Origin of the sequence: Bradyrhizobium macuxiense, assembly GCF_001542415.1 — a bacterium.
GTDB lineage: Bacteria > Pseudomonadota > Alphaproteobacteria > Rhizobiales > Xanthobacteraceae > Bradyrhizobium > Bradyrhizobium macuxiense.
Map to the genome: position 1 here is coordinate 1 of NZ_LNCU01000030.1, position 57,671 is coordinate 57,671.

Sequence of the window (57,671 nt, forward strand, 5' to 3'; positions counted from 1 at the left end):
ATAGCCGGCCAGATGCGCCTGGGGATGCTCGCCGGCGCGATCGCGCGAGTAATAGAACACTGCCCCCGGCGGGGCCTGCCCACCAAAAGGCTTGTCGTCGCGCACATAGACCCAAATTCGGCCGGTGTCGGTCTTGCCCTTGGCCAGGACCGGCACCGTCGTGTCATCGCCGTGCAGTCGCTCGGCGCTTAGCACATGGGCCTCGAGGCGCCGGAACAAGGGCGTGAGCGCGACTGTACAACCACCGACCTGGTCGGCGAGGGTCGACAGGCTGATCGGCACGCCTTCCTTGGCATATCGTTCGGCCTGCCGGTTCAGCGGCTGGTGCTGGCCGAACTTCTCGAACAGCACCATCGCCAACAAGCTGGGGCCGGCCCAACCGCGAGGAATGACGTGGAATGGCGCCGGGGCCTGGCTGATCTTCTCGCAATCACGGCAGCTGAACTTCTCCCGGACGTGCTGGATCACCTTCCAGGATTTCGGGATCACCTCCAGCGTTTCTGTGATGTCCTCACCGAGCTTGGACAACCTCGCTCCGCCGCAGCAGGCGCACGTCACAGGTCCCGGCACGAGCACCCGCTCGCGAGGCAGATGGTCCGGGAACGGTTGGCGCGACGGCCGCTTGCGCGTGAACGAGGCCACCTTCGTCGTCTTGGCCGCGGCCATTTCGGCAGCGAGTTCGTCCTCAGTCGCAGAAGCCTCGAGTTCCTCCAACGTCAGTTCGAGCTGATCCAGCAGCCTTGCGGTACGCTCCGAGCCAGGGCCATGACGATCACGGTTCAGCTTTTGGATCTGCAGCTTCAGGTGAGCGATCAGCGCCTGGTCGTCGGACTGCTGGGCGCGAACGCTGGCAAGTTCGGCCCGCGTGGCCAGTAACGCCCCCTGCAGCGCCTCAATGTCTTCCGGCAGATTTTCGGGACCGTCACCCATGCACCGATGGAATCACAAAAGCCGCGATTTGGCGCGGCCTTTTTGCAATCTCACGCGACTATTGCGCTGCTTACCCTGCGCTCTGCGGCCGCCAACTATGTTGGGGGTTGCGCCAGTCGATCGCCTCCAGCAAATAGCCCATCTGAGCTGCCGTCAGCGACACCACACCGTCCACCGTCGCCGGCCAGATGAAGCGGCCACGGTCCAGCCGCTTGGCGTAGAGCGACAACCCGACCCCGTCGTGCCAAAGCGCCTTGATCAGGGTGCCAGCGCGACCACGGAACACAAAGACGTCTCCGGCAAAAGGATCTCGCCCCAGGCCCTCCTGCACCAGCAACGCCAGACCCTGCATGCCTTTGCGCATGTCAGTATGACCGGTTGCGATCCAGATTCTCGCTCCTGCTGCGATCGGGATCATCGCCGCTCCAGCAGATCCAACACGCGAGACAGCGCCATCATATCAACGCCGGCGTCCACGATCACTCGATAAGCTTTGCCGGAGACAATCTCCATGCGTCCGCTCGCCGTCGCCGCTAACGCTGTCGACGGCACTGGCGGCGAGTCCGGTACCACCATCGCTGGCACAAAGCCGGGCCGAGGCACTTCATCACTACTCGCCCGTGCACCAAACGATCGACGCCAAGTCAGCAACAGCGAACGTGAGATGCCGTATCGCCGTGCCGTCGACGAGACCGCCCGCGGGCTCTGCAAACTCTCCAAAACGATCTTGAGCTTCTCATCATCGGTCCAGCGACGGCGCCGGCCAGTCTCGACAATCTCGAACCGCTCGACCTGAGCACTGCACTTATTGCTGTCCATAAGGGCTGTTACACAGCACTCGTCTTAACCTGACAAGGCGGCCGTCACCGGAGGGAGACGGCTCTGACGACGGCCTCGATTGCTTGTCAACGATAGCCTCGCCGCTTTCGTCGCTCGATTGTTTGACGCCGTATCCTTCCAATCTCTGTTTTTGCGCCGCATCCAGTTGGAGCAGCATTCACAAGATAGTGGTCGACATGGACACATGGACAAGACGTTTCTGGAGCATTTTCCGACCGGAACGAAATCGGTGGGGATTCACAAAGCGGCGCGAGTCAGATTCAAACAGCGTGCTGGCGAAGGAGGTCAGCATGCATGAGCAGGGCGCTTTCGGTTGATCTTCGCCAACCCGTACGATGGTCACACTTTGCGGGACGTCATTGACCGCACCGAGACACTCACCGGCTGTCCGATCGAGCGGGCCTATGTCGACAAGGGATACCGCGGCCACGACGCGCAAAATCCACGTCGCATCTTCATCTCCGGTCAGAAGCGTGGCGTCTTCGGTGTCATCAAGCGCGAGCTACGCCGTCGTTCCGCCATCGAGCCCATCATCGGGCACCTGAAGACCGAAGGTCACCTCGGCCGCTGCTACCTCAAAGGCCGCGCCGGCGACGCAGCCAACGTCATCCTCTCAGCCGTGGGTCACAACTTCCGCCGCGTCCTCGCCTGGCTCAGAGAACTCTTGGACCTGTTCCTGGGATTGCTATGGCGAATGCTCGCCTTGCCAGCCCAGCTCAACCCGGCTTCTTAACGGACGACTTATTAGCTGTTTCCGAATCATCCCGCGTTTCATCTGCGCCGATCCATAGCTTGGCCGTTACGCAACTTGAGTTACGGAGAGGAGGTGAGCCTCCTTGAGATTACCGGCTCTTACGGCTTCAATTGGTCGAAAAATCGCTATGAGAAAGCTACCTTCCTGAATACGAACTCGTGGCAACCCGCTCCAAAAACGCCCATTGTATACGGCAAGCGGAAGGAGCGAACCTCGGAGAATCCCAGCGCCGATATCCTCCCATGCAGCTCTTCAGCCCGTGCGGCCTCGTAAGGGTAGCCGCCAAGCCAGTCGTGCGCGTCATGTGAAAAGTTCATGCCACGATTGGATTTGTAATTTCTCACGTATGAGATCGGGTTCTGGAGGACCAGCAATTTGGCTGACAGGTACGCCGCCATATAGACTTGGCGAACTATCCATTGAATCGATTTGGGTGCCCTCGCATAGAACGCCTTTTCGCTCGTCCAGAAGCGTTCGGACCTGGTGGCCGCATAGATCGCAATGCAGAATAGCCCGCCGCTCTTGACAAGTTCAGAGGCCTTCTCAATCGCGGGCCACATGTCTCCGGTGTGGTGCAGGACTCCCCAAGAGTAGACGATATCAAACTTGCCTTTCATGTCGTTTGGCGCGTCAAAAATAGAAACGACTTCAGCGGTCCATCGCTTATCAGCGGCATGTGCCGTCAGAAGTTTGCTCGTGGCCTCGACCGAGTTCTCGTCGATGTCGATACTCGTCACCGATTTAGCGCCTAGCATCAGCGCCGCAAGCGAATGCAATCCGGAGCCTGAGCCGATGTCGACGAACGTCTGTCCGTCAATGCCGTCCGGAAACAGCTTCTGGATGCCCGCAATTGCTTGATTGATCCGTTCCTTGTCGATTGATTTGGAATAGTCCTTCCAGTTCTCGCCGAACTCGAAATGACTGCTGCGCTCCACCAAACTCATGCCAAGTCTCCGCGACGGATAGCAACCGCCTGCCTCTTCAAAGTGTAATTTTTATTGCGATCAAGCGTTGCAAACGCTCTATCGCTTGGCGACTAGTGCAAGGCTCGTCCTCTGGACGCCCTGTTTGGTTTCCCAAGGCAGCGCGCCAAGCGGCATCACGTTGAGGTTCGGGGCTTCGCTCTGCACACGCTTTGCCGCCAGGAACGGACCGGGGACAATCATTCCCTTCGGATAGATCGGCTTTCCATCGGGGTAGAAGTCATGAAGCAAGATCACACCATTAGGAGCGAGGAGATCAAGTGCAGCCGAGAGCTCCTCATAGACGGCCTTTGCAGAATGATCGCCATCTAGAAAGATGAGATCCATTTTCTGGTTCAGGCCAGCCATCAATTGCAGTGCGGGCTTCACCTCGAAGCGAACCCGATCCTGCAGTCCTAGCCTTCGCAGGCCATCCACTGGTGCGGGCGTTCCAAGCGTGTTGAACGCTCCCTGCTGCGGGTCGTTGACATCCAGAATGTCACCGGTGATCAGCTGGCTGTTGGGCGCACAATGACTTGCCAGCGACTGCGCGATCATCAGAGTCGAGGCGCCTATGTGCGTGCCGATCTCCAGCAGACGATGCGGTTTGAAGAAGGCGATCAGATGGTAGATTGCGCGTCGCTCGCCTGGGCAAACGCCGCCATAGATATCTTCATACGGCATGACCGAGCTGATTTGGGCTAGATCACGCCGCCAAGCCTCCGTGATCGCCTGGTCGTGAAACGCCGCGTCGATCTCCGATCGTGATATTTGAAGCAGTGGCTCTGCGGCGAATTGTTTGATCGGCAGTCGCGCGAGCCGTTGCCGCTCGCGCGCAATCATCGCTCCTCTGAGGATGGAACCGGGAACGATCATTTTAACGGCACGCTTAACTAGTCCAGGCACTGATCAAAGCTCCATCCTACGCGGAATATATTCCTGCCGCCGAAATACATTTCAATAATAAGGAGTGCAGGCTGATTCCGGTGTGCAAGTTGCACTATCTTACCCTATCGTATATTATTTACATAGTTGCGCACACGAAAATGAAACTACTCGATGAAAAGGGCGAATCCGAAACTCATCTTCCTTGTTACTGAGGATTGGTACTTTTGGTCGCATCGGTTGCCTATGGCAAGGGCTGCGCGCGAGGCGGGATTCGAAGTCGGGGTTGCTACTCGCGTCAAGCTGCATGGTGATCGTATTCGATCTGAGGGCTTTTCGCTCTATCCGTTGAGCTGGACGCGAGGTAGTCTATCGGTGCTACAATTCTTCCGAGCGGTTGGAGAGGTTGGTTCGCTTTACCGAAGAGAGAAGCCTGATATTGTACATCACATCGCCCTGAAGTCGGTTGTTATCGGGGGCATTGCGGCGAAGCTGTGGCGGGTGCCGCACGTTGTCAATGCATTGACGGGCCTGGGGCACCTCTTTGCGTCCGACGAATTTAAGAGCAGGGTGCTGCGGTTCCTGGTTGGTCCTTTCTTGAAGCTATCTTTGCAACGTCAGGGCAGTGTGGTGTTGCTTCAAAACAGCGATGATCGGGCCCTCTTGACCCGGCTCGGCTATTGTGATGCTAGCGCCAGTGTCATTCGTGGTTCCGGCATCGACTTGCGTCGCTACCAGCCGTTTCCCCCCGTGGATCGACCTGTCGTGACGGCAGCGTTCGTCGGGCGCATTGTTGAAATCAAGGGCGTTCGGGTACTGATGAGGGCGCACCAGAGGTTGCGGGAAAGGGGCGTTCGGCTGAAGCTGCTGCTCGCAGGCGTTCCCGATGTAGAAAATATCGGCGCGATATCTCGCGACGAAGTCGAGAAGTGGGCTCGAGAACCCGACGTCGAGTGGCTCGGTCACGTCGATGATGTTAGGCAGGTTTGGTCCAGGGCTGACATTGCCGTGTTGCCCTCGATCGGAGGTGAGGGCCTTCCTAAGAGCCTGCTGGAAGCTGCGGCGTGCGGTCGTGCTATCGTTGCGACGGATGTTCCTGGTTCCCGCGAAATCGCCATCGCCGGACGAAATGCCATTGTTGTTCCGCCAAATGATGCAGTGGCACTTTCCGACGCACTCGAACAACTGACTTGCAGCGCGGAACTTCGTTCGAGATTCGGTGTGGAGAGTCGGCGGCTCGTCGAGTCAGATATGGCGGAGGAGCGGGTTGCTGCGGATGTCGTGGCGCTCTATCATTCCCTGATACAGAGTAACGAAGCCCTCGTCGGTGCGCCGGCCTGATGCTCGCGCTTGATGTCTTCCATGTCATCACGGGTCTGCGTACCGGGGGGGCCGAGACGATGCTCGCCAAACTGATCGAGGTCATGGATCGTGAGCGATTCCACCAGACCGTTGTTGTCCTGCAGGATAAGGGTGCGCTCGGAAGCAGAATCGAACAGGCAGGCGCAGAAGTCATTCCGCTGAATATGAAGAGCCCGCTCGATTTGCCCCGAGCGGTCTATCAGTTGAGTTCCATTCTCAAACAACGACGGCCGCATCTCGTCCAAACTTGGCTTTATCATGCGGACTTCGTCGGAACCTTGGCTGCGCGGCTCGCGGGCGTTTCGCCGGTGCTCTGGAATGTTCGCTGCTCGAATATGAATTTTCGCGATTACGCGCCAACGACCCGTCTAATTTGCGCGGCACTGGCTCGATTATCTTCGATTCCTCGCCTTGTGATTAGCAACTCACATTCGGGTCGCGATGTGCATCAGCAACTGGGTTACCGTGCGCGTGAGTGGCGCATTGTGCCCAACGGTTTTGACGTCGAGCGGTTCAGGCCAGCCGCCGATCGCGTGGAAAAATTTCGGGCCGGCTTAGGGGTGGCTCTCCACACGCCGCTGATCGGTTTGCCGGGGCGTCTGGATCCTATGAAAGATCATGATACCTTTCTGGAGGCGGCATCTCTACTCAAGAGGGAGATCGGCGATGTTCGCTTCGTGCTGGCTGGGAAAGGGGTCCATCCTGACAACGCTGAATTTGTCGCGCGCGTTCGCCGTTGGGGACTGACTGATCGCGTTCACCTTCTGGGCGAGCGCGGCGACATGGAGGCCGTGATGGCCGGCCTCGATATTGTCACCCTTTGTTCCGCCTATGGCGAGGGGTTTCCAAACGTTCTGGGGGAGGCGCTGAGCTGCGGTGCTCTGTGTGTCGCGACCGACGTCGGTGATTCTGCGAGAGTGCTCGGCCCGCATGGTCGCATCGTCCCGCCCCGAGAGCCGACGGCGCTAGCCGAAGCGTGGCGAGATTTGCTTGCGCTTGGCCCCGATCAACGGCTGGCGCTAACGACCGCTGGCCGACGCTACGTGGTCGAAAACTATTCGCTGCCTGCGATCGGTCGCATCTACCAAGACATCTATCTGTCCGTGGTTCAAGCCGAACAGATGGCGGCTTAGTGTCGATTGGCTTTAATGTTCCACCGTGCTAGCTGGCTCGACGCAAGCCAGATTACTTGAGTGGTTAGTCTGACTCACCTTGTAGAAAGCATAATCGATGTGCGGCATAGCCGGATTCCTTGACCGCACCATCGGTGCGCAACTGGCCGTACCTCTCGTAAGGAAGATGGCCCAGTCAATCGCTCACCGCGGACCCGATGACGAAGGCGCATGGAATGATGCCGAACCAGGAATAGCCTTGGCGCAACGCCGCCTTGCGATTGTCGATTTGTCACCGGCGGGTCATCAGCCGATGTTTTCGGCCAATGGGCGCTTCGTCATTGTGTTCAATGGCGAGATCTACAACCACACGGCGATTCGTAGCGAACTCGACAAAGAAGCTCCTCGTGCCTGGCGCGGCCACTCCGACACCGAAGTACTGATTGAGGCGATCGGCCAGTGGGGCATAATGGGTGCGCTGAAGCGGTGCGTTGGCATGTTTGCCCTCGCGTTGTGGGATCGGCAAAAGCGTACGCTGACGCTAGCGCGCGACCGTATCGGTGAAAAGCCTCTGTACTACGGGTGGTTTGGCAATTGCTTTGCCTTCGCCTCGGAATTGAAGGCGTTCCGCGTCCTTCCGCGATATAGCCAGGAGATTGATCGAGGCAGCTTGGCGCTCTTGGTTCGTCACGGATATGTGCCGGCGCCCTACACCATTTTCCGAGGAGTCCATAAGGTTCGTCCGGCAGAAATTTTGACTTTTGGTGAGGGGGTGACTCAGGCTCACGTCCAAACATACTGGAGCGGTGCAGCAGCCGCGCAGCAGGGTACCAGATCGCCGTTCACCGGAACACGTAGCGACGCCGTCGACGAGCTCGAGCGTCTTCTTCGTCAGTCGCTAGAAGGTCAGATGATGGCCGATGTTCCGCTAGGAGCATTCCTGTCGGGCGGCATCGACTCTTCTACGATTGTCGCCCTCATGCAGTCTATGAGTTCACAGCCGATCCGCTCATTCACGATCGGTTTCGACGTGAAAGGATATAACGAAGCGGAGCACGCGAAGCAGGTCGCAGTCCATCTTGGCACCAATCACACGGAACTGTATGTGACCGAGCGAGACGCATTGGAAGTCATTCCAAAGCTGCCCACGATCTATTGCGAGCCGTTTTCGGATCCGTCACAGATACCGACCTACTTGGTGTCACGGTTGGCAAGACAGGACGTAACCGTTTCCTTGTCGGGTGATGCCGGGGATGAGCTGTTTTCAGGCTATGTACGCTATGGGTTGACCGAGCGACTATGGGGAAGCTTGTCGATGGTGCCATTTGGTTTGCGCCGAACAGCGCGCACCCTCGCAACGAGGCCCTCGCCAGCGATGTACGACCGCATCGTCGGCCCCTTGCTCAAGGTTGCTCCCAGCAAATGGCGGAACGCGCATGTTGGCGAGAAGATACACAAGGCGGCCGACATTCTTACAATGCGAAACATTGACGAGGTGTATTTGCGGCTTTGCTCACAATGGCCCGAGCCCGCGCAAATCGTCGTCGACGGACGAGAACATCCGACCATGCTCACTGGAATGGAGGCACTTCCCGAATTCGCTGGTCCAGTCGAACGGATGATGTATCTCGACACGATGAGCTATTTGCCTGATGATATCCTCGTTAAAGTCGATCGAGCCGCGATGGCAGTAAGCCTTGAAACGCGTGTTCCCTTGCTAGATCACCGCATCGTCGAATTCGCGCTATCCCTTCCAATCGAAATATCCCGAGCTGACGGAGAGACGAAGTGGCCGTTGCGTCAGGTTCTTTATCGGCATGTTCCAAAGCATTTGATCGAGCGACCAAAGATGGGCTTTGGCGTTCCAATCGCGGTTTGGTTGCGCGGTGCACTCCGTGAATGGGCGGAAGATCTGTTGAGCGAAGATCGCTTGAGACGCGAAGGATATTTTCGCTGTGGTATGGTACGGAAGCTTTGGCAAGAGCATCTTTCCGGCCGAAGAAACCATCAATATTGTTTGTGGAACGTTCTGATGTTTCAGGCTTGGCTGGCCGAAGTGACCAATGCCTAGACCGCGGGGAGGACAGTTCACTCGAGGCCGCAACCGCAACCACGTGTCGGCCACGAAGACGAGGGCAAGCTGGCGGCAGATTTACAGTAAGCACGCTTCCTATAGAGTCCGCTTGCTATAGAGTCCGCTTGGCCGTGCTGTACTGTTTTGCCGGCCGTCGCCAGATGGGAGATTTTTTGTGATCAGATTTGGCCTGCTTGGGTGTGGGCGTATCGCCAAGCGTCATTCCGACCTCCTAGGCGGTCATCACATCCAAGGGGCGAGCCTGGTGGCGGTTTGCGATCCGATTCGCGCGCGGGCCGATGCGATCGCAGGCAAGCTTGGGGTTGCTGCTCACCACGAGATGGATGAGTTTCTGGCGCGCAAGGACATCGACGTGGTTGCGGTATTGACGCCGAGCGGGCTGCATCCCGCGCATGTGATTGCCTGCGCCAAGGCCGGCAAGCATGTCGTGGTCGAGAAGCCGATGGCGCTGCGGCTGCAGGACGCCGACGACATGATCCGGGCCTGCGACCAGGCCGGGGTCAAGATGTTTATCGTCAAGCAGAACCGGTTCAACGTGCCTGTGCTCAAGGCGCGCGAAGCGCTTGAGGCTGGCCGCTTCGGCAAGCTCATCCTGGGGACGGTACGCGTGCGCTGGTGCCGCGATCAGGCGTATTACGACCAGGACAATTGGCGCGGCACCTGGGCCTATGACGGCGGCGTGCTGACCAACCAGGCGAGCCACCATGTCGACATGCTGGAGTGGTTCTTCGGGGATGTCGTCAGCGTCCATGCACGCGCGACCACTGCGTTGGCCAAGATCGAAACCGAAGACACGGCCGTCGCAACGCTGAAGTTCCGTAACGGCGCGCTCGGAATCATCGAAGCGACCACCGCCGCGCGTCCGACCGATCTCGAAGGGTCGCTCTCGATCCTGGGCGAGCGGGGAACGGTCGAAATCTCGGGCTTTGCCGTCAACCAGATTCGGCACTGGCGCTTTGTCGACGAACTGTCGTCGGACAAGGACGTGATCGAGAAGTTCTCTGTCAATCCGCCCAATATCTACGGCTTCGGCCATCAGGCGTACTACCATCACGTGGTCGATTGCCTAGTCAACCAGCGCTCCGCGCTGGTCGATGGACTCGAGGGCCGCAAGAGCCTGGAGCTGATCTCGGCGCTCTACGAATCGATCGAGACCGGCGCCGAGGTCGCGCTGCGCTTCACGCCGGGACTTAGCCGGCTGGGCGTCGTATCGTGAACCGGCCGGAGGTGCATCAGGCGGGCATTCGCGACGTCGAATTCGGCGCGCGCGTCAAGATCGTCGAGCCCTGTAATCTCTACGGCTGCAAGATCGGTGACGACTGCTTTGTCGGGCCGTTCACCGAGATCCAGAAGGGGGTCGTGATCGGGGCGCGTACCCGCGTGCAATCGCATGCCTTCGTGTGCGAGCTGGTCACGATCGGCGAGGACTGCTTCGTCGGGCACGGCGTCATGTTCGTCAACGATACGTTCTCGACCGGAGGTCCGGCGCGCGGGCGCAAGGAATTGTGGCGTGAGACCGTGATCGGCAACCGGGTTTCGATCGGCTCCAACGCCACGATCATGCCGGTCAGGATCGCCGACGATGTCGTGATCGGCGCCGGCTCCGTGGTGACCAAGGACATCACAACGCCAGGCACATACGCCGGCAATCCGGCGCGCCGGCTGCTGGCGAGCCAATAGGGGACGATCGATGCCGGTGCCGTTTGCCGACCTGCTACTGCAGTACAAGACCATCAAAAGCGAGATCGACGACGCGATCGCCGGCGTGATCCGCGACAACGCATTCATCCGCGGTAGCTATGTCGACGCCTTCGAGCGGGAGTTTGCCGCGGCGGCCGAGGTTGCGCATTGCGTGTCCTGCGCCAACGGCACCGACGCGCTCTACCTCGCCATGAAAGCGTTGAAGGTGAAGCCGGGCGACGAGGTGATCACTACCGCGCATTCCTGGATCTCCACCGCGGCGATGATCACCCATTCCGGCGCCAACGTTGTATTTTGCGATACCGATGACGCGACGTTCACGATCGATCCCGCGGCGATCGAGGCAGCCATCACGCCGCGCACGGTCGGCATCATCCCCGTGCATCTCTATGGCCAGCCCGCGGACATGGACGCGATCATGGCGATCGCGCGCAAGCACAAGCTGTGGTTGATCGAGGATTGCGCCCAGGCGCATCTGGCGCGCTACAAGGGCCGCATGGTCGGCACGTTCGGCGAGGCCGCGACCTATTCGTTCTATCCCGGCAAGAATCTGGGCGCGATGGGCGATGCCGGCGCTGTCGTCACCAACGATGCCGCGCTTGCCGAGCACATGACCATGCTGGCGCGCCATGGCGGGCTGGTGAAGCACCAGCATCACATCGAGGGCGTCAACAGCCGCCTCGATGGCATGCAGGCAGCGATCCTGTCGGCCAAGCTGCCGCATCTCGCCGCTTGGACCGAGGCGCGGCAGGGGGCCGCGAAGGTCTATGACACCGGTCTCAACCAGATCGAGGATGTCGTGGTGCCCGAGGTCGCGCCGGAGCGCAGCCACGTCTATCACCTCTACACGATCAGGCATCCGCGCCGCGACGCGCTGGCGGCGCATCTCAACGCCAATGGCGTGCAGACCGCGATCAACTATCCCACGGCGCTGCCCTTTCTGCCGGCTTATGCTCGGTTCGGCCATCGTCCGGAACAGTTCCCGAATGCGCATCGCGACCAGGGACAGATCCTCTCGCTGCCGATGTTCGCCGAGATCACGCGCCGGCAGCAGGATGAAGTGATCGACCTGGTGCGAGGCTTCTGATCGGGAGACCTGGCTTCGCGAGTGGCAGACGGCCTCAGCCGGCCTGCAGCAGCGGTCTCACGAACGTTTCCAGATTGGAGCCTGAAAACAGATAGGCCTTCAGGCCGGCGGCGCGGGCTGCCTCAAGATCTCTCGGCTGATCGCCGACGAGAAAGCTTCGTTCGAGATCGACCGGAAAGCGCTCGAGCAGATCGTTGATCATGCCTGGCGCGGGCTTGCGTCGATGGCTCTGCTGCCTGTACCGCTCCACGTTTCCTTCGGGATGAAACGGGCAATATTCGAACGCGTCGATACGGGCGCCCATCCTGGCAAGCTCATCGGCCATCCACGCGTGGAGCTCATGGATGTGCCCCTCGTCGTACAGGCCCCTTGCGACGCCGGACTGATTGGTCACGACAAAGGCGAAATAGCCCCGGTCGTTGACTGCCTTCACCGCCTCGCGGGCCCCGTCGATCCAAACCAGCTTGCTCGCTTCGAACAGGAAGCCGATGTCCCTGTTCAGCACGCCGTCCCGGTCGAAAAAGACGGCCGGTTTTCGCACCTGATCTGTGGGGGCACTGCTCATAGGGTCATGATCTATTTGCTTGCATGAAAGCGGCAGCCATCTCTAACACCACCTAGCAGCGCGTTGCAATGTGGCTGGACTCTACCGTCTCTGCACTGCAATCGAGCTGGAAGCTTCCGCATTCGAATTGTAGCTGAACGTCTTTCCAAACAGCTGGGCAGGCCGTTCGACAACGCGATAGAGTGCAAGGCAGAAAGCAATGGCCACGGCCGCGGAGACAGCCATCAGCATGATGTCGGACATCGTCTGCAATCGTTCGGCCGTGCCCCGGAACAGGTGGAAAACGAACCCTTTGGCAGGCGTGTGGAACAGATACAGCGAATAGCTGATCAGTCCGAAGAAGCCCAGGATCTTGGAACGCAGGACCGATTTCGTCCGGCCGTCTCCGGGGCGTGTCGCCAGGATCAGAATGAGGCCGTACAGCAGGGCAAGGTAGAAGCGGCCGATATAGTAGAGCACCTGGTGCGCTACCGTTGATCGGAGCGACCATGCGTAGAACGGCGCGATCAACAGCAGCAGCAGGCAGGCCCAGCGGACCGCCTTGATGTGCGCGAAAATGCGGGCCCGGATCGCCTCGTTCCGATAGGCGACGGCGATGGCTCCTCCGATCGCAAGACCGTCGAGCCGCAACGGCGTCATCACATAGGGCGTTAGAGATTGCCGGGATGTGTCCAGAAATAGAAGGCCCGCGCCGAGGCGGAGGCCAGACCGATCGCGAGCAGGATAGCAAGGAGATATCGACGGGGAGCGAACCAGACGAGAGCCGGGATGACGAGGTAGAACTGTTCTTCGATGGCCAGCGACCACGTTCCGGCGATTGCTGCGGGCTCGGTGCCCTGGGTCGATACAAACAGCCAGTTCTGAACGAACGTCAGCAACGCCCATACCGGAATCTGCGAGCCGAAATAGTAGTTCGTGCCGCGGAGCCTCGTCAGCACGTAGAAGATGCTGATCAGGATGAGGTAAGGCGGCAGGATACGGAGCGCGCGACGGATGTTGTGATCGTAGAGAATGCCGACGATGAGGAACCCCGACAAAACGAAGAACAGGTCAACGCCGGATTGACCGAAGATGGAAAGCCGCCAGATCAGATCATTGATCACGCCTTGCGACGGGTCGATCAGCATCACGGAGTGCCAAATCGTCACCAGCAGGATCGCGCAGCCGCGCAATCCGTCGAGTTCGGCTATTCGTTTCTGTGCGGTCATGCCTGCCCGGATCAAGAGGCGCGGAGGTTACTCTGCCGCATTCCCGTAGATCAAGGCGAATGGCGGACAGGGCACGTGTCCCTTGCGCCGAGTTGATCGGCACAGGTCGCCTCATTCTTGCCCTGACGCTCTGCCGCAGACCACCAAGCCTATCGCTCGTCCGCGATCACCTTGCCGTCATTGGGAAGCGAGCCCGCGCCGACCAGCTCGACATTGCCGCCGAGCTTGGTGACGGCACGCAGCGTTGCTGCAACCTCGGTCAGCAAGGCTTCGGGCTGTGAAGTGCATTCGGCCTTCAGCGTCATCGCATCGCTCTCGCCCGCACGCGTGACGACGAGGCGCAGCCGCCTGAGTTCGGGATGCCGCTTGCCGATCTCGGCGATCTGCTCGGGGCGGACGAACATGCCCTTGACCTTGGTGGTCTGGTCGGCGCGCCCCATCCAGCCCTTGATGCGCATATTGGTGCGCCCGCACGGGCTCTTGCCCGGCAGCGCCGCGGTGAGGTCGCCAAGGGCGAGACGAATCCAGGGGTGATGCGGATCGAGCGAGGTGACGACGATCTCGCCGACGTCGCCCGGCGCGACCGGATCGCCGGTGCCGGGCTTGACGATCTCCAGGATCAGATCCTCGTTGATGGTCATGCCCTCGCGCGAGGGGGTCTCGAACGCGATCATGCCGAGATCGGCGGTACCGAAGGCTTGATAGGCGTCGATGCCGCGCGACTTCATTTCCTCCTGCAGCGATTTCGGGAACGCGGCACCGGAGACCAGCGCGCGCGTGATCGAAGACACGTCGCGGCCCGCGGTCGCGGCGGCATCAAGCAGGATCTTCAGGAAGTCCGGTGTGCCGCTATAGCCGACCGGGCGATAGGCCTCGATCAACTCGAATTGTTGCTCGGTGTTGCCGGGACCGGCCGGGATCACCGCGCAGCCGAGCGCCCGCGCCGACGAGTCGAAGATGAAGCCGCCGGGCGTGAGGTGATAGCTGAAGGTGTTCAGCACCACGTCGCCCTCGCGAAACCCTGCCGCAAACAGCGCCCGCGCGCCGCGCCAGGGATCGGCCTGACGGCCTTCCGGCTCGAAGATCGGCCCGGGTGAAGTGAACAGGCGGGCGAACGCGCCGGGCTTGTCGGCCACGAAGCCGCCGAAGGGCGGGGCGGCCTTGTGCAACGCCGGGAGTTCCGATTTGCGCAGCACCGGCAGCCGCGCAAGAGCGTCCCGGCTGGTGATTGACGCGGGATCGCTGCCCCGGAGCAGGTTGGCATAGGCCGGCCCTGCCATCGCCCTGCGCAGGATTTCCGGCAGCCGGGCGAACAGGGCGGCCTCGCGTTCGGCCGGGTCGCTCGTTTCCAGGGCGTCGTAATGGTCGGTCATGGCAGGTCCTTGGGAAGATTCGCGCAGGTTACGTGCCGCCTTGCGCGTGGTATCAGACGGCGACCGCGGGTATCGGGACTGGTGCAGGGAATACGATGAGTGAAGCACAGAGCGTTGCGGCGAACGGGGCTGCCGAGGTCGTCGGAAGATTGAAGCGCCGGATGATCGATCACGCGCTGCCGCTGTGGTCGACCGTGGGCTGGGACGATGCCGCGGGCGGTTTCTTCGACCGGTTGCATCAGGACGGCAGTGCCGACCGCACCGCCCCGCGTCGCCTGTTGGTGCAGGCGCGCCAGATCTATTGCTACGCCAAGGCGGCGCAGATGGGCTGGTACCCGGAGGGCCGCGCGATCGCGCTGAAGGGATTGGACTACATGCTGGCCAAGGCCAAGGCGCCGGATGGCCAGCCGGGCTTTGTCTTCAGTCTCAATCCCGAAGGCGGCGTGGCGAACCCGCTGCGCGACACCTATAGCCATGCCTTTGTGCTGCTCGCGCTGGCAACCTGCTACGGCCTCGACCAGGACGCCCAGATTCGTGCCGAGATCGACGCGCTGCTTTCGTTCCTCGACACGCAGCTGCGCTCGCCGCATGGCGGCTTCAAGGAAGGGCTGTCGTCCTCGATGCCGCGCCGGCAGAATCCGCAGATGCACCTGTTCGAGGCGATGATCGCCTGCTTCGATGCCACCCACGATCTGTCGTTCCAGAACCGCGCCGGCGAGTTCTTCGCGCTGTTCGTCGCCAACCTCTACGACAAGCAGGCGCATGTGCTCGGCGAATATTTCGAGGACGACTGGTCGAAGATCCCGCCGGTCAGCGTCGAGCCCGGCCACCTCGCGGAGTGGGTCTGGCTGCTGAAGGAATTCGAACGCATTACCGGCTGCCCGACGGGGCGGCCGCGCGGCGAATTGCTGGCGTCGGCGCTGCGCTATCGCGACGCCGCCACCGGCTGCCTGGTCGACGAGGGCGATGCCGAGGGCAACATTCGCCGGCACACACGACGGCTGTGGCCGCAGAGCGAGCTCGCAAAAGCGTGGATCGCGCAGGCCGAGTCGGGGGAGGCCGGTGCGGCGGACGAAGCGCGCGCGGCACTCGTGCTGCTCGAACGGCACTATCTCAGCCATCCCGTGGCCGGCGGCTGGTACGACCAGTTCGACCGCGACGGCACATCGCTGGTCGCGACGATTCCAGCGTCGTCGTTTTATCATGTGCTCTGCGCGGTCACCGAAGCCGAGCAGGTGCTCGGCTAGAACCGCCTTCCTGGTTTGACGCATCCTCGTCACGCGAACCGGTCCTCGACTTCGTCCGCAAGCGCTCAGAGCCAGCGCTTGCGCCGCTTGAAGCTCTTCAGGTTCTTGAAGCTCTTGCGCTGGTCGCCGGCGCCGCCGAGGTAGAATTCCTTGACGTCCTCGTTGTCGCGCAACTCGTCGGCGGAGCCATCGAGCACGACCTTGCCCTGTTCCATGATGTAGCCATGGCTCGCGACCGAAAGCGCCGCGCGCGCATTCTGCTCGACGAGCAGGATGGTCACGCCGAGATCGCGGTTGATCTCCTTGATGATCGCGAACACTTCCTTGACGAGCAGCGGCGACAATCCCATCGATGGTTCGTCCATCAGAATCATCTTGGGGCGCGCCATCAGCGCGCGGCCGATCGCGAGCATCTGTTGCTCGCCGCCAGAGAGATAACCGGCAAGTCCGGTGCGCTCCTTCAGCCGCGGGAAATATTTGAAGACCATGTCGATGTCGCTCGCGACCTCGTTGTCGCGGCGGGNNNCCGAGCCGCAAATTTTCCAGCGACGTCATATCGGCGACGATGCGGCGGCCCTCCATCACCTGGAATATGCCGCGCCGCACGATCTTGTCCGGATCGATGCCGTTGATGCGCTGACCCTCGAACAGGATCTCGCCACGGGTGACCTCGCCATCCTCGGTCTTCAACAGGCCGGAGATCGCCTTCAGCGTGGTCGACTTGCCGGCGCCGTTGGCGCCGAGCAACGCCACGATCGCGCCCTTCGGCACTTCGAGGCTCAATCCGCGCAGCACCAGGATGACGTCGTCATAGACGACCTCGATATTGTTCACGCTGAGCAGCGGTGGCGGCGGAACGGCAGCCGGCGCGGCGCGGGCGGCTGTTGCGGTTTCAGTCATGTTTCGATCACCTTCGACTGTCGTCACCCGCGTTTCGTGCGCAACAGCGCACTCGAGCGGGTGACCCAGTATTCCAGGGGCGCCAGCGATCAAATGAGAGGGCGCAGCGTACTCGATCCCCCGCTTTCGCGGGGGATGACGGCTTATGTTGAGGCTGCACTGGTGGCAGCCTCACGATCTCACCATCCAAACCATTCCGGCTTGCGCGGCAGTTCGACGGTCTTCACTTTCTCGAGCTTGATCGTGCCCTTGGCCATCAGGTCGTTGATGTCGCCATCGGTCGCGCCCGAGACCTTCGAGCGATAGAGATCGACCGTCGTCGTCGGGCGATGATCCTTCTCGGTCCAGGTCGAGGGATTGCAGACGCCCTCCATGCCCGCCGGTACCCAGTCCTTCTTCTGGTAGAAGCCCTTGGCAACGTTTTCACCGGTGGTCCCGCCGTTCTTCGCGGCCCAGTCGAGCGCCTCTTTCAGGTAGAGAGCGCTGCATATCGCCGCGATGTAGTGCACCGGGCGATAGACCTTGCCGGACGGGTCGGACATCTTTGAGATTTCCATCACCGTCTTCATGCCGGGCGCGTTGCCGCCCCAGCTGACCGCGGTGCGCAGCGGGAAGATCACGCCGTCGGCGGCATCACCCGCGGTCTTGGCGGCATTCTCGTCCATGCCCCAGACGTTGCCGAGGAACTGGACGTCGACGCCGGCGGTCTTGCAGGCCTTCAGCACGGAGATGTTGGACGCTGCCGTATTGCCGAGATAGGCGTAGTTGGCGCCGGAGCTCTTCAGGCTCAGACACTGCGCCGAGTAGTCGCCGGGCGTGAGCGCGAAGACGAGCGGCGGCAGCACCTCGAAGCCGAGCTCGGTCGCAAGCGCTTCGCCGGCGGCCTTGGGCGCGTTCGGATAGGGATGGTTGGCGCCCATGTGGACGAATTTCGGCTTGCCGGGCTTGCCCTTGGCCTTCCAGTCTTCGGCGGCCCAGGTCAGCATCGCGCGCATCGAGTCCGAATAGCTCGGACCGTAGAAGAAATTATACGGCGCGGGCTTGGCCTTGCCGCTGGTGCCCTCAGGGTCCGTCAGCGCGGCGGCATAGGAGCCGGAGATGTCGGGAATCTTGTCCTGCGCCAGGAAGCCGGTGAGCGCCTCGGTGTCCGCCGTGCCCCAGCCCATGATCGCCGCGACCTTGCCGTCCGGCGCTGACCATTTCTTGTAGAGCGCGATCGCGCGCGGCACCTGGTAGCCGTAGTCGTTGCTGTCGACGTTGAGCTGCTTGCCGCCGACGCCGCCGTTCTTGTTGACCCAGGCGAAGGTGTCGGCGACGCCCTGCCCATAGGGCGTGCCGACGTCGGACGTGCCGCCCGAGAGGTCCTGCAGATGGCCGATCGCGATCTGGGCCTGTGCGGTGGCGGCGGCGCTGCCGATCAGCAGCGCGAGAGAAACCGAGCTCAAAAGGGATCTAATCGTCATTTTTCGCTTCCTCCTGTTATTCATTGAACCGATCTTGAGAGCAATGTCCGTTCCTGCCTCAGTGCGAGAACGGATAGAGTTTCCAGTAGGTCTTGATCTGCCGCCAGCGATGCGCGAGCCCGTCGGGCTCGAACATCAGGAAGCCGATGATGATCAGGCCGATCGCGATCTCGCGCAGGAAGGTGATGTTGTTGTTGAGCTGCAGCGCCTTGTCTATGGCGCCGCCCTTCAGCCAGGCGCTCAGCCATTCCATCGATTCCGGCAGCAGCAGCACGAAGGCCGTGCCCATCAGCGTGCCCATCACCGAGCCGGTGCCGCCGATGATGACCATGGCGAGGAACAGCACCGAGCGCTCGATGCCGAAACCCTCCTGCGAGACCACGAGCTGGTAATGCGCGTAGAGCGCGCCCGCGATGCCGGCAAAGAAGGCGGCTAGCCCGAACGACAGCGTGCGGTACTTGGTGAGGTTGATGCCCATGATCTCGGCGGAGAGATAGTGGTCGCGGATCGCGATCAGCGCGCGGCCGTCGCGCGTGCGCATCAGATTGGTGACGAGGAGGTAGCTGACCACGACATAGGCGAGCACGACATAGAAATACTGCCGGTCGCCGCGCAGCGTGTAGCCGAAGATCGAGAACGGGTTGGCGCTTGCCGGCACCGAGCCGCCCGAAAACCATTCCGCGCGCGAGAAGAAATCGAGCAGGATGTACTGCGCGGCGAGCGTTGCGATGACGAGATAGAGCCCCTTCAGCCGCGCCGCCGGCACACCGAAGATCAGGCCGACCAGCGCCGTGATTACGCCGGCGAGGGGGATGGCGAAGAACACCGGGATCGGCGCATTGTTGGAGATATAGGCCGAAGTGAAGGCGCCGAGCAGGAAGAACGCGGCGTGCCCGATCGAGATCTGGCCGGTGAAGCCGACCAGGATGTTGAGGCCGAGGGCGGCGATCGCGAAGATGCCGATCTGGATTGCGATGGAGAGCCAGTAGTTGGTCAGCACCATCGGGACGAAGCAAGCCAGCACGATACCGGCGATCGCGAAGTTGCGGCTGGTTGCGGTCGGGAAGATCGTGGTGTCGGCCGCATAGCTGGTGCGGAAGTCGCCCGATGGAATGAGGGTGCGCGTTGCCATGGATCAGATCCGCTCGATGTCCTTGGTGCCGAACAGGCCATAGGGCTTGATCATCAGGATGATGATCAGGACGTAGAACGGTGCGATTTCGTAGAGATTGCCCCAGTGCAGATACTCGCTGTCGACATATTGTGCGACGTTCTCCAGCAGCCCGATGATGATGCCGCCCAGCACGGCGCCGCCGACGGAGTCAAGGCCGCCCAGGATCGCGGCCGGAAACACCTTGATGCCGTAGGCGGAGAGGCCGGATGACACGCCGTTGACCACCGCCACCACGACGCCGGCGACCGCCGAGACCGTGGCCGAGATCGCCCATGCCATGGCGAACACGCTCTTGACGGAAATGCCGAGCGATTGCGCGACCTGCTGGTTGAACGCGGTGGCGCGCATCGCAAGGCCGTATTTCGAGGCGCGGAAGAACCAGGCCATGCCGACCATCATCGCGAGCGATACCACGAGGCTCATGACATAGACGGTCTGGATCTGCAGTCCGAACAGGCTGACAGACTGGCTCTCGAATACGCGCGGGAACGGCTGCGGGTTGACGCCGAAGATCCACTTCAGAGCGGCCTGGAACACCGTCGACAGGCCGATCGTCACCATGATGACGGAGATGATCGGCTCGCCGATCATCGGACGCAGGATCACCACCTGGATCGCGATGCCGAAGACGAACATGAACACCAGCGTGATGGGCATGCCGATCCAGAACGGCAGCTGGTATTTGGTCAGCAGGGCCCAGCACACCCAGGCGCCGACCAGCAGCAGTTCGCCCTGCGCGAAGTTCACGACCTGCGTCGCCTTGTAGATCAGCACAAACGACATCGCGACCACGCCATAGAGCGTACCGACCACGAGGCCGTTGACGACGAGCTGGATTAGGAACTGGGTGTTCATGGGGTGCGGTCGCTCCGAACGGCGGCTGCACCCTCTCCCCTTGTGGGAGAGGGTGGCTTCGCCACCGGGTCGGCGCGAAGCGCCGCCCGATGATAAACTCCGCGAAGCCGGGTGAGGGGTTGTTTCCGCATCGAGATCGTGGAGAGAGGACCCCTCATCCAAGCGAGCTCTCGTCGATCGTCGGAGCTGCCCTCTCCCACAAGTGGAGAGGGCGCAGTAATGCGCAGCGAGCTCTGTTCTAGCGGTGCCCTCATTCCACCGCCTCCGCGGTCGCGGCGCGGCCGAGATCGACCACCTGCAACGTAGTCCGCACTCGCTGTGTCGTGCCGTCCTGGAAGCGGATCACGGTGTCGACGGGGATGCTCGCTTTGCCGCAATAGATCGCCTCGATGATGTCGGCGTATTTCTCGTTGATGACGCCGCGGCGGACCTTTCTCGTGCGGGTCAGCTCGCCGTCGTCGGCGTCGAGCTCCTTGTAGAGCAGCAGGAAGCGCGAGATGCGTTGCGCCGGCGGCAGCGTGGTGTTGACGGTCTCGACTTCCTTCCGAAGCAGCGCATAGACCTCGGGGCGCGAGGACAGGTCGGTGTAAGTCGTGAACGAGATCCGGTTCTTCTCCGCCCATTTCGAGATGATCGAGTAGCGGATGCAGATCATCGCGGCGAGTGCATCGCGGCCTGAGCCGAGCACGACGGCTTCAGCGACATAGGGCGAGAACTTCAGCTTGTTCTCGATATATTGCGGCGAGAAGCGTTCGCCCCGCGAGGTCTCGGCGAGATCCTTGATGCGGTCGATCACGACGAGCTGCTTGTGGCCGTTGTAGTAGCCGGCGTCGCCAGAGTACATCCAGCCATCCTTGATGTCGGCCACCGACGCTTCGGGATTCTTGTAGTAGCCGAGGAACATGTTGGGATGGCGCACCACGATCTCGCCGACGCCGTTGACGTCGGGGTTGTCGATCCGGATCTCGACATCGTCGGCCATCGGGATGCCGGTCGTATCGGGATCGATCTTGTGCTCGGGGTGCAGCGTGTAGGCGCCGAGCAGCTCGGTCTGGCCGTAGAGCGTGCGCAGCGGCACGCCCATCGCCCGGAAGAATTTGAAGGTATCAGGCCCGAGCGCAGCACCTCCGGTCGCCGCCGAGCGCAGCCGTGTGAACCCGAGCCGGTCGCGCAGCGCACGGAACAAGACCTTGTCGGCGAACATCGAATGCTTGCCTTCGGCGAGCGCCGCAAGCCCGGTCTTCATTCCGAGGTCATAGAGCTTCTGCTTGAGCGGGGAGGCGTCCATCACGCCGGCGCGGACGTCGGCGGCGATCGATTCCCACACGCGCGGCGCGAACAGCACGAAGGTCGGCGCGATCTCGCGGAAATCGTTCATCATGGTGTCGGGCTCTTCGACGAAGTTGACCTTCATCCGGCAGAGCAGTCCTTTGCCGAGGGCGTAGACCTGTTCCATGATCCAGGGCAGCGGCAGCACCGACACATATTCGTCGTCCGGCCCCTTGGGGTCGAAGGCGAGATAGGTCGCGCAGTGCCGCAGCACGCGGCCAGCCGCAAGCATCGCAAGCTTCGGGTTGGCGGTGGTGCCCGAGGTCGTACAGAGGATCGCGACGTCTTCGCCCTTCGTGGCGTCGACCAGCTTGTCGTAGAGCCCGGGCTCGCGCGCTGCACGCTCGCGCCCCATCGCGACGAGCTTGTCCGCCTCCATCAGGCGCGGGTCGTCGTATTTCCGCATGCCGCGCGGATCGGAATAGACGATGTGCTTGAGATGGGGGACGCGGTCGGCGAGGCCGAGCAGCTTGTCGATCTGCTCCTCGTCCTCGGCGAAGACGAGTCTGGCCTCACCGTAATTCAGGAGATAGGCGGCCTCCTCATCCAGGACGTCGCGATAGAGACCAAGGCTCATCGCGCCGATCGCATGGCTGGCGATCTCGGCGGCAACCCAGTCCGGTCGGTTGTCGCCGATGATGCCGATCACGTCGCCGCGGCCGATGCCGAGCGCGACCATGCCGAGGGCGAAGTCATGGGTCCGCGTCTGGTAGTCGTTCCAAGTGAATTCGCGCCACAGCCCGAAATCCTTTTCGCGGAGCGCAATCTCGTTGCCATGCTCCCTGGCGTTGAGGCGCAGCATCTTGGGAAAGGTGTTGGCCTGTGCGGCGCGTCCGGCATAGTCCATCATGCGGCGCTCTCCCGCACCGCCGGCTTGTCGTCGGGATCGACCAGCACCTCGTCCTCTTCGCCGAGATAGGCGCGCTTGACGTGGGGATCGGCGAGCACGGTCGCCGGATCGCCCTCGGCGATCTTGCGGCCGAAATCCAGCACCATCACGCGGTGGGAGATGTCCATCACGACGCCCATGTCGTGCTCGATCATCATCACCGTCATGCCGAACTCTTCGTTGAGATCGACGATGTAGCGCGCCATGTCTTCCTTCTCTTCGAAGTTCATGCCGGCCATCGGTTCGTCGAGCAGGATCAGCTGCGGCTCCAGCGCCATCGCGCGGGCAAGCTCCACGCGCTTGCGCAGGCCGTAGGACAGGGTGCCGGCAGTCGCCTTGCGCACCGATTGCAGGTCGAGGAAGTCGATGATCTCCTCGACCTTGCGGCGATGCTTGAGCTCCTCGCGGCGCGCGCCGGTCAGCCAGTACAGCGATCCCGTGATGAAATTGTTCTTCAGGAGGTGGTGGCGGCCGACCATGATGTTGTCGAGCACGCTCATGTGGTGGAATAGCGCGAGATTCTGGAAGGTGCGGCCGATGCCGAGCGCAGGACGCGCATTCGGATTGAGGCCGGTGATGTCGCGGCCGCGATAGAACAGCTGGCCTTCGGTCGGCTTGTAGCGGCCGGAGATGCAGTTGACGATCGAGGTCTTGCCGGCGCCGTTCGGGCCGATGATGGAGAACAGCTCGCCCTCGTTGACGCCGAAGCTTACTTCGGTCAGCGCGCGGACGCCGCCAAAGCGCAACGAGACCTCGCGCACCTCCAGACTGTAGGCCACCCTGTTCCCTCCAGATACGGCGCTTGGCGCGCTCTTATCTCTCGCTCGAAAGCACAATCGATCTTACATGGGCCGCTGTGGGGAGACCATCCGGCTCATGATGCCGGGCGTTCGGGAGCTTCGCTCCTCTCGATCACCCGCGTCATGTGCGGTAACGCCGCACCCACCTGACCCAGCCTCGCGCCAACCTCCGCGGCGATCCACTCGATTGGGCGCGCGGCGTTACGCGAGGTGGCTCTCAATACGGGAAAGCGATAGGTTGGATTGTCATGTGCCCGACATTTGGCCAGGAAATTTTCGTTGGCATTCCTCGCCTTCGGACTTTCAGCCGAACCGATGTTGTTGCGGTGCAATAAGCCTGGGGTGGGACGCCGTCGCTCGAATGATTGCTGCTGATTACCTGAGGCGCATCGCGGCCTGGTCGCGCGAATTGACCGAGCAGGAAATCGACGTCGCCCGCGCCGGCATCGCCGAGAAATCCTATCGCGCCAACGAATTCATCTTCATGCGCGGCGATAACTTCCAGTACTGGACCGGCATCGTCAGCGGGCTGGCCCGCATGGGCATCGTGTCCCGCCGCGGCAAGGCGGCGAGCTTCGCCGGCCTCACTGCCGGCGCCTGGTTCGGCGAAGGCACCGTGCTCAAGAACGAGCTGCGGCGCTACGACGTGGTCGCGTTGCGCGATACGCGCCTGGCGATGATGGATCGCCGGACCTTCGTCTGGCTGTTCGAGAACAGCGTCGGCTTCAACCGCTTCCTGGTTGGGCAGCTCAACGAGCGGCTCGGCCAGTTCATCGCGCTGCTGGAATACGGCCGCACGCTGGACGCGACGGAGCGGCTTGCCCGCTCGATTGCTTCGCTGTTCAATCCGATCCTCTATCCCGAACTCACGCTGCATCTGGAAATCACCCAGGAGGAGATCGGCGCACTGTCCGGAATCTCCCGGCAGAACGCCAATCAGTGCCTGAAGCGGCTGGAACGGGAAGGGTTGCTCCGGCTCGAATATGGCGGGGTGACCATCATCGACCTGGAGCGGCTGCGCCACTATGGTGAATGAGAATGAGTGGGGGTGGGCGGATCATCCGTAGTGCTCCTAAATGGCTGATTTCAAAAGATTATGGCATTAGACTTGGTTCGGGTCGGATGCTACAGACCGAGCCGATTAGGACCGCGCGGGTTTCCCGCTCTGGAGAAGACATGGCAGTTCAGGATTCGAAGCGGCGCGTTGCGCTGATCACCGGTGTCACCGGGCAGGACGGCGCATATCTCGCCGAATATCTGCTCGGCCTCGGTTATGCCGTGCATGGGATCAAGCGCCGGTCGTCCTCGTTCAACACCGCGCGTGTAGATCACCTCTACCAGGACCCGCATGTCGGCAACGTCCCGTTCCTGATGCATTACGGCGACATGACGGATTCCACCAATCTGATCCGGCTGATGCAGCAAATCCGGCCGACCGAGGTCTACAATCTGGCCGCACAGAGCCATGTCGCGGTCAGCTTCGAGAGCCCGGAATACACCGCCAACGCCGACGCGATCGGCGTGCTGCGCGTTTTGGAGGCAATCCGGATCCTCGGCATGGAGAAGGAGACGCGGTTCTACCAGGCCTCGACTTCGGAACTTTACGGTCTGGTGCAGGAAGTGCCGCAAAGGGAGAGCACGCCGTTCTATCCGCGCTCGCCTTACGGCGTGGCGAAGCTCTACGGCTATTGGATCACGGTGAACTATCGCGAGGCCTACGGTATATTCGCCAGCAACGGCATCCTGTTCAACCACGAGAGCCCGATCCGCGGCGAAACCTTCGTGACGCGCAAGATCACGCGCGGTGTTGCCCGCATCGAGGTCGGCCTGGAAGAGACGATCTATCTGGGCAATCTCGAGGCCAAGCGTGACTGGGGCCATGCGCGTGACTATGTCGAGGGCATGCACATGATCCTGCAGGCAGATGCGCCCGACGACTTCGTGCTGGCCACCGGCGAGACGCATTCGGTGCGCGAATTCATCGAGCGGGCGTTCGCCGAGGTCGGACGCACGATCGAATGGCGCGGCAAGGGCGTCGAGGAAGCCGGCATCGACAAGGCGTCCAGCAAGACCGTGGTGCGCATCGATCCGACCTATTTCCGCCCGACCGAGGTCGATCTCCTGATCGGCGACGCCAGCAAGGCGCGCGCCAAGCTCGGCTGGAAGCCCAAGACACCCTTTGCGCAGCTGGTGAAGGAGATGGTCGCCAGCGATCTCGCCGATGCCAGACAGGACGCCGCCAATGGCAAGCACTCCGTTTGAACTGAAGGGCAAGAGGGTCTTCGTCGCCGGCCATCGCGGCATGGTCGGCTCGGCGCTGATGCGCCGGCTGGCGCGCGAGGGGAGCGAACTGCTGACAGTGCCGCGCAGCGAGGTCGATCTGCGCAATCAGGCTGCGGTGAATGCGTGGTTTGCGGCGAAGCGGCCGCAGGCGGTGTTCCTTGCTGCGGCCAAGGTCGGCGGCATCGTCGCCAACAACACGCTGCGGGCCGAGTTCCTCCATGACAATCTGGCGATCTCGACCAACGTGATCCAGGCGGCCCATGCCAATGGCTGCGAGAAGCTGATGTTCTTCGGCTCGTCGTGCATCTATCCGCGGTTGGCCCCACAGCCTCTGCGCGAAGATTCGATGCTGACCGGCGCGCTGGAGCAGACCAACGAGCCCTATGCGATTGCCAAGATCGCCGGCGTCAAGATGGCGGAGGCCTATCGCAGCCAATACGGCTCCGATTTCATCAGCGTGATGCCGACCAATCTCTACGGCCCCGGCGACAATTATCATCCCGAATACAGCCACGTCGTCGCGGCGCTGATCCGCCGCTTCCATGAGGCCAAGCTGTCGGGGGCGAGCAGCGTCGTGGTGTGGGGCACTGGGATGCCGCGCCGCGAGTTCCTCTACGTCGATGATCTCGCCGACGCCTGCATCCACCTGATGAAGACCTATTCCTCGCCCGAGCTGGTCAATATCGGCACCGGCGAGGACATCACCATCGCCGAATTCGCCCGCGTGGTCGCGGCTATCGTCGGCTATCGCGGTGAGATCAGCTTTGACCCGACGCGCCCGGACGGCACGCCGCGCAAGCTGCTCGACATCAGCCGCCTCGCCAGGCTCGGCTGGCGCGCCACCACCTCGCTCGATGACGGCATCAGGCTCGCATATCAGGCCTATCTCAGCGAGACGAAGCAGGCGGCGGAGTAGGGCGCCGAGCTGATCACTTCGCCAGTGTCCGCGGCGGATTCTTTGCCAGCGCCGCGGCCATCGCCGAGATCAGCGGCTTCATGAAGAACGCATCGTTCGCCGGATAGATATCCGTGCCGAGGCCGTAGGCCTTCAACTCGTCGGACACGACGGGGCCGACGGAGGCGATCGGCGTGTGCTTCAGTCCATCGCGCAACTGTGCTTCACAATTGTGCGCCTGCGCCACGTCCATCAGGCGGCGAACCTGGCCCGAACTCGTCAGCGCGATCGCATCGATGCGGCCCTGCGCCAGCTCGCCGATCGCGGTGACGATGTTGGCATCGGCGGCGCGCGCATCGTAAACGTAGGGCAGCACGGTATCGACGTCGGCGCCCTGCGCCTTGATCGCGCCGATCAGCGCGGCGTGGTCCTTGTCCGGATAAAGCTGCAGGCCAAGGCGGCGGTCGTTCAGGTCGAGCTTTGCCAGCATCTCGATGACGCCTTCCGACGTCGGCTTTTCCGTCGTCATCTGGGGCTCCAGCCCGATCTCGCGCAGGGCCCGCCCGGGCTTCGGCCCGCGGGCGAATTTGCGTGTCGTGGCGAGGCTGCCGACGAACTCCGCCCCGACCCCGATCCGGCGTACCACCGTTATCAGCCGGCGCAGGCCTTCGCCGGTCATCAGCACGAGGTCGTCGAGCGGCCGTTCGATGGCGCGGCGGATCCAGGCCTCGATCGGCGCCGGGTCGGGCGCGTCATGGATGGTGAACATCGGGCATTGCAGCACGTCGGCGCCCTGCTCGGTGAGCAGGCGGGAAAATTGGGCCTCCTCGCGCGTCTCTAGGATTAGGATGCGGTAGCCGTTCAGCCGGTCAGCCATGATGGTGCTTCAACAAACATTGCCGTCATTTGTTCGATTTGAACCCTGCCGCGGGATTGGCGCAAGGGGTGCGCGGTGTTAGACGAGGGCCGAAAATCGTCGCTCCGCGCTCCTGCTCAACTTCTGGTTAATTGGTATGCCCGACCATCAATTCGTTCTGACCCTGTCCTGTCCCGATCGCCCGGGAATCGTCTCCGCGGTGTCGACCTTTCTGGCCCATAACGGGCAGAATATCCTGGACGCCCAGCAGTTCGACGATATGGAGACGGGCAAGTTCTTCATGCGCGTGGTGTTCACCGCGGCCGACCTCGCGGTCGGTCTCTCGGCGCTGCAGACCGGCTTTGCCGCGATTGCCGAACGTTTCGCCATGGAATGGCAGATGCGGGACCGTGCCAGTCACCGCCGCGTGATGCTGCTGGTGTCCAAGTCCGATCACTGCCTCGTCGACATTCTCTATCGCTGGCGTACCGGCGAGCTCGAGATGATCCCGACCGCGATCGTCTCCAACCACCCGCGCGAGACCTATGGCTCGCTCGATTTCGGCGACATCCCGTTCCACTATTTGCCGGTGACGCGGGAGACTAAGCGCCAGCAGGAGGACGCGGTGTGGAAGCTAGCGCAGGACACCCAGACCGATCTCGTGGTGCTGGCGCGCTACATGCAGATCCTGTCGGACGAGATGTCGGCGCGGCTGTCCGGCCGTTGCATCAACATCCATCACTCGTTCCTGCCGGGCTTCAAGGGCGCCAAGCCCTACCATCAGGCGCATGAGCGCGGTGTCAAGCTGATCGGCGCCACTGCGCATTACGTCACCAGCGATCTCGACGAGGGGCCGATCATCGACCAGGACGTCGAGCGCATCAGCCACCGCGACACACCGGAAGATCTCGTCCGCAAGGGCCGCGACATCGAGCGCCGCGTCCTGGCGCGCGCAATCCGCTACCATTTGGCCGACCGCGTTATCCTTAACGGCCGCAAGACCGTAGTGTTTGTCGATTGATCAACGATTGTATCATGTCACAAGTGACCGTCTCTCTAAGGGCTTTGCAGCGTCTCAGGAAGAACGAGCCCTATGAACTTCTCACCGGAAATGCTGGCGAAGATCGGGCTCAGGGTGACCCGTCAGGTGCTCCTGATGGTGCCGAAAGAAATTAACGTGTCAGTCTAGGTCGACGAGTTCGTTATGCGATCGGTGCATCTGGGCTGACGTGCGTCAAAAATGCCGCACGTCCTGGCACTGAATATGCTCCCCCCGTTGTAATTGAGCGGTGAGGCAACGCGCTCAACGCGACAGCCGAAGCGGAGGTTGCTCTAGCAGGCTGATGAAAGGGCGCTCGCCGCGGACCGGTGACCGTGATTCATTGTCTCCGACAGGATTCGGGAGATGATGCGTGCGCGGCGAGGACAATCGAACGGGCGAGCTGTTCAGCTACGTCGATCTGGAGGCGCGGGTGCGGCGAGATCATCCGCTGCGAGTGATCCGGACGATGGTGAACGAGGCGTTGTCAGAGCTGGAGCGCGAGTTTGCCGCGCTCTATTCGCCGATCGGGCGGCCGTCGATCCCTCCGGAGAAGCTGCTGCGGGCGATGCTGTTACAGGCGTTTTATTCGCTCCGTTCGGAGCGGCTTCCGATGGAGCGGCTGGAATATGATTTGCTGTTTCGCTGGTTCGTCGGGATCGGCGTCGACGATGCAGCCTGGGACCATTCGGTGTTCTCAAAGAACCTGCGACCGGCTGCTGGAAAGCGACATCGCGGCCAAGTTCCTGGCGGCGATGCTGGCGCAGCCCAGGGTAAAGAGACTTCTATCGAGTGATCACTTCTCGGTCGATGGCACCCTGATCGAGGCCTGGGCCTCGATGAAGAGCGTCAAGCCGAAGAATGGCTCTGGCGAGCCGCCGAGCCAAGGCGGCGGCCGCAATGCCGATGCGGACTTCCATGGCCAGAAGCGCTCCAATGACACCCATGCTTCGACCACCGATCCGGATGCCAGGCTGTACCGCAAGGGCAAAGGCAAGGAGACGAAGCTGTGCTTCATTGGGCACGGGCTGATGGAGAACCGCCACGGTCTGTTGGCCTGCAGCCGAAGACCTATCGCTATGCCTCGACCCGGCCGGACGATGGCGCGTTGCGTACCCGGTTGAAGGAATTGGCTTCGCAAAGACGCCGGTTCGGCTATCGGCGTCTGGGGCTGCTATTGGCTCGGCAAGGGGTCCGGATCAATCGGAAGAAACTTTACCGGCTCTACAAGGAGGAACGGCTGAGCGTGCGCAAGCGCGGTGGCCGCAAACGGGCACTGGGCACCCGGGCGCCGATGGCGATCCCGCAAGATCAGAACCTGCGCTGGTCGCTCGACTTCGTGATGGACACGCTCTCCAGCGGCCGGCGCTTCCGTGTCCTGACCTTGGTCGACGACTTCACCCGGGAATGCCTTGGCCTGGTCGTCGACACCTCGCTCACCGCGCTACGCGTGGTCCGTGAACTTGGCCAGATCATCGAAAGCCGAGGCTGCCCGCGCATGATCGTCAGCGACAACGGCACCGAGTTCACCTCGAATGCGATCCTGGCCTGGCAGGAGGAGCTTGGGATCGAGTGGCACTACATCGCGCCCGGCAAGCCGATGCAGAACGGCTTTGTCGAAAGCTTCAACGGCCGGCTGCGCGATGAGTGCTTGAACGAGCACCTGTTCGCCAATCTCAACGAGGCGCGCCAGATCATCGAGGAATGGAGGATCGACTACAACACCAACCGACCGCACACGAGCCTCAACGGGCTCACACCGACCGAGTTCGCAACCCGCCCCAACAGGGGCCAAACCCAGAACAGACTCTCCTTATAAACGAGGGCAAACAGGGGAGCAGGTCACAAGCTCCCACTTATATTTCGAAGTACTGCCGATACCATTTCACGAAATGCGAAACTCCGAGCCGAACGGGGGTGTTGGGACGATAGTCGACCGCATGTACGAGTGCGCGTACATCAGCGTAGGTATTCGGCACGTCGCCAGGCTGCAACGGAAGTAGCTCCCTAATAGCTTTCTTGCCTAAGGCCGCTTCTATCGCGTCAACATACTCTGTGAGTTGAACTGGCGCATTGTTTCCGATGTTGAGTAAACGGAATGGCGCGCTGCTTGTCGACGGATCGGGGCGGTCGCTATTCCAGCCTGGATTCGGAGTGGCTATGTCGTCGCTTACTCGGATTACGCCCTCAACGATGTCGTCCACATAAGTGAAGTCGCGAAGGTGTGCGCCATTATTGAATAATTGGATAGGCTTTCCTGCGAGAATGTTCTTGGTGAATAGGAACAGGGCCATGTCCGGGCGGCCCCACGGACCATATACAGTAAAGAAGCGCAACCCACTCGTAGGAAGTCTGAACAGATGACTATAACTATGTGCCATCAGTTCGTTGGCGCGCTTGGTCGCTGCGTAAAACTGCAGGGGATGATCGACGCCCTGTCTTTCGCTGAACGGCATTAGAGTATTAGCGCCGTAGACGCTGCTCGTGCTTGCATACGTTAGATGCCCTACATTGGAGTGCCGGCAAGCCTCTAAGATGTTGGCGAAAGCAACTAGATTGCTCTCCACGTAAGCGGCTGGCTTTTCCAAGCTGTAACGAACGCCGGCCTGGGCTGCGAGGTGAATGACTCGGTCAAAGGGTCCATCCGCGAAGCAAGCGCTGACTGCGGCGGGGTCGGCTAAATTCACTCGATGGAAGCGATATTCGCTCCCGCTTTGCGTGGCGCCTTGCTTAAGGAGTGCAAGACGAGCTTCCTTAATTTCAGTCGAATAGTAGTCGTTTACGACGTCGGCGCCCACGACAGCGTCGCCTCGGCTTAGCAATTGGCTTGCGACATGAAATCCGATGAAGCCTGCGTTGCCCGTGACCAAAACGCGCATCTCGTAATCAGCCTTTCCATGATACCTACCGCGTTCATCGCGGTTTCATAACTATTTCTATCGTGTGCCGCTGTACAGTCACAAGGAGTAGGCCCAATCCCGAAAATCTCAAGGCGTCGTCGGCGACACCTTTCGAAGGCCACTGGATTGTCCGGCGATATCGTACAGCGCGTATTGGTTATTCTTGAAGATCAGCCGCCAATCTGAGGGAGCGTCTTTGCTTGCTGAAACCACGCCATAAAAGGATCCATATTTGCGACGCGTTGGCACGCTTTGCGGCGGACGCATGCCTTCAAGTACCGCTTTGTTGACTGTAAGCACTTGTTCGAGCTTTAGCTTGTTCGGCCTCAAGTCCGCACTCGTGTAATAGGATGACAGATAGACTTGGCGTTGTCCCGAATAGGCGTAGGTATTCCAGCCGCCGAGGATATTCGAGCTCTCGTCGACCTGGTCGGTGAAGATCAGGGCATCCAGCGGCGTACGTTCTCGCACCGCCGTCCAGATTTCCTTCAAGGCCGGTGTTAGTGGAGTGCTTTGAACGAAGTGCCATCCGGAGTCGGCAATGATCGATCCGCGAGCAACGCCAAGAAGCCCCCAGACGATCACGGCCAATGTCGCTGCGGAAATCGAACCAATCGTCCCCAGGGACGTTTGGGGGGCAGTGGCGACGTTGTCGACAGGTCTGCCAAGCAGAGCGGTGAGGGTAGCTCCGCCTAGGCAAATAATCCAAATGACTCCGCTAGAGGCACCTGCTGGATCTCCCCAGATGAGTGCAGGCAGGCATAGCACAAACGACGTGAAGGCTAGCGTTCTAGTGAAAATCGACAATTTTCCGGCCGATATCAACAACAGTCCGAGCAATATCGAAACGCAAACAAAATTCGCCTGGAAAAGAAACGGAAAGACCAAAAAGGTGGCCACTCCGAAGGAAAGCACCAATGCAGTGGACACGTCTGCAAACATCCAGACCGTTGCCCCCATCAATGTGGCTCCCGCATCTCGCCCGATATAGTACCAGTTTGGCGTGAGATAGCTTTCGGGACCCGGATTGGCGATTGCGATGAACATCGGTAGAAAGCGAAACAGCATGATTGCGCTGTAGATTGAAAACGCACCGGTGATCATAAGAACCGCGAGCTTGGCGCCTCGCGCAAGACTCGGGAGACGAGACCAGGCTCCAGTAGAGCCCAATGGGACGAGGACAGCGGCGGTCACGACCTTAGAGAGAAGGGATCCTACTAGGCCCGCAGTCATCGCTGCCAAAGTCCACAGAATCGCCTTGTGATTCCGTTGGGCCATCCACCATACCGAAATGGTCAACCCCGGAACAAAAACCATCGGAATACTTTCCGCAACCCAGTATGGATATCGGGCAGCTACGACGATGGACAATGTCAAAAGCACAAGATCAAGCGATCCAATAAAGCGAGCGATCCGATCGGTCGCATAGAGATGAAGCGTCAACGCAGTCAGCAGCACGTAGGATGTGCCCCCACCCGCCAGCAAGAACAAGAAAGGATCGAAGTTGGGAAGGTAGAGGAGTGTTGCGCCTAGTGCAGGATAGAGATTATTGAAGTAAGCGCGGGCCTCGCCATTCGCATATCCCAGATCCAAGTTTGGGTAGGCTTGGTTTGCGAAGGACCATATATTGCCGGCATAGAAGCTAAGATCGCCTGAGGGCGCCGCTGACAGAGTGTCTGTCGGCCCATGCCACAGAAGAGCTAACCAGGCTCCGAAGGCGATAGCGAAAGGAAGAATTGCGAGCGTTGCCTTCAACGCGGCGATGACTTGACGGCGCGGAGGGCGCCAGCTGCAGAGCGGCAGGAGGCAAGCGAGCCAGATGATAACAGCGATTGATCGGCCCCATGGTGCTACGAGAGCGAGTGCGACAAGCGCCGCGAGTAATATGAGAGAGATGGGAAAGGCGGGGATCAAGATATCAGGTAAGCCGCTAAACCGGTTTCCGAGTACGAGACGCAAAACACCAGCACCCGCTGCCCAGATGCCAATGGAGGTTACGCAACCAAGGAATGCGTGCTGCAGGATTTGAACGACTAAAGCTGTATCTTTTGGCGGGCCATTCTTCGCGACCACGATGGTGCCAAATAGGCCAGATGCCGAGGCCGCTGCAAGGAGGACTACAAGAACGGCAAGCGCCACTGAGGAGGCGCGACCCCACTTTCTGATGAGGCTGAGAAAATCCTCGTAAAAGAAGAGATACGTTAGATCGGCTAACAGAAGCGAGATGATCAGCTGAACTTTAAGGGTTGGCTGTAGTTCAGCCGCCGCCTGGATCGAATAAGCTCGTCCGTTGCTGCGTGGATCGCTTCCGTCAGTTGTTGAGAAGAATACTCCATTTCCCCAGTGCGAAAACCTGCCGGCGCCCTTTTCCCTTATATCAATGTGCGCCGAATGTGGCGGTCCAAGAGCGTGGCCGTTCTCGAAGATGGTGAGATTCGACGCCGACGGCGTTTGGGGAGAGTCAGTTGGCAAGTGATACACGCCGCTTCGGCCAAACTGGACAACGACGTAATAGGCGTTTCCTGTATCTGATCGAATCTCGCTAGGAGCAATTAACAACGATGTCTGAGGCGCCATCCAGAGAGCGCCACAAAGTGCGAGATGTAGTACGATGAGCGTGACCGTCGCTGCCGCAAACAGTCGCGATACTTTCTCATGCGGCGTGAAGCCAAATTCCATGATCCGGATCAATCGACTAGAGTTAACTTAGACCTACGAAAATGTCGGGGGATGTCCATTCTTATACGCTGTAGGAGTTGGGCTCGCTAGTCGAGACATCCGTTGTCGAACGACATGTTAGGATCACCGCTGACAATTGCCCTTGAGTTCTAGCGCTCGGACAGCTAACCGAAACGAGAGACCTCGGATCAGGACTTAGGAAAGGTCTGTCGGGCCCCCAAGGAGGGACGGAACCGCTTGCGAACAATCGGTGTTTGCGGTAGGCACTACCTTGGTAATCCAAGCCAGGACGCTTATTCGGGGCCGTTGCTTCTGAATTATAGACTGAAGTGAGGATCCGCTTTGTGCTGGCTTGTGATCCAGATTTTACCGGTAATGGACCGGCTTCAGCGCTGTAAGTCGCCTCTATCAAGAGGAAGAGCCCAGCTAGATCCCTAACCGTTCCGGCGGCAGACGAGTGACGGAATGTCGTTGCGCATATTGGTGACAGGCTCTTCCGGATTTATTGGGAGGGCGTTGGTTACTGCACTCGCAAGTGCCGGCCATTGGGTTAGGGCAGCGTCTCGCGCCCGTACGGCTTTGGCGGATTTGCCCGGCGTGGAGTGGGTCGCATTGCCGGACCTTGAGGGCGAGGTTGATTGGGCGCCCCTCGTAAGCCACATGGATATTGTTGTTCATCTTGCCGCCATCGCGCATCGTAGCCACATCGATAGTGGTCAATACGCGCGAGCAAACCGAGCAGCAACGGTAAAGCTTGTGCGCGAGTGCGAAGCACAGGGGGTCAAGCGATTGATCTTCATGTCCTCGATCGGCGCTCAGGCGGGGTCGGCATGCGATCACGTCGTAACGGAGAGGGATGTACCTAAGCCCGTCACGGCGTATGATCGAGCAAAGCTCGCCGCCGAAGAGGAAATTCGACGTCTTAGCGCGCCCTTTACAATCTTGCGGCCGGTCATCGTTTACGGTCCGGGAGCCAAGGCCAATATTGCTACAATCATGCGGATCGCAGCGTTGCCCGTGCCACTTCCCTTCGGCGCGTTTCAGAATCGACGATCGTTGCTCTCGATTGAGAATCTGATCGAAGCGGTAATCGTCTGCCTTGCGAACCCAGGAACCATCAATCGTACTTTCATCGTCTCCGATCCGGAGCCCATTTCCTTGGCGGAAATGCTTTCGACGCTGCGTGCGGCGACTGGTCGCCCTCCTTATCTCATTCCGTTCCCACCAGCAGCGGTTAGAGCTTTGATCGTTGCAGTTGGCCACAAGTCACTTTGGGACCGAATCGGGAGAGACCTCGTTGCTAGTTCCGCTGATCTTCAAGAAGTAGGCTGGTTACCCAAAGTCGATACGAGAGAAGGCCTACGCAGGATGATGAAAGCAACGATGTCTCTCCGGCGGGGACATTCCAAATGAAGCGCGTGGTTGACGTGATGATTTGCGCGCTTCTTTTGTTGTTTCTCTGGCCGGTTCTTTTGATTGTCGCGACAGCTATCCGGTTCGAAAGCGCTGGGCCGGCGATTTTCAGGCAAAATCGTGTCGGAAGGAACGGTTGCGAATTCGTCTGTTTCAAGTTTCGAACAATGTTCTTCGGGACTGGCGATATTCCGACGCATCAGGTCTCAGCCTCAGCGGTCACAACGCTCGGCGCCTATCTTCGCCGCTTCAAGGTTGATGAGTTGCCACAGCTTTTCAATGTCCTGGCGGGAGATATGAGCTTAGTCGGCCCTAGACCGTGCCTGCCATCCCAAGTCGAACTGGTGCAAGAACGGCGCAGGCTCGGTGTGCTCAAGGTGCGCCCAGGCATCACCGGCTTGGCGCAAGTCAAGGGCATCGATATGTCGAATCCGAACCGCTTGGCGGAGATAGACGCACATTATGTTCGCACGCAAAGCTTTTTAGGTGATCTAAAGCTGCTTTGGGCGACTCTGCGAGGGCACGGAGTTGGGGTTGACCAAGTCGTTCGAACTTGAATCAATTGCGATGCTTTGACCGCGCCTCTGACGTTCACGGGTGTCGTGCTACTTGGCCGTTCTGCTGAGGCGATACCGAATCGAACGCCGGATGAAAGTCTCGCGGCTGCCAGCCGAGATCTTGCACTGCGGGCCGACAGTCAAACGTCATGTCTTTCATCATGCGGATGCCCATTGCGACATTAGCGCCGGGAAAGAGGGGTTTCGCTAACCGGAAGCCGGCGCGCCAGAGCCACGGCGGGACGTATATCAGCCGTCGCGGTAGCCCCATTCCGTCGAATACTCGGCCCATCATCTCCCGATAGGTGAGTGTTTCGGGGCCGGGCAATGAATAGAATTTGTTAGCGGCAATAGTTCTCTCGGCTGCAGCAATGGCTGCAATCGCCAAATCTTCGGCGTGCACGGGTTGCCGGAAGCCGCGCGCGCCACCCACAATGGGCATGAACCCGAAGCGTCGAATCAGTCGCGACAGCGGCGTGATGTTGGTATCTCGCCCTTCAGCGTAGATGAGGGTGGGGCGTAAGATGGTCCAGGCAATCTGGTGCCGTTCGCACGCCGCGGCAATGGCCTCTTCGGCCGTGACCAGTTTCCGAATCGTCTCCCGTTCGTCGGCGATCTCGGTGTCCCGCTTCGTCAGCACGCTGGTTGAACTAAAGACGACGACGCGCTTCACGGAAGGACCGAGGATAAACGGCAGTGCCTCGGCAAGAAGGATTGCGTCGGTGGTGCAATACAGCGTCGTGAACTGCGGAAGATTTAGTGCATCGGGCTGCCGAAGATCTCCCTGAATCCATTCCACGCGCCCCTTGCGCGGAGATCGAGACATAGCCAGTACGGGTCCGCCCCGGTTAGCGAGGTGTTCGACAATATATCCGCCAACAAGCCCACTACCCCCGATGACGAGGTTGAGCGCCTGCCCGTTTGCTTCTCTGCCGTTCACCATTTGGCTCATCCCCCAGCCGCCTAGCATTCGCTCTAGCCCCACGAAAAGGACCGTCTAGCCTGTCTTGTCGCATTGGAATTGCCTGGTCTGACCTTGCCCACTCTCGCTCCGACGCCGGCATCAGGCGCTTGCGCTAGCGTTCCTACATGAACTCGTCGTATTTGGCCGTCCTCGGGCGGGCGGGCCGCCGGCCCAGGCCGGAAGCTGATCGCCGACGCCAGCCGCTACTTTCTCGTTGACTGTGCTGCACCCGCCGAGCGCGGAGGCCCCGAACACAATGGCGGTCATGACGAGAATATGGCGCGGGCGGTTCGACAGGTGGGAAGGTCACAACGTATCCTTAGGGATTGTGGACGCGTGACGCGACGCATCGTCCACAAATGTGCTTCTTTGTTGACAGCGTCATTCTATTTGTACGAGGCACAAATAGTGAGGTCGTTTTGGGCTGCCAATCCGCGACCGCGGCCTTTTTGGGCGTTGCGTCGGGTGCAATGAATGGTATTATGATACTCGTTCGTTTGCCAACCTCTGCGCGGCATGTGTGACACTCGCCCATCGGCCGATTGACAATAGGGCAGGGGAAGACGCCATGTCGCGTTGCGGCTTGGCCGCGACGTATGTGTGTAAGGCGAGGCAAGAACCGGGGACTCGGTTCGTCGCACAGGAGGGGGAGAGGACGCTCATGATCGATTTCAATCGTCGCAGGATGTTGCTGTGGGCCGCCACCGCGGCCGCACTTCCAGGGCTGTGCGCCGTCTCGCCGGCGCGGGCCGAAGATACCGTGAAGATAGGTTTGATCCTGCCGATGACCGGTGGTCAGGCTTCGACCGGCAAGCAGATCGACAACGCCATCAAGCTCTACATGCAGCAGAAGGGCGACACTGTCGCCGGCAGGAAGATCGAAATTATCCTGAAGGACGACGCCGCGGTGCCCGACAACACCAAGCGCCTCGCCCAGGAACTGATCGTCAACGACAAGGTCAATTTCATCGCCGGCTTCGGCGTGACGCCCGCCGCGCTTGCGGCAGCTCCGCTGGCCACGCAGGCGAAGATCCCGGAAATCGTGATGGCGGCCGGCACCTCCATCATCACCGAGCGCTCGCCCTATATCGTGCGCACCAGCTTCACGCTGGCGCAGTCCTCCACCATCATCGGCGACTGGGCGGCCAAGAACGGCATCAAGAAGGTCGCGACGCTGACCTCCGACTATGCACCGGGCAACGACGCGCTGAACTTCTTCAAACAGCACTTCACCGCCGGCGGCGGTGAGATCGTCGAGGAGGTCAAGGTTCCGCTGGCAAATCCCGACTTCGCGCCGTTCCTGCAGCGCATGAAGGATTCCAAGCCCGACGCGATGTTCGTGTTCGTGCCGGCGGGGCAGGGCGGCAACTTCATGAAGCAGTATGCCGAGCGCGGCCTCGACAAGAGCGGCATCAAGGTGATCGGACCGGGCGACGTCATGGACGACGATCTGCTCAACAACATGGGCGATGCCGCACTCGGCGTGGTGACCGCGCATCTCTATTCGGCCGCGCATCCCTCGCAGATGAACAAGGATTTCGTTGCAGCCTACAAGAAGGCGTTCAGCAACCGCCCGGGCTTCATGGCGGTGAGCGGCTATGACGGCATCCACCTGATCTACGAAGCGCTGAAGAAGACGGGTGGCGACACCAACGGCGACAAGCTGGTCGACGCGATGAAGGGCATGAAGTGGGAGAGCCCGCGCGGCCCGATCTCGATCGATCCGGAAACCCGCGATATCGTGCAGAACATCTATATCCGCAAGCTCGAGAAGGTCGATGGCGAGCTCTACAATGTCGAGTTCGAGACCTTCGAGGCCGTCAAGGATCCCGGCAAGACCAAGAAGTGACGAAGTCACCATTGCCGGGCGCGTGCCCCGTTCTTTCCCCGACATGCTTCCACGTTCTTCCCCGTGGCGAGAAGAGCGTGGATGGCCGGGACGGGCCCGGCCATGACACTGTACTCGACTTTTGCAGCATGATCTTCGTTGCGTCCTCGCGGTTGAGCTGACCCAATGGCTTCTGTCCTCACCAACCTGTTCGACGGCGTCGCCTACGGCATGCTGCTGTTCGTGCTCGCCTGCGGGCTTGCGGTGACGCTCGGGTTGATGAACTTCGTCAATCTCGCGCACGGCGCCTTCGCCATGGCCGGCGGCTATATCTGCGCCGTGCTGGTGAACAATTCGGGCTGGCCGTTCTTTGCGGCGCTGCCGCTCGCCTTCGCCGGAAGCGCCGCGATCGGCATCGTGCTGGAGCGTGCGCTCTACCGCCATCTCTACATGCGCGGCCATCTCGATCAGGTGCTGTTCTCGATCGGTCTCGTCTTCATGTCGGTCGCCGCGGTCGACTACGTCATGGGATCGTCGCGGGTCTTCATCAAGCTGCCGGCGGCGCTGGAAGGCCAGATCGATCTGTTCGGCGTCGGCATCGGCCGGTACCGGCTGATGATCGTCGTGATCTGCGGCCTGCTGACGCTCGCGCTGCAGTTGATCCTCGCAAAGACCCGGTTCGGCAGCCGCCTTCGGGCCGCGGTCGACGATCCGCGCGCCGCGATCGGGCTCGGCATCAATGTGCCGCAGGTGTTCGCCTTCACCTTTGCTTTCGGCTGCGGGCTCGCCGGGCTCGGTGGCGCGTTGAGCGCGGAGATCCTCGGGCTCGATCCATACTTCCCGCTGAAGTTCATGATCTACTTCCTGATCGTCGTGACGGTCGGCGGCTCCTCCAGCATCACTGGGCCGTTCCTGGCGTCGCTGCTGCTCGGCATCGCCGATGTCGCGGGGAAATACTATGTGCCGAAGATGGGTCCGTTCGTGATCTACACCGTCATGATCGTGATCCTGATCTGGCGCCCCAACGGCCTGTTCGGCCGTACCGCCGCGCGGTGAGCTACGATGACCGCGCTGACTGACGTTTCCTCTCAAGCCGCCGCAGGCGCGCGCTGGCGGATCAGCGAAGTGGTGTTCTGGTTGCTGGCGTTGGCCTGTGCCTTCCTGTTCCCGTCGCGCTATCTGATCATGACCGACATCGTGCGGCTCGGGCTGTTCGCGCTGTCCCTCGACCTCATCCTCGGCTATGCCGGCATCGTGTCGCTGGGCCATGCGGCGTTTTTCGGCGTCGGAGCCTATTCCGCCGGACTGCTCGCGCTGCACGGCATTATCAACGAGCCCGTCATCGCGCTCGTCGCCGCCGGCCTCGTCGCGGCCGTGCTCGGTTTCCTGACCAGCTTCCTGGTGATCCGCGGCGTCGACCTGACGCGGCTGATGGTGACGCTCGGGATCGCGCTGCTGCTGGAGGCGCTCGCCGAACGTTTTTCCGACGTCACCGGCGGCAGCGACGGCCTGCAGGGCATCGAGATGCAGCCGATCCTCGGGCTGTTTGCATTCGACATGTTCGGAAAGACCGGGTTCTTCTACTCCCTGATCGTGTTGTTCATCCTGTTTCTGCTCGCCCGACGCATCGTGTATTCGCCGTTCGGCCTGTCGCTGCGCGCGATCAGGAACAATCCGCTGCGCGCGGCCGCGATCGGCGTGCCGGTCAACCGGCGCCTCGTCGCGGTCTATACGCTCGCCGCCTTCTACGCCGGCATCGCCGGCGCGCTGTTCACCCAGACCTCGGCGCTCGCCTCGCTCGACGTGTTCGCCTTCGAGCGCTCCGCCGACCTGATGCTGGTGCTCGTCATCGGCGGCACCGGCTATCTCTATGGCGGCCTGATCGGCGCCGTCGTGTTCAAGATGCTGCAGGAGTTCTTTCAGAGCCTCACCCCGCAATATTGGCTGTTCTGGATCGGGCTCGTTCTGGTCGTGATCGTGCTGGTCGGCCGCGCGCGCATCCACCGCTCGGTGCTGTTCGTGCCGAACCTGATCATCCGCCAGTTCGTCGGGCGCAAGGCCGTCGTCGTTCCCGAGAGTGACGCATCATGACGATCGCGCTCGAAACCCAGGGCCTCGAGAAATCGTTCGGCGGGCTTCGCGTCACCCGCGATCTGTCGCTGAAGGTGACGCGAGGCGCCCGGCACGCCCTGATCGGCCCGAACGGCGCCGGCAAGACCACCGTCATCAATCAACTCACCGGCGTGCTCAGGCCGAACAGCGGGCGCATCCTGCTCGAAGGCAGCGACATCACCGGTCTCTCCGTGCACAAGCGGGTGCTGCGCGGCTTGTCGCGCACCTTCCAGATCAACCAACTCTATGCCGACCTGACCCCGCTCGAGACCATCGGGCTCGCGGTCTCCGAGCGAATGGGGCGCGGCGGCGACTGGTGGCGGCGGATGGGGACGCGCGACGACGTCAACGCCGAGATCACCGAGATTCTGTCGCGCTTCCATCTGCTCGACGCGATGAGCGAACTCACCTCGACGCTGCCCTATGGGAAGCAGCGCCTGCTCGAGATCGCGGTGGCAATCGCCGCCAAGCCTCGGGTCCTGCTGCTCGACGAGCCGGCGGCCGGCGTGCCCGAGAGCGAGCGGCACGACATCCTGGCTGCGGTTGCGGCGCTGCCGCGCGACGTCACCGTGCTCCTGATCGAGCACGACATGGACCTGGTGTTCTCCTTCGCCGATCGCATCTCCGTGCTGGTCAATGGCGGGCTGCTCACCGAGGGCGCACCCGACGAGGTCGCGCGCGATCCGCAGGTGAGGGCGGTCTATCTCGGCGAGGCGGCCGATGCCTGATCTTCTCTCGGTCCAGGGCCTGCGTGCCGGATATGGCGAGGCGGTGGTGCTGCCCGGGATGTCGCTGTCGCTTGCGGAGGGCCAGGTGCTCGCGCTGCTCGGTCGCAACGGCACCGGCAAGACCACGCTGATCAATGCGATCGTCGGCATCGTCAGACGCTTCGGCGGCAGCGTGTCGCTTGCGGGCAACAACATCACCGCGATGCGGCCGGACCAGCGTGCCCGCGCCGGCATCGGCTGGGTGCCGCAGGAGCGCAACATCTTCCGCTCGCTGACGGTGGAAGAGAACATGACGGCGGTGGCGCAGCCCGGCCCGTGGACGGTGGAGCGGGTGTACGAGATGTTTCCGCGGCTGAAGGAGCGGCGGAGCAATTTCGGCAACCAGCTCTCCGGCGGCGAGCAGCAGATGCTGGCGATCGGTCGCGCATTGACACTGAACCCCAAGGTGCTGCTGCTCGACGAGCCGACCGAAGGCCTCGCGCCGATCATCGTCGAGGAACTGCTCAAGGCGATCGGAACCATCACGCGATCTGGCGGCATTTGTTCGATCATCGTCGAGCAGAACGCGCAAAAGATTCTGGGGCTCGCCGATCGCGTTGTGATATTGGAACGCGGTACGATCGTGCACGATGCCGCAAGCAGCGCGCTGAAAGCCGATCCCTCCGTCCTTGAGCGCCATCTCGGTGTCTCCGTGGCCAAAGCACATTAGAAACGTCCGGGAGTAGACCATGCAGCGAACCAAGCCTCCGTTTCGCGCCGACGAGGTCGGCAGCCTGTTGCGGCCGCCGAAGATCAAGGAGGCCCGTGCCAAACTGGAGAAGGGCGAGATCTCGGCCGACGAACTGCGCAAGGTCGAGGACATGGAGATCGAGAAGGTCGTGCACAAGCAGGCCTCGATCGGCTTGAAGCTCGCGACCGACGGCGAGTTCCGCCGCTCCTGGTGGCATTTCGATTTCCTCAGCCACCTGACAGGCTGCGAGCTGTTCCACCCCGACATGGGCATCCAGTTTGCGGGCGTGCAGACCCGGCATGACGCGATCAGGGTGACCGGCAAGCTCGACTTCTCGGACAGCCACCCGATGCTCGATCACTTCAGGTTCCTGAAGAAATGCGCAGACCAGGCGCATGTCACGCCGAAGATGACGATCCCGTCGCCGGCGGTGTTGCACTTCCGCGGCGGCCGCAAGCTGATCTCGAAGGAGGTCTATCCCGATCTCGAGGAGTTCTACCAGGACCTCGGCAAGACCTATCGCAAGGCGGTGAAGGCGTTCTACGACGCCGGCTGCCGCTACCTCCAGTTCGACGACACCGTGTGGGCCTATCTGTGCTCGCAGGAGGAATTGCAGAAGTCGCGCGAGCGCGGCGACAATCCCGATGGCTTGCAGCAGATCTATGCCCGCGTCATCAACTACGCGATCGCGGATCGTCCCTCGGACATGGTGATCACCACGCATGTCTGCCGCGGCAATTTCCGCTCGACCTGGATTTCGTCGGGCGGCTACGAGCCGGTCGCCGAGACCATGCTCGCCGGCACCAATTACGACGGCTACTTCCTCGAATATGATTCCGACCGTGCCGGCGGCTTCGAGCCGCTGCGCTTCCTGCCGAAGCGCAACAAGGTCGTGGTGGTCGGCGTCATTACCTCGAAGTTCGGCGAGCTCGAGAAGAAGGACGACATCAAGCGGCGGCTCGAGGAGGCGTCGAAGTTCGCCCCGCTCGAGCAGCTTGCGGTGTCGCCGCAGTGTGGCTTCGCCTCGACCGAAGAGGGCAACATCCTCTCCGAGGAAGAGCAGTGGGCCAAGCTGCGGCTTGCCGTCGAGGTCGCGAACGAGATGTGGGGGAAGTGACGCGTTAGCGTCATTCCGGGGCGATGCAAAGCATCGAACTATGGCGCGCAATTGCGCGCCTGAGAATCTCGAGATTCCGGGTCTCGCGCTAACGCGCGACCTCGGAATGACAGTATGCTGGCGCCTCATCATTTCTCCGCCAGATCGACCTCGCCGGGCGGCGAGGAGCTCGACCACGGCAGCTGCGGGCCCTTGGCCGCGGCGACGACCTCGGCACGGACCTGCGTCTGCGCTTCCAGGGCCGGGTGTGCCGATATGGTGCGATGGCACCTGCCGAGAACGAGCCGTCGGCGCCTGAGCCAGGCGCAACAAGTCCTGATCCGCCATCGATGCTGTGACTGGGCCCGCCGCCGCTGCCGCCGCTCGGTTCACGCATGTCTGCTGATCGGCGTGCAGATAGGGGTTCAAACGGTGGGCAAGACGTGCTAACAGCAAACCTTGCTCTAGCTCTGCCCACAATCGTCCCAACTCCCGGCCCACATCTCTGGCTTCATGAAGAACGACGAAATCCTCAGCCAGATTACGGACTTCTGCCGTCGTTCCGACATGGCGGAGTCGACGTTCGGCCGCCGGTCCGTCAATGACGGCAAGCTGGTGCACCGCTTGCGCGAGGGCAAACGCATCACCATTGACACGCTCGACCGTATCAACGCCTTCATCGCGACCTCCACGCCGGGCGGCGTTGCGCCGCCGCGCGGGCTGGTCGTGCCGCCGGAGAAGCGCGATCCGCGCGGCAATTTCCGCTTCTTCGAGAACCGCCAGCGATACCTGCTGTTCGTCCACACCTGCAGCGAGAAGCGGGTGATCGCGGACCGGGTCGCGCTGGAATTGTCTGCGATCCATCCGCGGCCGCCGGCGCTGCGGGTGTTTGACGCCGGCATGGGCGACGGCACGGTGCTGGCGCGGGTCCTGCGGGCGATGCACCTCCGCTTCCCGCACATGCCGTTCTATATTGCCGGCAAGGAACTGAGCGTCGAGGACGTCCGCCTGACCCTGGACAAGGTGCCGGATCGTCTGTTCGAGCATCCGGCGAGCGTGTTCGTCATCACCAACATGTACTACGCCGAGGCGCCCTGGCTGACGCCGCGGTCGAATGCGGCGGCCGCCAGCATGGTCTGGCACGAGGTCGCTCTGCGCGGGGCGTCCTCCGGCGAGTTCGAGGCCCAGATCGCGGAACTCGGTCCGTTCCTCGAGCAGAATTGGCGCGCCAATGTGAGCCCGCGGACTGCGATGCCGATCTATGAGCGTCCGGTCGCGTTGGTGTTGTACCGGGAGGATCACCGGTTCCTGCTCGATTCGATCATCCCGCGGGCCGGCCGCACCGAGGCCAATTTCGATCTTGTGATCGCCTCGCAGCCGTACCGGGCGAAATCCTCTGTGAATTTCCGCGCCAAGCGCATCATCGCTCCGCTCGCGCGCTCGCTGCGCGGCGGCGGTCGCCTGATAGGAATCCACTCCCACGGTCACGACCCCGGGCTTGAAATCATTCAAGCTGTCTGGCCCGGAGAAAATCCTTTCGCGGTCAGCCGTCATGAGCTATTGCGCGCCGTGAAATACGAGCTGGGGTCGGCGGGGCGGGAGCTTAATTTTAACGCCTACGCCGATAACCGTTCGATCTTCCGATATGATATGGAAGCGCTGCCCAACGAGGTGACCGGCCCGATCGGAACCTCCACGGCCTTTGCAGCGTGGAATGCGGCGGTGTATGTCGCGCAGATCGAAGATGATCGGCTGATCGAAACGACCGAAAGCGGACGAACTCTCGAGGCCACACGCGAAGTTCTCCGCAAACACAATGGGCTGTGGTTCTACGACGAATCCTACGTCATCTCGCGAAGACGAGACTGACATTCCAGGGACAAATCCACCAACGAACGTCGACGTTCGACGAAACAAGGGGTCTGCTTGATGCGCGCGTCTTATCTCTTCACCAGCGAGTCGGTCTCGGAAGGCCATCCGGACAAGGTTTGCGATCGCATCTCGGATGAGATCGTCGATCTGTTCTACCGCGAGGGTCCCAAGGCGGGCATCGACCCCTGGCAGATCCGTGCCGCGTGCGAAACGCTCGCGACCACCAACAAGGTCGTGATCGCCGGCGAAACCCGCGGCCCGGCCTCGGTCACCAACGACCATATCGAGGGCGTCGTCCGCGACGCGATCAAGGACATCGGCTACGAGCAGGACGGTTTCCACTGGAAGACCTGCGACATCGAGATCCTGCTGCATCCGCAGTCGGCCGACATCGCGCAGGGCGTCGACGCGCTGCAGCCGGGCGAGAAGAAGGAAGAGGGTGCCGGCGACCAGGGCATCATGTTCGGTTACGCCACCAACGAGACGCCGGACCTGATGCCGGCGCCGATCTTCTACGCCCACAAGATCCTGCGCCTGATCTCCGAAGCGCGCCACTCCGGCAAGGAGAAGGTGCTCGGTCCGGACTCCAAGAGCCAGGTCACCGTGCAGTACGAGAACGGCAAGCCGGTCGGCGTGCGCGAGATCGTGGTCTCGCATCAGCATCTGATCGAGGACCTCACCTCCAACCAGATCCGCGACATCGTCGAGCCCTATGTCCGCGAGGCGCTGCCGAAGGAGTGGATCAACGGCAAGACGATCTGGCACATCAACCCGACCGGCAAGTTCTTCATCGGCGGTCCCGACGGCGACTCCGGCCTCACCGGGCGCAAGATCATCGTCGACACTTATGGTGGTGCGGCTCCGCATGGCGGCGGCGCGTTCTCCGGCAAGGATCCGACCAAGGTCGATCGCTCGGCCGCCTACGCCGCGCGTTACGTTGCGAAGAACATCGTCGCGGCCGGTCTCGCCGACCGCTGCACGCTGCAGCTCGCCTACGCGATCGGCGTGGCCCGTCCGCTGTCGATCTACATCGACACTCACGGCACCGGTAAGGTGTCGGAGGACGAGCTCGAGAGGGCGGCGGCGAAGGCAATGGATCTGACGCCGCGCGGCATCCGCAGCCATCTCGACCTCAACCGTCCGATCTACGCGCGCACCTCGGCCTACGGCCACTTCGGCCGCACGCCCGACAATGAAGGCGGCTTCTCCTGGGAGAAGACCGATCTCGTCGAGCCGCTGAAGCGCGCGCTCTGATACTTGCGACATCCGGGTGCGCTCGCGACAGCGAGCGAACCCCGGATCCTTAATCCTCATTTCAAGATTCCGGGTTCGCCGTTGCGCGGCGCCCCAGAATGACGAGTTCAACAACAGGACGCTCACATGAACGCCCCCACGAAGCCCGGCTTCACCGACTACATCGTCAAGGACATTGCGCTCGCCGACTTCGGCCGCAAGGAGATCTCGCTCGCCGAGACCGAGATGCCCGGTCTGATGGCGACCCGCGAGGAATATGGCCCGAAGCAGCCGCTGAAGGGCGCGCGCATCGCGGGCTCCCTGCATATGACGATCCAGACCGCGGTCTTGATCGAGACGCTGGCCGCGCTCGGCGCCGACATCCGCTGGGTCTCCTGCAACATCTATTCGACGCAGGATCATGCGGCTGCCGCGATCGCCGCCGCCGGCATTCCGGTGTTCGCCGTCAAGGGCGAGACGCTGACCGAATATTGGGACTACACCGCCAAGCTGTTCGACTGGCACGGCGGCGGCACGCCCAACATGATCCTCGATGACGGCGGCGACGCCACCATGCTGGTGCACGCGGGTTATCGCGCCGAGCGGGGCGATACCGCCTTCCTCGACAAGCCGACCTCCGAGGAGGAGGAAATCTTCTACGCGCTGGTCAAGCGCCTCCTGAAGGAGAAGCCGAAGGGCTGGTTCGCCGAGATCGCCAAGAACATCAAGGGCGTCTCGGAAGAGACCACCACGGGGGTGCATCGCCTGTACGAGATGGCAAACAAGGGCACGCTGCTGTTCCCGGCGATCAACGTCAACGACAGCGTCACCAAGTCGAAGTTCGACAACCTCTATGGCTGCCGCGAGTCGCTGGTCGACGGCATCCGCCGCGGCACCGACGTGATGCTGTCGGGCAAGGTCGCGATGGTCGCGGGCTTCGGCGACGTCGGCAAGGGCTCGGCCGCCTCGCTGCGCCAGGCGGGCTGCCGCGTGATGGTCTCCGAAGTCGATCCGATCTGCGCGCTGCAGGCGGCGATGGAGGGTTATGAGGTCGTGACGATGGAAGATGCCGCGTCGCGCGCCGACATCTTCGTCACCGCGACCGGCAACAAGGACATTATCACCATCGAGCACATGCGCGCGATGAAGGATCGTGCCATTGTCTGCAACATCGGTCACTTCGACAACGAGATTCAGATCGCGTCCTTGCGCAATCTGAAGTGGACCAACATCAAGCCGCAGGTCGATGAGATCGAATTCCCCGACAAGCACCGCATCATCATGCTGTCGGAAGGGCGTCTGGTGAACCTCGGCAACGCGATGGGCCATCCGTCCTTCGTGATGTCGGCGTCCTTCACCAACCAGACGCTGGCGCAGATCGAGTTGTTCGCCAACAACAAGGGCGGCAAGTACGAGAAGAAGGTCTATGTGCTGCCGAAGACCCTGGACGAGAAGGTCGCGCGCCTGCACCTCGCCAAGATCGGCGTCAAGCTCACCGAGCTGCGCAAGGACCAGGCCGACTATATCGGCGTCAAGCAGGAAGGCCCCTACAAGTCGGATCACTATCGCTACTGATCCGCACTCACCGCAATCGACAGATGAAAGCCCCGGCATCGCCCGGGGCTTTTTGTTGGGACGTCGCGGTTCGCGGGCATGCGCGCGACGCCGATGCGTCGTTTCACGTATTCGCATCCGGCGCGGAATGAGCAATCTCCGGCAGAAGGTTAATGCCGGATTAACCGGCGCGGCATAGGCTTCGCGGCTCGTGGCTGCAACTGAGGATCTGATCCCATGGAAGCCCAGAGAATAGCTGTCGACGCCGTGGTCGCGCTGACCGATTGCGGCCGGGACGCAGTCGCTGCCTTCATCCGCAAGCTCTATCTTGCCGGCGTCCACGATCCCAAGCGCTTGACCTTCAAGGGCCTGCAGGCGTTGCGAGAGTAGGGTCGTGGCCCTCACCGCATGGTCGCTACCCTGCAATAGCTATTGATCCGTCATCCTTGTAAGTCAGGAACTGCTGGATTGGACAGAGTGTCTGGTGCGATAGCGGACATGAGACCGATTCATCCCAGTGCCTTGAAGCCCGTGCCTCAGCGTGGCGCCTCCTCCGTTGTTCCATTGAACTCGAACAGTCGCGAAGGCCGCCGTGCGAGTCCGATTGCGCAAGGAAGGGTGCAGATGGATGCGATCTACGTTGGTATCGTTGTGTCGAAGGACCGGCTAGATGTGCATGTGCGTCCGAGCGGGGAAGCCCTTTGCTGTGGCGCGACGGCAATGGCCTGGAAGATCTCGTTGCACGTCTCCTAGCTTGTTCGCTAACCTTGGTTGCGATGGAGGCTACAGGTGGCTTCGAGACCATCATCGCTGCGGCACTGGCCGGCGCCCAGCTGCCGTTGGTTGGGGGCAATCCGGCTCAGATCCGGCACGGTGCGCAAAGCGGGCTTCATCGCCTCAACGAGGCGTGCGGTCACCGCGGCATCGATCGGATCCAATTTGGCGCGCTGATCGATCGCCTGCGCAAGACGTCGGATCTGAGCCGGATTGATCACGACCAGCGCCAGCTGGGCACCAGTGCAAGTGCGGCGTGCTGTCGCGCCCCCTCTGTGGAGGGACATCAGTTTTGAGTAGCTGGGCCACCGTTCTTGGGGCTGGCGGCCTCCCTCGCCCGCCGGGCCATCCAAGCATCGTACTCCGGCGTGCCTGGGCGAGGCGGAGCATCTTTGGGCTCGCCACCAGCCCACGCAGGCAAAGTGTCGGCGATAGCGGCTGACGTTCGTGAGCGCATAGCGTCACCGCTTGCGCAGCCCGATAGGAGGCCGGCGCACAACAGCAATGCCAGAAGGGATTTGTCGAGCATGAAGAGCGTTCCGAGCGAGCGGATGACGTTGTGTCCGCTTCGCTTGTCTTTTTCTAGGCGCCGTGCATCAGAACGGGCAGGGGGGTAGCGCACCCCCACCAGCCACTTCCGTCGGCTTTCACCCCAGTCAGGCACGTGGGACTTGTCTCGAGTGAGATCTTCAATCCGTAACGCTGTCCGTCGGAAGTTCCAGCGGTCGTGTATCGATACGAGCGGCCTGGCAGGGGATCCTGCGGGATATCCCGAAGGTATCCACCGTCGACCAGGGCCATCGTCAAGTCGCTGACAGGATTGTCTGGGAACGGCGACGGATAAGCTGCCCCGTGTGTCGTAGTAGCGTTGCAGAGCGGTCTCCAATCGCTTGGCGTGCTCTACGCGCAGGGCGTCGCGCGCGCGTGCATCCATCCTGTTCAGAATGGCCAGCGTTCCGAAGAAGAAGACGAGAGCGATGCCGATGGCACCAGCGCCAACAAAAACATTCTTGACAATCTTCCGACGCATCCCGCGACCCATAACCGGCAGGATTCATAACCGTGCGGCTATTAGCTACAACCGAATTCTTTGAGATGGCAAGATCCTGGACGTCTTGCGGCTGATCGCAACCGCAGGACGAGCGGCAGCCCTAAAAACGAGGGGCCCAAATTCGATGCGAAAGCCTGTTCCTCCCCTGGAACTCCTCAACGATTCTTCAATTAGATAGTTCATTTAGATCATGACGGCGCTTCTCAGCTTGTGCACCTAACGGTATATTTTGAGTGGTACGCCAAACGGGGCAGCATTTTCGGGGGAAATCATGTTGTTGGTGTATGTGTTTTCTGGACTTGCGTTAGCTGCAGCCGTCTACCGACTCGGCTACGCGGCTGGCCATCGCAACGGACACTACGAAGCCGGTTGCGATCTCGGGAAGGCATATTCGAACAACCTGGCCGCAGAACCCCAGAGTGAAATGGGTGAGCAGGATACGCCTCTGCCGACGGCGCTTAGCCGGCGCAGAGTAGCTGTTGTGAGTGTGTCATCCCGCTAAAGCAAAATCTTCCGGGACTAGTATTGGGTGGGCGTACTGATGCGTGCATTTTTTGTGATTGTTGTGGTCGTTTTTGGCGTGGTCGCATTGTTGAATCTGCCCGACCTCAAAGATGCCGCCGCGGAGAGCGGTACGCTGCATCTCTCTATTGCTCGATGAATTGGCTTGCCGCGGCGCCAGCATTGGCACTGGTCGCTCTTTAGATCTCGGTTGTGACCGACGTCCATCTGACAAAATGCACGAAGGGATCGGTCTACGCGATCCTACATTTCTGCACGCCGACTAGATAGATCCGTCGGTGTCGTAGACCCACACTGTCTAACGGTCACTCATGATCGCTCGATCGAAATCCACATCGTCGTCGAACGTCAGGACTCCGAGCGTAAACCAGCCCGCGAGACAGACAAAAACGATCAGAGAAATTTTCAACCACCGTTTCAATGTTGCCTCCGTGCGCGAGCTACAGATTTCTGTACAGGGCTATGAACCTTATCGCGCGTTGATCGGCGCAGACTACTTAGTTTTTGGCGACACAAGAGATGAACTTGCACCCGTTGGGTTGCGTCGCGCTAGTCTAGTCTTCGTCGTGGAGCAAAGAATGACGATTGAGGTTGAACAAATCATGCGGTTGGCGGATGAGCGGTCCCCCCTGCTGCGCCGATTGCGTCGCGTAGAGGATTGGGCAGGACGCGCTTCCAGCGTCTCATCGAAGGGCCGCATCATGAGAGAGCTATCAAAGCTGCGCGACTCTATCTTGAAGCCGGCACGCGCCGCATGGCCGTAGAGCGGGGATTGATCTAACTTGGTTGACGGCGAGTCCGGATCGTCTCGCCCGTTGAAATGGGCCGCACGCTGGCACGTGCCGCTCAGCGCATCCCAGCTCGCGCGGCAAGAGTGGTTGCGCAAGCTGTCGCATGCATGATCATGGGACCTCCGTAGAACCACCAGTGTATTTCCTCGGTCTCACTTCATTGTTCACAGGCGGCCAGGTCAACGGTATAGCGCGACAATCTGGGTGGGAAGCCGCACTGTCACCTTGATTGCCGCGCCGCACAACGGCGAGTTCATAGCTGAGACCTTGGTTAGCTGCCGCGGGACCGGGTGACTGCGCCTGTGCGGACAGCCGCCGCATTTGCTCCAATAAAGCGCCAAGTCAGTATTAACTCGCATTCGGCAGCGAGGGTCTCAAATAGTTCCGATCTTGCTCGGAGATGGGTAGGTGCGGCATCCTCCTGAACTGGTACGGAGGTGCTGCCATCCTGCTCCCTCGAGTGCGTCTCGGGGAACATTGCTGTCGCGTAGGACTAATTTCTTCGTGGCCCGGCACTTCCCAGCCGACCTGCCCGTTGCAATGAGGCAGGGGGCGCCCTCGGTGATAAGTGCAAGCGCATTTGGCACCGTTCGACGATTCCCCTCCTTGAAGAATCCTGACCGAGTGTCACGAAGGATTTCTCAATTTGTGCATATACTGGACCAAATTGGCCAAAATGGTGTGTTTTGGCAGTGATGCCTAGGGGACGATAATGCTTTTGATTTATACCTTCGGTGGAATCGCGCTTTGTGTAGCGATCTTCCGATTGGGTTACGCCGCCGGACGTAGCAACGGACACTACGAGGCTAATTGCAAATTTGGCGAGGAGGTAGCGCGACGGTTCGAGCGTGAGAAGAACAGGCCAGCAAGGGCCATTCGGCAGGCGGTTCAGTTTGTTCTGAACACGCAAGCGAACGAAGCCCGAACCGGTGAACCTTCACGATCGGCCGCCATAAGGCCATAGCTTGTCGATCACGATACGCACGAGCAAAAGAAGAACGAGAAGTGTTGCGACGATCCCGATGGTTACCCAAGCAGCAGTCATCGTCCGTTCCCTCTCGGCGTGACCTCGATGCGCGGTGTTAGTACACCAACCGCCGAGGCGAGCAATTGCGGATGGGGAGTTTAAACTCCTGTGATCGAGCTCGTCACTCGCCAGGCGACCATTGGCTGGTGGTGACGGGGCCTGCTCGGGTTGCCGTTCTCCAGACCGCTACGAAAATGTCCGCAAAGCGCTTCTCAATTCGTGCGACTAGGCGTATTTCGATCTGGGCGGGTCAATTCCGGGCCCGAGGGCGCCATGCTATATCTTGTTTTCGGTTTCGCTGCAGTTATTGGCTTCTTGGGCATCTATAGCGTGGGCTATGTCGTCGGGTGCCGGCGAGGCTATCGTGAGGCCAATCGCGCCATTTGCCACGAGGCCTCGCCGTCCAGGACGCTCGAGCAGAAGGAGGGCGCCGAAAGGCCAGTCCTTCGGGCCGGGATGGACAAGTAAGCTGATGCGAATTCACCTTGGCGCCGCGTGAACCTTGCTGGCCTACGTGAACGTGTAATAGGTGCCGCTCTCGTGCCGTCAGAGCGAGCCGTGCTCGACGCCGCGGTCAGCAATGAATTTCATTTTCAGGAAAGTCATCCCTAAAAGTAGAAGTAGGGTGTCGGCTGCAGATCAATAGAAGCGCCAAAACTGGATGAAGTACTTCATTCCCCTCGTTTACCTTCTCGCAAGAGGCGGGAGGTCGTACCGTCCGCTGCCGCTTCGCATGATCGATCAAGTGATCAAAACAGGCGCTGGCTAAGGATTTAGCCCGGACACGGAACACCGTTGGCGGACGACGCGCGCAGACGGCGCAGGCGCAGGCGGATCCCGGCGGTCCCAATGGAGCGGCTTTGGCAGGAATTCGAAAGTGGCGTGCGTCAAAACCAGACTTTCGTACGAACTTTTGCGGCCTGTTATCGAGGTTGCAGGGGGGCGACTACGCTCTTCGCTGCACCGATGTTGTGTCCATATCAGTTAGGGAGGTAAGCGAGCCCGAACCGGGTACCGTCGCAAGCCCTTCCACCCGCGTCAATCAGATGCTCGCGCCGTGCCAAACCCCAACTGCCTCGAGATCTCGCCGGCACAGTTCCGCAGCGCGGCTGCGATCGCGCTGTCCCAATCGGTGTCGAACGTGCCTTCCGGTCCCATCGCGGTGATGACGAGCGCGACGTGGCCGGCGTGATCGAACACCGGCGCGGCGAATGCGTTGACACCAGGCAAGGGGTCGCCGATCGCACGCGCGAGTCCGCGATCGCGGACCTCGGCCAGCATCTCCGCGGTCTTCGCGCTTGTCGGCGCACGCTTCGGATTGTAGCCGACGCCGAGGCGATCAAGACCGCTTTCGAGCGCGGTCTTGACGGCATTCGGCGGCATGAAGGCGGCGAATGCTCGGCCGGTCGCGGTTTCGAGCAGGGCCACCACCGATCCGACGCGCATCGCGATGTGTACGGGATGGGTCGGCTCCTCGAGGCGCACCACGGTCGCCCCGTGGGTGCCCCAGACCGCCAGCGACACCGCATGGTTGATGCTGTCGGCGAGGGTGGCGATCCGGGGTGTCGCGATGCGTACCGCCGAGAGCCGGCGCAGACTGATCAGGCCGAGCTCGAGCGCAAGGGCGCCGATCTCATAGCGGCCAGTGGTCTCGTCCTGCTCGATCAGGCCGATGCGGGAGAAGCTCACCAGATAGGGATGCGCCTTGGCCGGCGGCATGCCCGCTTCGCGCGCGAGATCGCGCAACATCATCGGTTCGCCGCTGCGGGCGAGCGCGCGCAGCAACTCTCCACCGACCTCGATCGATTGTATGCCGCGGCTTTCTTTCGTCATGTGGCCCTGCAAGCTCGTCCGCAACGTCCTTATACGGCCAGGAATCCTCCGTCGACGGGCATGGTCACGCCGTTCACATACGACGCGAGCTCGGAGGCGAGGAACACCACCGGTCCGACCAGCTCCTCCGGCTCCCCGACACGGCCGAGCGGCGTACGGCCCAGAAATCCTGCGAGCCTGGCGGGGTCGCTGCGGGTCGCTTCGGTCATGGCGGTTGCGATCACGCCGGGCGCGATGGCGTTGACGCGGATGCCGTCGGCCGCGAGCTCGCGTGCCAGCGCCTGCGTCAACAGCTTCACGCCGCCCTTGGACGGCGCATAGCCCAGCGTGTCGGCGACTCCCAGGAAGGAGGCGATCGAACCGAGATTGATGATCGCGCCGCGGGTCTCGCGCAGCGCCGGCAGGAACGCATGCGTCACGTTGAAGGTCCCGGTGAGATTGACGTCGAGCACCCGCCGCCAATTGTCATGCGCCCTGGGCGAATCGATGTCCTCGCGAACGATGATGCCGGCGTTGTTGACCAGCACGCCGATCGGCCCGATCTCGCGGCCGATCCTCTGCGCCAGCGCGCGACAGGCCTCCGCATCTGTGACGTCGAGGTGAAAGGCGGAAGCCGCGCGGCCGCGTCCGCTGATATCGGCTGCGGTTCGTTCGGCGCCGGCGAGATCGACGTCGGTCACGACAACGTCGGCGCCATGGGCCGCAAGCCCGAGCGCGATGGCGCGTCCGTTGCCGTGGGCCGCACCGGTGACGAGCGCGCGCTTGCCGGCCAGCAATGGAGCCGCCGCGCTCATGCTGCGCTTCTTTCCGACGCCCCCGCCGCAAGATGACGGCCGGCGATGTAGCCGAAGGTCAGCGCCGGGCCGAGCGTGATGCCGGCGCCCGGATAGTTGCCGCCCATGATGCTCGCCATGTCGTTGCCCGCGGCATAGAGTCCCGGGATGACGTGCCCCTCGGCATCCAGCGCGCGCGCATGCGCATCGGTGACGATGCCGGCATAGGTGCCGAGATCGCCGATCAGCATCTTGATCGCGTAGAACGGTCCGTGCTCGAGCGGCGCCACGCAGGGATTCGGCCCGTGCAGGGCGTCGCCCTGGTAGCGGTTATAGGCGCGTGAGCCCTTGCCGAAGGCGGGATCGCGCCCTTCGGCAGCAAGCTTGTTGAATTCGGCGACCGCTGCTTCCAGTCCCTTCGGGTCGATACCGGCCTGCGCGGCGAGTTCGGCGAGGGTATTGCCGCGCTTCAGATAGCCGGTCTTGAGGTGACGACCGAGCGGCATCGGGCGCGGCGGCACGCAGCCGAGGCCGTATTTGCGCAAGGTCTGGTGATCGCAGACGAGGTACGCCGCGATCTCCTCGCCGGGCTTGGCCGCCTTCACCATCTCCTGCACGAAGTCGTGGTAGGAGTTGCCCTCATTGGCGAAGCGCTTGCCGTCGCGCATCACAGCGATCACGCCCGGCTTGGCGCGATCGATGAAATGCGGCATCACGCCCTTCGAACCGTCCTTGCGCGTCGTGACCGAGACCGGTACCCAGGCCGCCGCGTTCGGCAGCGAATCCTCGACCCGACCGCCGACGGATTCCGCGAGTCGCAGGCCGTCGCCGGTGTTGCCGACGGGACCCGGCGAGTAATGCTCCTTGCCGGTCGGCGCATGCGGAAACATCTTTTGCCGCCGCGCCACATCATGCGGGAATCCGCCGCAGGCGAGCACTACGCCGCGCTTCGCATTGATGCGGATCGTGCGGCCCTCGCGCGCGACGATCGCGCCGCGCACAGCGCCATTTTCAACGATCAACTCGCGCACCGGCGAATTGAGCCACAGCGGGACGTTCAGATCGAAGGCGGATTTGGCCAACCGGCCGGCGAGCGCATTGCCGTTGGTCAGTGTCATGCCGCGGCCGTGGCGCATCACGTCGCCGGCATGCTTCGACAGCCGCTTGGCGACATAGGCCGCCGAGGTCACCGACCGCGTCGCGCGCATGAAATGGATGATCTCCTTGCCGGAGCCGAGCATCATGCCGAACACGGTAAGCTCGGGCAGGGGACTGCCGAGATCCTTGATGTGGTCGCCGAGCTCGCGCCCGTCGAACGGGCGAGCGACCATGGAGCGGCCGCCCTGCGCGCCGCCGGGCGCTTCGGCGTGATAGTCCGGGAAGGTCAGCGGCATGTCGAAACGCACCGCTGTCTTGGTGGTGAAGAAGTCGACCGCCTTCGGTCCTTCGGTCAGGAAGGCATCGACACGCGCGGCATCGAAGCTGTTGCCGGCTTCGTGGCGCAGGTAGGTTTTCGCCTGGTCCGGGCTCTCAGTGATGCCCCAGGCTTTCGCCAGCGACGTGCCGGGAATCCAAAGCCAGCCGCCGGAACGCGCCGTGGTGCCGCCGAAGCGCGGCTCCTTCTCGACGACGAGGACCTTTAGCCCGTGATGGGCCGCGGTGACCGCGGCCGACAGGCCGCTGCAACCGGAGCCGACGACGAGTGCGTCGCATTCGTAGGTCTCTTGTGCGTTGTCTGCCATGCGGCCGATCCTATTTCTTCAATAGCGGGCACTTCGATTCGGACACAGGACGGAACGCGTCCTCGCCCTTCACCGTCTTGACGATGTCGAGATAGTCCCACGGCTCCTTGGATTCCGATGGCGACTTCACCTTGGCGAGATACATGTCGCGGATAACGCGGCCGTCTTCGCGCAATTTGCCGCCGTGCACGAACGCGTCGTCGATCGGCAGCTCGCGCATCTTGGCCATCACCTTCTGCGGATCGTCGGTGCCGGCGGCCTTGATCGCTTTCAGATAATGCAGCACCGAGCCGTATACGCCGGTCTGGATCATGGTCGGCATGATCTTGGTGCGTTCGTAGAACTTCCGCGACCACGCCCGGGTCTTGTCGTCCATGTTCCAGTACGACGCCGTGGTCATGTAGGTGCCTTGCGCCGCCTTCAATCCGATCGCGTGCACGTCGGTGTCGAACATCAGAAGACCGACCAGTTTCTGGCCGCCCTGCACCAGGCCGAATTCACCGGACTGCTTGATCGCGTTGTCGGTGTCCTGACCGGCATTGGCGAAGGCCACCACGTCGGCCTTCGAGCTCTGCGCCTGCAGCGCAAAGGAGGAGAAGTCGGCGGTGTTGGTCGGATGCCGGACGCTGCCGAGCACCTTGCCACCCATCTCGGTGATGAAACGGGTGGCGTCCTTCTCGAGCTGCTGGCCGAAGGCGTAGTCCGCGGTGATGAAGAACCAGGATTTGCCGCCTTCCTTGACCACCGCGGAGGCCGTCACCTTGGACAGCGCATAGGTGTCGTAAGCGAAATGCACCGTGTTGGGGCTGCACAATTCATCGGTCAGCGAGCTTGCGCCGGGGCCGGACAAAAGCGCGATCTTGTTGCGCTCGCGGACCATGTTGTGCA

The 57,671-nt window shown here is 61.5% G+C and carries 47 protein-coding genes and 5 pseudogenes (1 of these 52 running past the window's edge); 28 read left to right on the forward strand and 24 right to left on the reverse strand.

The window, feature by feature from the left end; translation table 11 throughout:
* The 3 genes from tnpC to tnpA form a co-directional block, all read right to left on the reverse strand.
* Nucleotides 1-930 (reverse strand): IS66 family transposase (gene tnpC, locus AS156_RS06535; RefSeq protein ID WP_136626056.1); only part of this gene is annotated, 930 nt, incomplete at its 3' end.
* A gap of 70 nt (nucleotides 931-1,000) precedes the next feature.
* A complete protein-coding gene (gene tnpB, locus AS156_RS06540) occupies nucleotides 1,001-1,348 on the reverse strand; it encodes an IS66 family insertion sequence element accessory protein TnpB (protein WP_038388978.1) in 348 nt (115 codons plus the stop codon).
* Entirely contained in the window at nucleotides 1,345-1,749 is a 405-nt protein-coding gene (tnpA, locus tag AS156_RS06545; RefSeq protein WP_066501573.1) for an IS66-like element accessory protein TnpA, read from the reverse strand. The genes tnpB and tnpA overlap by 4 nt, the downstream gene beginning before the upstream one ends.
* Before the next feature lie 346 nt (nucleotides 1,750-2,095).
* On the opposite strand from tnpA, the pseudogene AS156_RS06550 reads away from it, so the two are divergent.
* Nucleotides 2,096-2,503, forward strand: a pseudogene (locus AS156_RS06550) (transposase); the annotation flags it as partial.
* Between the two features lie 146 nt (nucleotides 2,504-2,649).
* On the opposite strand, the gene AS156_RS06555 reads toward AS156_RS06550, so the two are convergent.
* Complete coding sequence (locus tag AS156_RS06555) at nucleotides 2,650-3,468, reverse strand: class I SAM-dependent methyltransferase (RefSeq protein WP_066501577.1); 819 nt, start codon at nucleotides 3,466-3,468, stop codon at nucleotides 2,650-2,652.
* Nucleotides 3,469-3,546: 78 nt separating this feature from the next.
* Complete coding sequence (locus AS156_RS06560) at nucleotides 3,547-4,362, reverse strand: O-methyltransferase (protein WP_082747364.1); 816 nt, start codon at nucleotides 4,360-4,362, stop codon at nucleotides 3,547-3,549.
* 183 nt (nucleotides 4,363-4,545) lie between these two features.
* On the opposite strand from AS156_RS06560, the gene AS156_RS06565 reads away from it, so the two are divergent.
* From AS156_RS06565 to AS156_RS06590, 6 genes are all read left to right on the forward strand, one after another.
* Nucleotides 4,546-5,712 (forward strand): glycosyltransferase family 4 protein, encoded by a 1,167-nt coding sequence (locus AS156_RS06565; RefSeq protein ID WP_066501581.1) that lies wholly within the window; start codon nucleotides 4,546-4,548, stop codon nucleotides 5,710-5,712.
* Nucleotides 5,712-6,866 (forward strand): glycosyltransferase family 4 protein, encoded by a 1,155-nt coding sequence (locus tag AS156_RS06570; RefSeq protein ID WP_066501584.1) that lies wholly within the window; start codon nucleotides 5,712-5,714, stop codon nucleotides 6,864-6,866. Before AS156_RS06565 ends, AS156_RS06570 begins: the two co-directional genes overlap by 1 nt.
* 97 nt (nucleotides 6,867-6,963) lie before the next feature.
* Nucleotides 6,964-8,916, forward strand: coding sequence for an asparagine synthase (glutamine-hydrolyzing) (asnB, locus tag AS156_RS06575; RefSeq protein WP_066501587.1), 1,953 nt, complete (start codon nucleotides 6,964-6,966; stop codon nucleotides 8,914-8,916).
* 178 nt (nucleotides 8,917-9,094) lie between these two features.
* The gene (locus AS156_RS06580; RefSeq protein ID WP_066501594.1) at nucleotides 9,095-10,156 is read left to right on the forward strand and encodes a Gfo/Idh/MocA family protein; all 1,062 of its coding nucleotides are present in this window, start codon (nucleotides 9,095-9,097) and stop codon (nucleotides 10,154-10,156) included.
* Nucleotides 10,153-10,620 (forward strand): acyltransferase, encoded by a 468-nt coding sequence (locus tag AS156_RS06585; protein WP_066501597.1) that lies wholly within the window; start codon nucleotides 10,153-10,155, stop codon nucleotides 10,618-10,620. Before AS156_RS06580 ends, AS156_RS06585 begins: the two co-directional genes overlap by 4 nt.
* A 10-nt stretch (nucleotides 10,621-10,630) precedes the next feature.
* Nucleotides 10,631-11,728 carry a DegT/DnrJ/EryC1/StrS family aminotransferase gene (locus tag AS156_RS06590; protein WP_066501599.1) on the forward strand — a complete coding sequence of 366 codons (1,098 nt, stop codon included), beginning with the start codon at nucleotides 10,631-10,633 and terminating at the stop codon, nucleotides 11,726-11,728.
* 34 nt (nucleotides 11,729-11,762) lie between these two features.
* Here the strand turns inward: AS156_RS06590 and AS156_RS06595 are convergent, their stop codons facing one another.
* From AS156_RS06595 to AS156_RS06610, 4 genes are all read right to left on the reverse strand, one after another.
* Nucleotides 11,763-12,293, reverse strand: coding sequence for a D-glycero-alpha-D-manno-heptose-1,7-bisphosphate 7-phosphatase (locus AS156_RS06595; protein ID WP_066501600.1), 531 nt, complete (start codon nucleotides 12,291-12,293; stop codon nucleotides 11,763-11,765).
* Nucleotides 12,294-12,374: 81 nt separating this feature from the next.
* Nucleotides 12,375-12,923, reverse strand: a complete 549-nt coding sequence (locus AS156_RS06600) for an acyltransferase family protein (protein WP_136626057.1) — start codon at nucleotides 12,921-12,923, stop codon at nucleotides 12,375-12,377.
* Between the two features lie 20 nt (nucleotides 12,924-12,943).
* A complete protein-coding gene (locus AS156_RS06605; protein ID WP_136626058.1) occupies nucleotides 12,944-13,501 on the reverse strand; it encodes an acyltransferase family protein in 558 nt (185 codons plus the stop codon).
* A 149-nt stretch (nucleotides 13,502-13,650) separates the two neighbouring features.
* Complete coding sequence (locus AS156_RS06610) at nucleotides 13,651-14,874, reverse strand: phenylacetate--CoA ligase family protein (RefSeq protein ID WP_066501604.1); 1,224 nt, start codon at nucleotides 14,872-14,874, stop codon at nucleotides 13,651-13,653.
* A gap of 95 nt (nucleotides 14,875-14,969) precedes the next feature.
* On the opposite strand from AS156_RS06610, the gene AS156_RS06615 reads away from it, so the two are divergent.
* Nucleotides 14,970-16,121 carry an AGE family epimerase/isomerase gene (locus tag AS156_RS06615; protein ID WP_066501605.1) on the forward strand — a complete coding sequence of 384 codons (1,152 nt, stop codon included), beginning with the start codon at nucleotides 14,970-14,972 and terminating at the stop codon, nucleotides 16,119-16,121.
* Between the two features lie 65 nt (nucleotides 16,122-16,186).
* On the opposite strand, the gene AS156_RS43995 is transcribed toward AS156_RS06615, so the two are convergent.
* The 7 genes and pseudogenes from AS156_RS43995 to AS156_RS06645 all read right to left on the reverse strand — a co-directional run.
* Nucleotides 16,187-16,644 (reverse strand): ABC transporter ATP-binding protein (locus AS156_RS43995; RefSeq protein ID WP_245312571.1); only part of this gene is annotated, 458 nt, incomplete at its 5' end.
* 3 nt (nucleotides 16,645-16,647) lie between these two features.
* Nucleotides 16,648-17,021 (reverse strand): annotated as a pseudogene (locus AS156_RS44000) (ATP-binding cassette domain-containing protein); the annotation flags it as partial.
* 179 nt (nucleotides 17,022-17,200) lie between these two features.
* Nucleotides 17,201-18,484 carry an ABC transporter substrate-binding protein gene (locus AS156_RS06625; protein WP_066501607.1) on the reverse strand — a complete coding sequence of 428 codons (1,284 nt, stop codon included), beginning with the start codon at nucleotides 18,482-18,484 and terminating at the stop codon, nucleotides 17,201-17,203.
* A gap of 58 nt (nucleotides 18,485-18,542) precedes the next feature.
* Entirely contained in the window at nucleotides 18,543-19,616 is a 1,074-nt protein-coding gene (locus tag AS156_RS06630; protein ID WP_066501609.1) for a branched-chain amino acid ABC transporter permease, read from the reverse strand.
* 3 nt (nucleotides 19,617-19,619) lie between these two features.
* Nucleotides 19,620-20,513 carry a branched-chain amino acid ABC transporter permease gene (locus tag AS156_RS06635; RefSeq protein WP_066501611.1) on the reverse strand — a complete coding sequence of 298 codons (894 nt, stop codon included), beginning with the start codon at nucleotides 20,511-20,513 and terminating at the stop codon, nucleotides 19,620-19,622.
* A 250-nt stretch (nucleotides 20,514-20,763) separates the two neighbouring features.
* A complete protein-coding gene (locus AS156_RS06640) occupies nucleotides 20,764-22,692 on the reverse strand; it encodes a long-chain fatty acid--CoA ligase (RefSeq protein ID WP_066501616.1) in 1,929 nt (642 codons plus the stop codon).
* Entirely contained in the window at nucleotides 22,689-23,510 is an 822-nt protein-coding gene (locus tag AS156_RS06645; protein ID WP_066501618.1) for an ABC transporter ATP-binding protein, read from the reverse strand. Before AS156_RS06645 ends, AS156_RS06640 begins: the two co-directional genes overlap by 4 nt.
* Nucleotides 23,511-23,892: 382 nt before the next feature.
* Between AS156_RS06645 and AS156_RS06650 the strand changes: the two genes are divergently transcribed.
* The 3 genes from AS156_RS06650 to fcl all read left to right on the forward strand — a co-directional run bounded on the left by AS156_RS06650 (nucleotide 23,893) and on the right by fcl (nucleotide 26,730).
* The gene (locus tag AS156_RS06650; protein ID WP_066501619.1) at nucleotides 23,893-24,567 is read left to right on the forward strand and encodes a Crp/Fnr family transcriptional regulator; all 675 of its coding nucleotides are present in this window, start codon (nucleotides 23,893-23,895) and stop codon (nucleotides 24,565-24,567) included.
* 140 nt (nucleotides 24,568-24,707) lie between these two features.
* The gene (gene gmd, locus AS156_RS06655; protein WP_066501621.1) at nucleotides 24,708-25,793 is read left to right on the forward strand and encodes a GDP-mannose 4,6-dehydratase; all 1,086 of its coding nucleotides are present in this window, start codon (nucleotides 24,708-24,710) and stop codon (nucleotides 25,791-25,793) included.
* Nucleotides 25,774-26,730 (forward strand): GDP-L-fucose synthase, encoded by a 957-nt coding sequence (fcl, locus tag AS156_RS06660; RefSeq protein WP_066501622.1) that lies wholly within the window; start codon nucleotides 25,774-25,776, stop codon nucleotides 26,728-26,730. Before gmd ends, fcl begins: the two co-directional genes overlap by 20 nt.
* Before the next feature lie 13 nt (nucleotides 26,731-26,743).
* Here the strand turns inward: fcl and AS156_RS06665 are convergent, their stop codons facing one another.
* A complete protein-coding gene (locus AS156_RS06665) occupies nucleotides 26,744-27,586 on the reverse strand; it encodes a uroporphyrinogen-III synthase (protein WP_066501626.1) in 843 nt (280 codons plus the stop codon).
* Between the two features lie 136 nt (nucleotides 27,587-27,722).
* Between AS156_RS06665 and purU the strand changes: the two genes are divergently transcribed.
* The 3 genes and pseudogenes from purU to AS156_RS06680 all read left to right on the forward strand — a co-directional run.
* The gene (gene purU / locus AS156_RS06670) at nucleotides 27,723-28,586 is read left to right on the forward strand and encodes a formyltetrahydrofolate deformylase (RefSeq protein WP_066501628.1); all 864 of its coding nucleotides are present in this window, start codon (nucleotides 27,723-27,725) and stop codon (nucleotides 28,584-28,586) included.
* A gap of 391 nt (nucleotides 28,587-28,977) precedes the next feature.
* Nucleotides 28,978-29,659: pseudogene (locus AS156_RS06675) on the forward strand (IS5 family transposase); the annotation flags it as partial.
* A pseudogene (locus tag AS156_RS06680) lies at nucleotides 29,656-30,423 on the forward strand (IS3 family transposase); the annotation flags it as partial. The pseudogenes AS156_RS06675 and AS156_RS06680, both read left to right, overlap by 4 nt.
* 37 nt (nucleotides 30,424-30,460) lie before the next feature.
* Here the strand turns inward: AS156_RS06680 and AS156_RS06685 are convergent.
* Both AS156_RS06685 and AS156_RS06690 read right to left on the reverse strand, forming a co-directional pair.
* On the reverse strand, nucleotides 30,461-31,483 hold the full coding sequence (locus tag AS156_RS06685; protein ID WP_066501630.1) for an NAD-dependent epimerase: 1,023 nt from the start codon (nucleotides 31,481-31,483) through the stop codon (nucleotides 30,461-30,463).
* 108 nt (nucleotides 31,484-31,591) lie between these two features.
* Complete coding sequence (locus AS156_RS06690; protein WP_066501635.1) at nucleotides 31,592-34,183, reverse strand: hypothetical protein; 2,592 nt, start codon at nucleotides 34,181-34,183, stop codon at nucleotides 31,592-31,594.
* 465 nt (nucleotides 34,184-34,648) lie between these two features.
* Between AS156_RS06690 and AS156_RS06695 the strand changes: the two genes are divergently transcribed.
* Together AS156_RS06695 and AS156_RS06700 are read left to right on the forward strand one after the other, a co-directional pair.
* A complete protein-coding gene (locus tag AS156_RS06695) occupies nucleotides 34,649-35,596 on the forward strand; it encodes an NAD-dependent epimerase/dehydratase family protein (protein ID WP_066501639.1) in 948 nt (315 codons plus the stop codon).
* A complete protein-coding gene (locus AS156_RS06700; protein WP_066501641.1) occupies nucleotides 35,593-36,153 on the forward strand; it encodes a sugar transferase in 561 nt (186 codons plus the stop codon). The genes AS156_RS06695 and AS156_RS06700 overlap by 4 nt, the downstream gene beginning before the upstream one ends.
* A 34-nt stretch (nucleotides 36,154-36,187) precedes the next feature.
* Here AS156_RS06700 and AS156_RS06705 read toward each other — a convergent pair whose 3' ends face one another.
* Nucleotides 36,188-37,096, reverse strand: coding sequence for an SDR family oxidoreductase (locus tag AS156_RS06705; protein WP_066501833.1), 909 nt, complete (start codon nucleotides 37,094-37,096; stop codon nucleotides 36,188-36,190).
* A 682-nt stretch (nucleotides 37,097-37,778) separates the two neighbouring features.
* Between AS156_RS06705 and AS156_RS06710 the strand changes: the two genes are divergently transcribed.
* The 12 genes and pseudogenes from AS156_RS06710 (at nucleotide 37,779) to AS156_RS06760 (ending at nucleotide 50,104) form a co-directional block, all read left to right on the forward strand.
* On the forward strand, nucleotides 37,779-38,966 hold the full coding sequence (locus AS156_RS06710; RefSeq protein ID WP_066501647.1) for an ABC transporter substrate-binding protein: 1,188 nt from the start codon (nucleotides 37,779-37,781) through the stop codon (nucleotides 38,964-38,966).
* Nucleotides 38,967-39,131: 165 nt separating this feature from the next.
* Nucleotides 39,132-40,001, forward strand: coding sequence for a branched-chain amino acid ABC transporter permease (locus AS156_RS06715; protein WP_066501649.1), 870 nt, complete (start codon nucleotides 39,132-39,134; stop codon nucleotides 39,999-40,001).
* Nucleotides 40,002-40,007: 6 nt separating this feature from the next.
* The gene (locus AS156_RS06720) at nucleotides 40,008-41,036 is read left to right on the forward strand and encodes a branched-chain amino acid ABC transporter permease (RefSeq protein WP_066501650.1); all 1,029 of its coding nucleotides are present in this window, start codon (nucleotides 40,008-40,010) and stop codon (nucleotides 41,034-41,036) included.
* A complete protein-coding gene (locus tag AS156_RS06725) occupies nucleotides 41,033-41,785 on the forward strand; it encodes an ABC transporter ATP-binding protein (RefSeq protein ID WP_066501652.1) in 753 nt (250 codons plus the stop codon). Before AS156_RS06720 ends, AS156_RS06725 begins: the two co-directional genes overlap by 4 nt.
* The gene (locus AS156_RS06730; RefSeq protein ID WP_066501655.1) at nucleotides 41,778-42,494 is read left to right on the forward strand and encodes an ABC transporter ATP-binding protein; all 717 of its coding nucleotides are present in this window, start codon (nucleotides 41,778-41,780) and stop codon (nucleotides 42,492-42,494) included. The genes AS156_RS06725 and AS156_RS06730 overlap by 8 nt, the downstream gene beginning before the upstream one ends.
* 19 nt (nucleotides 42,495-42,513) lie before the next feature.
* A complete protein-coding gene (locus AS156_RS06735) occupies nucleotides 42,514-43,632 on the forward strand; it encodes a cobalamin-independent methionine synthase II family protein (RefSeq protein WP_066501657.1) in 1,119 nt (372 codons plus the stop codon).
* Between the two features lie 492 nt (nucleotides 43,633-44,124).
* Entirely contained in the window at nucleotides 44,125-45,480 is a 1,356-nt protein-coding gene (locus AS156_RS06740; protein WP_066501659.1) for a hypothetical protein, read from the forward strand.
* A 60-nt stretch (nucleotides 45,481-45,540) separates the two neighbouring features.
* A complete protein-coding gene (metK, locus tag AS156_RS06745; protein ID WP_066501663.1) occupies nucleotides 45,541-46,737 on the forward strand; it encodes a methionine adenosyltransferase in 1,197 nt (398 codons plus the stop codon).
* 126 nt (nucleotides 46,738-46,863) lie between these two features.
* Nucleotides 46,864-48,291: an adenosylhomocysteinase gene (ahcY, locus tag AS156_RS06750; RefSeq protein ID WP_066501665.1), complete on the forward strand. Its 1,428-nt coding sequence runs from the start codon at nucleotides 46,864-46,866 to the stop codon at nucleotides 48,289-48,291.
* 216 nt (nucleotides 48,292-48,507) lie between these two features.
* Nucleotides 48,508-48,660, forward strand: coding sequence for a hypothetical protein (locus tag AS156_RS43240; RefSeq protein WP_201456001.1), 153 nt, complete (start codon nucleotides 48,508-48,510; stop codon nucleotides 48,658-48,660).
* A 234-nt stretch (nucleotides 48,661-48,894) separates the two neighbouring features.
* A pseudogene (locus tag AS156_RS44010) lies at nucleotides 48,895-49,154 on the forward strand (IS110 family transposase); the annotation flags it as partial.
* Between the two features lie 758 nt (nucleotides 49,155-49,912).
* Nucleotides 49,913-50,104 (forward strand): hypothetical protein, encoded by a 192-nt coding sequence (locus tag AS156_RS06760; RefSeq protein ID WP_066501668.1) that lies wholly within the window; start codon nucleotides 49,913-49,915, stop codon nucleotides 50,102-50,104.
* A gap of 3,369 nt (nucleotides 50,105-53,473) precedes the next feature.
* Here the strand turns inward: AS156_RS06760 and AS156_RS06775 are convergent.
* The 4 genes in view from AS156_RS06775 to AS156_RS06790 are tightly spaced (at most 29 nt apart) and all read right to left on the reverse strand, a layout consistent with a single transcriptional unit that may run on beyond the window.
* Nucleotides 53,474-54,268 carry an IclR family transcriptional regulator gene (locus AS156_RS06775; protein ID WP_066501834.1) on the reverse strand — a complete coding sequence of 265 codons (795 nt, stop codon included), beginning with the start codon at nucleotides 54,266-54,268 and terminating at the stop codon, nucleotides 53,474-53,476.
* Between the two features lie 29 nt (nucleotides 54,269-54,297).
* Nucleotides 54,298-55,062, reverse strand: coding sequence for an SDR family NAD(P)-dependent oxidoreductase (locus tag AS156_RS06780; RefSeq protein ID WP_066501675.1), 765 nt, complete (start codon nucleotides 55,060-55,062; stop codon nucleotides 54,298-54,300).
* On the reverse strand, nucleotides 55,059-56,783 hold the full coding sequence (locus AS156_RS06785; RefSeq protein ID WP_066501678.1) for an FAD-dependent oxidoreductase: 1,725 nt from the start codon (nucleotides 56,781-56,783) through the stop codon (nucleotides 55,059-55,061). The genes AS156_RS06780 and AS156_RS06785 overlap by 4 nt, the downstream gene beginning before the upstream one ends.
* Before the next feature lie 10 nt (nucleotides 56,784-56,793).
* A protein-coding gene (locus AS156_RS06790) for an ABC transporter substrate-binding protein (protein ID WP_066501681.1) crosses the window boundary here: on the reverse strand, nucleotides 56,794-57,671 show its 3' portion. 322 nt of this gene lie beyond the right edge of the window; the window shows 878 of its 1,200 coding nt (coding positions 323-1,200); its start codon lies off the right edge, out of view; it ends in the stop codon at nucleotides 56,794-56,796.

What these genes read in the sequence shown, in the direction of transcription:
- AS156_RS06570 (WP_066501584.1), top strand. Translation starts at nt 5,712, where the DNA reads ATGCTCGCGCTTGATGTCTTCCATGTCATCACGGGTCTGCGTACCGGG.
- AS156_RS06705 (WP_066501833.1), bottom strand. Translation starts at nt 37,096, where the DNA reads ATGGTGAACGGCAGAGAAGCAAACGGGCAGGCGCTCAACCTCGTCATC.
- AS156_RS06615 (WP_066501605.1), top strand. Translation starts at nt 14,970, where the DNA reads ATGAGTGAAGCACAGAGCGTTGCGGCGAACGGGGCTGCCGAGGTCGTC.
- AS156_RS06775 (WP_066501834.1), bottom strand. Translation starts at nt 54,268, where the DNA reads ATGACGAAAGAAAGCCGCGGCATACAATCGATCGAGGTCGGTGGAGAG.
- AS156_RS43240 (WP_201456001.1), top strand. Translation starts at nt 48,508, where the DNA reads ATGGAAGCCCAGAGAATAGCTGTCGACGCCGTGGTCGCGCTGACCGAT.
- AS156_RS06590 (WP_066501599.1), top strand. Translation starts at nt 10,631, where the DNA reads ATGCCGGTGCCGTTTGCCGACCTGCTACTGCAGTACAAGACCATCAAA.
- AS156_RS06735 (WP_066501657.1), top strand. Translation starts at nt 42,514, where the DNA reads ATGCAGCGAACCAAGCCTCCGTTTCGCGCCGACGAGGTCGGCAGCCTG.
- tnpB (WP_038388978.1), bottom strand. Translation starts at nt 1,348, where the DNA reads ATGATCCCGATCGCAGCAGGAGCGAGAATCTGGATCGCAACCGGTCAT.
- AS156_RS06610 (WP_066501604.1), bottom strand. Translation starts at nt 14,874, where the DNA reads ATGACCGACCATTACGACGCCCTGGAAACGAGCGACCCGGCCGAACGC.
- AS156_RS06785 (WP_066501678.1), bottom strand. Translation starts at nt 56,783, where the DNA reads ATGGCAGACAACGCACAAGAGACCTACGAATGCGACGCACTCGTCGTC.
- metK (WP_066501663.1), top strand. Translation starts at nt 45,541, where the DNA reads ATGCGCGCGTCTTATCTCTTCACCAGCGAGTCGGTCTCGGAAGGCCAT.
- AS156_RS06555 (WP_066501577.1), bottom strand. Translation starts at nt 3,468, where the DNA reads ATGAGTTTGGTGGAGCGCAGCAGTCATTTCGAGTTCGGCGAGAACTGG.
- AS156_RS06695 (WP_066501639.1), top strand. Translation starts at nt 34,649, where the DNA reads ATGTCGTTGCGCATATTGGTGACAGGCTCTTCCGGATTTATTGGGAGG.
- AS156_RS06650 (WP_066501619.1), top strand. Translation starts at nt 23,893, where the DNA reads ATGATTGCTGCTGATTACCTGAGGCGCATCGCGGCCTGGTCGCGCGAA.
- AS156_RS06715 (WP_066501649.1), top strand. Translation starts at nt 39,132, where the DNA reads ATGGCTTCTGTCCTCACCAACCTGTTCGACGGCGTCGCCTACGGCATG.
- AS156_RS06690 (WP_066501635.1), bottom strand. Translation starts at nt 34,183, where the DNA reads ATGGAATTTGGCTTCACGCCGCATGAGAAAGTATCGCGACTGTTTGCG.
- gmd (WP_066501621.1), top strand. Translation starts at nt 24,708, where the DNA reads ATGGCAGTTCAGGATTCGAAGCGGCGCGTTGCGCTGATCACCGGTGTC.
- AS156_RS06720 (WP_066501650.1), top strand. Translation starts at nt 40,008, where the DNA reads ATGACCGCGCTGACTGACGTTTCCTCTCAAGCCGCCGCAGGCGCGCGC.
- fcl (WP_066501622.1), top strand. Translation starts at nt 25,774, where the DNA reads ATGGCAAGCACTCCGTTTGAACTGAAGGGCAAGAGGGTCTTCGTCGCC.
- AS156_RS06685 (WP_066501630.1), bottom strand. Translation starts at nt 31,483, where the DNA reads ATGCGCGTTTTGGTCACGGGCAACGCAGGCTTCATCGGATTTCATGTC.
- AS156_RS06605 (WP_136626058.1), bottom strand. Translation starts at nt 13,501, where the DNA reads ATGACCGCACAGAAACGAATAGCCGAACTCGACGGATTGCGCGGCTGC.
- tnpA (WP_066501573.1), bottom strand. Translation starts at nt 1,749, where the DNA reads ATGGACAGCAATAAGTGCAGTGCTCAGGTCGAGCGGTTCGAGATTGTC.
- AS156_RS06595 (WP_066501600.1), bottom strand. Translation starts at nt 12,293, where the DNA reads ATGAGCAGTGCCCCCACAGATCAGGTGCGAAAACCGGCCGTCTTTTTC.
- AS156_RS06740 (WP_066501659.1), top strand. Translation starts at nt 44,125, where the DNA reads ATGAAGAACGACGAAATCCTCAGCCAGATTACGGACTTCTGCCGTCGT.
- AS156_RS06710 (WP_066501647.1), top strand. Translation starts at nt 37,779, where the DNA reads ATGATCGATTTCAATCGTCGCAGGATGTTGCTGTGGGCCGCCACCGCG.
- purU (WP_066501628.1), top strand. Translation starts at nt 27,723, where the DNA reads ATGCCCGACCATCAATTCGTTCTGACCCTGTCCTGTCCCGATCGCCCG.
- AS156_RS06565 (WP_066501581.1), top strand. Translation starts at nt 4,546, where the DNA reads ATGAAAAGGGCGAATCCGAAACTCATCTTCCTTGTTACTGAGGATTGG.
- AS156_RS06640 (WP_066501616.1), bottom strand. Translation starts at nt 22,692, where the DNA reads ATGATGGACTATGCCGGACGCGCCGCACAGGCCAACACCTTTCCCAAG.
- AS156_RS06665 (WP_066501626.1), bottom strand. Translation starts at nt 27,586, where the DNA reads ATGGCTGACCGGCTGAACGGCTACCGCATCCTAATCCTAGAGACGCGC.
- AS156_RS06635 (WP_066501611.1), bottom strand. Translation starts at nt 20,513, where the DNA reads ATGAACACCCAGTTCCTAATCCAGCTCGTCGTCAACGGCCTCGTGGTC.
- AS156_RS06560 (WP_082747364.1), bottom strand. Translation starts at nt 4,362, where the DNA reads ATGATCGTTCCCGGTTCCATCCTCAGAGGAGCGATGATTGCGCGCGAG.
- AS156_RS06625 (WP_066501607.1), bottom strand. Translation starts at nt 18,484, where the DNA reads ATGACGATTAGATCCCTTTTGAGCTCGGTTTCTCTCGCGCTGCTGATC.
- AS156_RS06630 (WP_066501609.1), bottom strand. Translation starts at nt 19,616, where the DNA reads ATGGCAACGCGCACCCTCATTCCATCGGGCGACTTCCGCACCAGCTAT.
- AS156_RS06780 (WP_066501675.1), bottom strand. Translation starts at nt 55,062, where the DNA reads ATGAGCGCGGCGGCTCCATTGCTGGCCGGCAAGCGCGCGCTCGTCACC.
- AS156_RS06730 (WP_066501655.1), top strand. Translation starts at nt 41,778, where the DNA reads ATGCCTGATCTTCTCTCGGTCCAGGGCCTGCGTGCCGGATATGGCGAG.
- asnB (WP_066501587.1), top strand. Translation starts at nt 6,964, where the DNA reads ATGTGCGGCATAGCCGGATTCCTTGACCGCACCATCGGTGCGCAACTG.
- ahcY (WP_066501665.1), top strand. Translation starts at nt 46,864, where the DNA reads ATGAACGCCCCCACGAAGCCCGGCTTCACCGACTACATCGTCAAGGAC.
- AS156_RS06725 (WP_066501652.1), top strand. Translation starts at nt 41,033, where the DNA reads ATGACGATCGCGCTCGAAACCCAGGGCCTCGAGAAATCGTTCGGCGGG.
- AS156_RS06700 (WP_066501641.1), top strand. Translation starts at nt 35,593, where the DNA reads ATGAAGCGCGTGGTTGACGTGATGATTTGCGCGCTTCTTTTGTTGTTT.